At 32.9% G+C, this 57671-nt stretch carries 57 protein-coding genes (2 of these 57 running past the window's edge); 38 read left to right on the top strand and 19 right to left on the bottom strand.

The features are described from left to right. On the bottom strand, nt 1-38 hold the start of the coding sequence (locus IKS50_RS04925) for a histone family protein (RefSeq protein ID WP_292846246.1). 169 nt of this gene lie to the left of the window's left edge; the window shows 38 of its 207 coding nt (coding positions 1-38); its start codon is at nt 36-38; the stop codon falls past the left edge of the window. Between the two features lie 241 nt (nt 39-279). On the opposite strand from IKS50_RS04925, the gene hisG reads away from it, so the two are divergent. Both hisG and pyrB read left to right on the top strand, forming a co-directional pair. Further along, a complete protein-coding gene (hisG, locus tag IKS50_RS04920; RefSeq protein ID WP_292846312.1) occupies nt 280-1140 on the top strand; it encodes an ATP phosphoribosyltransferase in 861 nt (286 codons plus the stop codon). A gap of 2 nt (nt 1141-1142) precedes the next feature. Beyond that, the gene (gene pyrB, locus IKS50_RS04915) at nt 1143-2078 is read left to right on the top strand and encodes an aspartate carbamoyltransferase (protein ID WP_292846243.1); all 936 of its coding nucleotides are present in this window, start codon (nt 1143-1145) and stop codon (nt 2076-2078) included. Here pyrB and IKS50_RS04910 read toward each other — a convergent pair. Continuing rightward, nucleotides 2071-3237, bottom strand: coding sequence for a Cdc6/Cdc18 family protein (locus IKS50_RS04910; protein WP_292846240.1), 1167 nt, complete (start codon nt 3235-3237; stop codon nt 2071-2073). The two genes, pyrB and IKS50_RS04910, sit on opposite strands and share 8 nt — an antisense overlap. Nucleotides 3238-3895: 658 nt before the next feature. Further along, nucleotides 3896-4378 carry a DUF2299 domain-containing protein gene (locus IKS50_RS04905; protein WP_292846237.1) on the bottom strand — a complete coding sequence of 161 codons (483 nt, stop codon included), beginning with the start codon at nt 4376-4378 and terminating at the stop codon, nt 3896-3898. 62 nt (nt 4379-4440) lie between these two features. Between IKS50_RS04905 and IKS50_RS04900 the strand changes: the two genes are divergently transcribed. Continuing rightward, nucleotides 4441-5469 (top strand): cobalamin biosynthesis protein, encoded by a 1029-nt coding sequence (locus tag IKS50_RS04900; protein ID WP_292846234.1) that lies wholly within the window; start codon nt 4441-4443, stop codon nt 5467-5469. Continuing rightward, a complete protein-coding gene (locus IKS50_RS04895) occupies nt 5466-6479 on the top strand; it encodes a cobalt-precorrin 5A hydrolase (RefSeq protein WP_292846231.1) in 1014 nt (337 codons plus the stop codon). Before IKS50_RS04900 ends, IKS50_RS04895 begins: the two co-directional genes overlap by 4 nt. Nucleotides 6480-6510: 31 nt before the next feature. Here IKS50_RS04895 and IKS50_RS04890 read toward each other — a convergent pair whose 3' ends face one another. Continuing rightward, a complete protein-coding gene (locus tag IKS50_RS04890; RefSeq protein ID WP_292846228.1) occupies nt 6511-6759 on the bottom strand; it encodes a UPF0147 family protein in 249 nt (82 codons plus the stop codon). Between the two features lie 145 nt (nt 6760-6904). Here IKS50_RS04890 and IKS50_RS04885 point away from each other — a divergent pair, with 145 nt between their 5' ends. Further along, entirely contained in the window at nt 6905-7072 is a 168-nt protein-coding gene (locus tag IKS50_RS04885) for a Met repressor (RefSeq protein ID WP_292846225.1), read from the top strand. Here the strand turns inward: IKS50_RS04885 and IKS50_RS04880 are convergent. After that, complete coding sequence (locus IKS50_RS04880; RefSeq protein ID WP_292846222.1) at nt 7069-7644, bottom strand: class II aldolase/adducin family protein; 576 nt, start codon at nt 7642-7644, stop codon at nt 7069-7071. The two genes, IKS50_RS04885 and IKS50_RS04880, sit on opposite strands and share 4 nt — an antisense overlap. Nucleotides 7645-7655: 11 nt before the next feature. Next, nucleotides 7656-9314, bottom strand: coding sequence for a DNA-directed DNA polymerase II small subunit (locus IKS50_RS04875; protein WP_292846219.1), 1659 nt, complete (start codon nt 9312-9314; stop codon nt 7656-7658). Between the two features lie 160 nt (nt 9315-9474). On the opposite strand from IKS50_RS04875, the gene IKS50_RS04870 reads away from it, so the two are divergent. From IKS50_RS04870 to IKS50_RS04855, 4 genes are read left to right on the top strand one after another with little or no spacing between them, the layout of a single operon-like run. After that, nucleotides 9475-9972: a hypothetical protein gene (locus IKS50_RS04870; protein WP_292846216.1), complete on the top strand. Its 498-nt coding sequence runs from the start codon at nt 9475-9477 to the stop codon at nt 9970-9972. A 7-nt stretch (nt 9973-9979) separates the two neighbouring features. Then, nucleotides 9980-11053, top strand: coding sequence for a precorrin-3B C(17)-methyltransferase (gene cobJ / locus IKS50_RS04865; RefSeq protein ID WP_292846214.1), 1074 nt, complete (start codon nt 9980-9982; stop codon nt 11051-11053). Nucleotides 11054-11064: 11 nt separating this feature from the next. Then, on the top strand, nt 11065-11664 hold the full coding sequence (locus IKS50_RS04860) for a potassium channel family protein (RefSeq protein ID WP_292846211.1): 600 nt from the start codon (nt 11065-11067) through the stop codon (nt 11662-11664). A 34-nt stretch (nt 11665-11698) separates the two neighbouring features. Beyond that, nucleotides 11699-12952 carry a magnesium transporter gene (locus IKS50_RS04855; protein WP_292846208.1) on the top strand — a complete coding sequence of 418 codons (1254 nt, stop codon included), beginning with the start codon at nt 11699-11701 and terminating at the stop codon, nt 12950-12952. A 585-nt stretch (nt 12953-13537) separates the two neighbouring features. Here the strand turns inward: IKS50_RS04855 and IKS50_RS04850 are convergent. Together IKS50_RS04850 and IKS50_RS04845 are read right to left on the bottom strand one after the other, a co-directional pair. Next, nucleotides 13538-14389 (bottom strand): hypothetical protein, encoded by an 852-nt coding sequence (locus tag IKS50_RS04850; RefSeq protein ID WP_292846205.1) that lies wholly within the window; start codon nt 14387-14389, stop codon nt 13538-13540. Then, nucleotides 14376-15329, bottom strand: coding sequence for a hypothetical protein (locus IKS50_RS04845; protein WP_292846202.1), 954 nt, complete (start codon nt 15327-15329; stop codon nt 14376-14378). Before IKS50_RS04845 ends, IKS50_RS04850 begins: the two co-directional genes overlap by 14 nt. A gap of 172 nt (nt 15330-15501) precedes the next feature. Here IKS50_RS04845 and IKS50_RS04840 point away from each other — a divergent pair, with 172 nt between their 5' ends. From IKS50_RS04840 to amrS, 5 genes are all read left to right on the top strand, one after another. Next, nucleotides 15502-15900 carry a Zn-ribbon domain-containing OB-fold protein gene (locus IKS50_RS04840; RefSeq protein WP_116592943.1) on the top strand — a complete coding sequence of 133 codons (399 nt, stop codon included), beginning with the start codon at nt 15502-15504 and terminating at the stop codon, nt 15898-15900. Continuing rightward, nucleotides 15872-16783, top strand: a complete 912-nt coding sequence (gene cfbA, locus IKS50_RS04835; RefSeq protein WP_292846199.1) for a sirohydrochlorin nickelochelatase — start codon at nt 15872-15874, stop codon at nt 16781-16783. The genes IKS50_RS04840 and cfbA (IKS50_RS04835) overlap by 29 nt, the downstream gene beginning before the upstream one ends. Nucleotides 16784-16866: 83 nt before the next feature. Then, the gene (gene cfbA / locus IKS50_RS04830) at nt 16867-17355 is read left to right on the top strand and encodes a sirohydrochlorin nickelochelatase (protein ID WP_394357522.1); all 489 of its coding nucleotides are present in this window, start codon (nt 16867-16869) and stop codon (nt 17353-17355) included. Nucleotides 17356-17416: 61 nt separating this feature from the next. Beyond that, nucleotides 17417-18340: a thiamine-phosphate kinase gene (gene thiL / locus IKS50_RS04825; protein ID WP_292846194.1), complete on the top strand. Its 924-nt coding sequence runs from the start codon at nt 17417-17419 to the stop codon at nt 18338-18340. After that, nucleotides 18327-19199, top strand: a complete 873-nt coding sequence (gene amrS / locus IKS50_RS04820) for an AmmeMemoRadiSam system radical SAM enzyme (RefSeq protein ID WP_366664924.1) — start codon at nt 18327-18329, stop codon at nt 19197-19199. The genes thiL and amrS overlap by 14 nt, the downstream gene beginning before the upstream one ends. Nucleotides 19200-19968: 769 nt before the next feature. Here the strand turns inward: amrS and IKS50_RS04815 are convergent. Beyond that, nucleotides 19969-21225, bottom strand: coding sequence for a UbiD family decarboxylase (locus IKS50_RS04815; protein WP_292846186.1), 1257 nt, complete (start codon nt 21223-21225; stop codon nt 19969-19971). A 7-nt stretch (nt 21226-21232) separates the two neighbouring features. Further along, nucleotides 21233-22255, bottom strand: coding sequence for a 5-(carboxyamino)imidazole ribonucleotide mutase (gene purE / locus IKS50_RS04810; RefSeq protein WP_292846183.1), 1023 nt, complete (start codon nt 22253-22255; stop codon nt 21233-21235). A gap of 205 nt (nt 22256-22460) precedes the next feature. Between purE and IKS50_RS04805 the strand changes: the two genes are divergently transcribed. Continuing rightward, nucleotides 22461-24161, top strand: coding sequence for a glycosyltransferase (locus IKS50_RS04805; RefSeq protein WP_292846180.1), 1701 nt, complete (start codon nt 22461-22463; stop codon nt 24159-24161). Between the two features lie 30 nt (nt 24162-24191). On the opposite strand, the gene mmp11 is transcribed toward IKS50_RS04805, so the two are convergent. Genes mmp11 through hacA form a run of 6 tightly spaced genes read right to left on the bottom strand, consistent with a single transcriptional unit; the run spans nt 24192 to nt 28432 of the window. After that, nucleotides 24192-25133 (bottom strand): methanogenesis marker protein 11, encoded by a 942-nt coding sequence (mmp11, locus tag IKS50_RS04800; RefSeq protein ID WP_292846177.1) that lies wholly within the window; start codon nt 25131-25133, stop codon nt 24192-24194. A 7-nt stretch (nt 25134-25140) separates the two neighbouring features. Beyond that, the gene (gene ribH / locus IKS50_RS04795; RefSeq protein ID WP_116592980.1) at nt 25141-25557 is read right to left on the bottom strand and encodes a 6,7-dimethyl-8-ribityllumazine synthase; all 417 of its coding nucleotides are present in this window, start codon (nt 25555-25557) and stop codon (nt 25141-25143) included. A gap of 23 nt (nt 25558-25580) precedes the next feature. Continuing rightward, nucleotides 25581-25703 (bottom strand): hypothetical protein, encoded by a 123-nt coding sequence (locus tag IKS50_RS04790; protein WP_292846172.1) that lies wholly within the window; start codon nt 25701-25703, stop codon nt 25581-25583. Nucleotides 25704-25724: 21 nt separating this feature from the next. Then, entirely contained in the window at nt 25725-26729 is a 1005-nt protein-coding gene (locus IKS50_RS04785; RefSeq protein WP_292846169.1) for an isocitrate/isopropylmalate family dehydrogenase, read from the bottom strand. Beyond that, nucleotides 26707-27183, bottom strand: coding sequence for a 3-isopropylmalate dehydratase small subunit (locus IKS50_RS04780; protein ID WP_292846166.1), 477 nt, complete (start codon nt 27181-27183; stop codon nt 26707-26709). The genes IKS50_RS04785 and IKS50_RS04780 overlap by 23 nt, the downstream gene beginning before the upstream one ends. Before the next feature lie 4 nt (nt 27184-27187). Beyond that, on the bottom strand, nt 27188-28432 hold the full coding sequence (hacA, locus tag IKS50_RS04775) for a homoaconitase large subunit (RefSeq protein ID WP_292846164.1): 1245 nt from the start codon (nt 28430-28432) through the stop codon (nt 27188-27190). A gap of 96 nt (nt 28433-28528) precedes the next feature. Between hacA and IKS50_RS04770 the strand changes: the two genes are divergently transcribed. Then, on the top strand, nt 28529-29740 hold the full coding sequence (locus tag IKS50_RS04770) for a DUF2264 domain-containing protein (protein WP_292846162.1): 1212 nt from the start codon (nt 28529-28531) through the stop codon (nt 29738-29740). Here IKS50_RS04770 and IKS50_RS04765 read toward each other — a convergent pair. After that, on the bottom strand, nt 29737-30975 hold the full coding sequence (locus tag IKS50_RS04765) for a nucleotide sugar dehydrogenase (protein ID WP_292846159.1): 1239 nt from the start codon (nt 30973-30975) through the stop codon (nt 29737-29739). The genes IKS50_RS04770 and IKS50_RS04765 overlap by 4 nt on opposite strands. 74 nt (nt 30976-31049) lie before the next feature. Between IKS50_RS04765 and rfbD the strand changes: the two genes are divergently transcribed. From rfbD to IKS50_RS04670, 19 genes are all read left to right on the top strand, one after another. Continuing rightward, nucleotides 31050-31889 carry a dTDP-4-dehydrorhamnose reductase gene (rfbD, locus tag IKS50_RS04760; RefSeq protein WP_292846156.1) on the top strand — a complete coding sequence of 280 codons (840 nt, stop codon included), beginning with the start codon at nt 31050-31052 and terminating at the stop codon, nt 31887-31889. After that, nucleotides 31886-32335 (top strand): ribonuclease domain-containing protein, encoded by a 450-nt coding sequence (locus IKS50_RS04755; RefSeq protein WP_292846153.1) that lies wholly within the window; start codon nt 31886-31888, stop codon nt 32333-32335. Before rfbD ends, IKS50_RS04755 begins: the two co-directional genes overlap by 4 nt. Before the next feature lie 2 nt (nt 32336-32337). Next, nucleotides 32338-32565, top strand: a complete 228-nt coding sequence (locus IKS50_RS04750) for a barstar family protein (RefSeq protein WP_292846150.1) — start codon at nt 32338-32340, stop codon at nt 32563-32565. Between the two features lie 16 nt (nt 32566-32581). Then, nucleotides 32582-33460, top strand: coding sequence for a glucose-1-phosphate thymidylyltransferase RfbA (gene rfbA / locus IKS50_RS04745; protein ID WP_292846147.1), 879 nt, complete (start codon nt 32582-32584; stop codon nt 33458-33460). Beyond that, entirely contained in the window at nt 33453-34010 is a 558-nt protein-coding gene (gene rfbC / locus IKS50_RS04740; protein ID WP_292846145.1) for a dTDP-4-dehydrorhamnose 3,5-epimerase, read from the top strand. The genes rfbA and rfbC overlap by 8 nt, the downstream gene beginning before the upstream one ends. Nucleotides 34011-34018: 8 nt before the next feature. Beyond that, on the top strand, nt 34019-35026 hold the full coding sequence (rfbB, locus tag IKS50_RS04735) for a dTDP-glucose 4,6-dehydratase (protein ID WP_292846142.1): 1008 nt from the start codon (nt 34019-34021) through the stop codon (nt 35024-35026). A 222-nt stretch (nt 35027-35248) separates the two neighbouring features. After that, a complete protein-coding gene (locus tag IKS50_RS04730; protein WP_292846139.1) occupies nt 35249-35515 on the top strand; it encodes a hypothetical protein in 267 nt (88 codons plus the stop codon). Between the two features lies 1 nt (nt 35516). Further along, on the top strand, nt 35517-35798 hold the full coding sequence (locus tag IKS50_RS04725) for a hypothetical protein (protein ID WP_292846136.1): 282 nt from the start codon (nt 35517-35519) through the stop codon (nt 35796-35798). Between the two features lie 6 nt (nt 35799-35804). Further along, nucleotides 35805-36890, top strand: coding sequence for a CDP-glycerol glycerophosphotransferase family protein (locus tag IKS50_RS04720; protein ID WP_292846133.1), 1086 nt, complete (start codon nt 35805-35807; stop codon nt 36888-36890). Nucleotides 36891-36894: 4 nt separating this feature from the next. After that, nucleotides 36895-37851, top strand: a complete 957-nt coding sequence (locus tag IKS50_RS04715; RefSeq protein WP_292846130.1) for a glycosyltransferase — start codon at nt 36895-36897, stop codon at nt 37849-37851. 4 nt (nt 37852-37855) lie between these two features. Beyond that, nucleotides 37856-38815 (top strand): glycosyltransferase family 2 protein, encoded by a 960-nt coding sequence (locus tag IKS50_RS04710; protein ID WP_292846127.1) that lies wholly within the window; start codon nt 37856-37858, stop codon nt 38813-38815. A gap of 12 nt (nt 38816-38827) precedes the next feature. Continuing rightward, entirely contained in the window at nt 38828-39685 is an 858-nt protein-coding gene (locus IKS50_RS04705; RefSeq protein WP_292846124.1) for a glycosyltransferase family 2 protein, read from the top strand. Nucleotides 39686-39733: 48 nt separating this feature from the next. Then, complete coding sequence (locus IKS50_RS04700; RefSeq protein WP_292846121.1) at nt 39734-41137, top strand: undecaprenyl-phosphate glucose phosphotransferase; 1404 nt, start codon at nt 39734-39736, stop codon at nt 41135-41137. Nucleotides 41138-41292: 155 nt separating this feature from the next. After that, nucleotides 41293-43890, top strand: a complete 2598-nt coding sequence (locus IKS50_RS04695; protein WP_292846118.1) for an OB-fold nucleic acid binding domain-containing protein — start codon at nt 41293-41295, stop codon at nt 43888-43890. 20 nt (nt 43891-43910) lie between these two features. Beyond that, complete coding sequence (gene radA, locus IKS50_RS04690) at nt 43911-44846, top strand: DNA repair and recombination protein RadA (RefSeq protein ID WP_292846115.1); 936 nt, start codon at nt 43911-43913, stop codon at nt 44844-44846. A 56-nt stretch (nt 44847-44902) separates the two neighbouring features. Continuing rightward, on the top strand, nt 44903-45808 hold the full coding sequence (locus tag IKS50_RS04685) for an AEC family transporter (RefSeq protein WP_292846112.1): 906 nt from the start codon (nt 44903-44905) through the stop codon (nt 45806-45808). Nucleotides 45809-46105: 297 nt separating this feature from the next. Beyond that, nucleotides 46106-48091, top strand: coding sequence for a CoB--CoM heterodisulfide reductase iron-sulfur subunit A family protein (locus IKS50_RS04680; RefSeq protein ID WP_292846109.1), 1986 nt, complete (start codon nt 46106-46108; stop codon nt 48089-48091). A gap of 573 nt (nt 48092-48664) precedes the next feature. Further along, entirely contained in the window at nt 48665-49936 is a 1272-nt protein-coding gene (glyA, locus tag IKS50_RS04675; RefSeq protein WP_292846106.1) for a serine hydroxymethyltransferase, read from the top strand. Between the two features lies 1 nt (nt 49937). After that, on the top strand, nt 49938-50630 hold the full coding sequence (locus tag IKS50_RS04670) for a dihydromethanopterin reductase (acceptor) (RefSeq protein ID WP_292846103.1): 693 nt from the start codon (nt 49938-49940) through the stop codon (nt 50628-50630). Here IKS50_RS04670 and IKS50_RS04665 read toward each other — a convergent pair. Both IKS50_RS04665 and IKS50_RS04660 read right to left on the bottom strand, forming a co-directional pair. Beyond that, the gene (locus IKS50_RS04665; RefSeq protein ID WP_292846100.1) at nt 50616-50858 is read right to left on the bottom strand and encodes a DUF192 domain-containing protein; all 243 of its coding nucleotides are present in this window, start codon (nt 50856-50858) and stop codon (nt 50616-50618) included. The two genes, IKS50_RS04670 and IKS50_RS04665, sit on opposite strands and share 15 nt — an antisense overlap. 106 nt (nt 50859-50964) lie before the next feature. After that, entirely contained in the window at nt 50965-51630 is a 666-nt protein-coding gene (locus IKS50_RS04660) for a DsbA family protein (RefSeq protein ID WP_292846098.1), read from the bottom strand. A gap of 357 nt (nt 51631-51987) precedes the next feature. On the opposite strand from IKS50_RS04660, the gene ileS reads away from it, so the two are divergent. The 3 genes in view from ileS to glp are tightly spaced (at most 23 nt apart) and all read left to right on the top strand, a layout consistent with a single transcriptional unit that may run on beyond the window. Continuing rightward, on the top strand, nt 51988-55224 hold the full coding sequence (gene ileS / locus IKS50_RS04655; protein ID WP_292846096.1) for an isoleucine--tRNA ligase: 3237 nt from the start codon (nt 51988-51990) through the stop codon (nt 55222-55224). Between the two features lie 9 nt (nt 55225-55233). Continuing rightward, entirely contained in the window at nt 55234-57375 is a 2142-nt protein-coding gene (gene purL / locus IKS50_RS04650) for a phosphoribosylformylglycinamidine synthase subunit PurL (RefSeq protein WP_292846093.1), read from the top strand. Nucleotides 57376-57398: 23 nt separating this feature from the next. Then, on the top strand, nt 57399-57671 hold the start of the coding sequence (gene glp / locus IKS50_RS04645; RefSeq protein WP_292846090.1) for a gephyrin-like molybdotransferase Glp. 945 nt of this gene lie beyond the right edge of the window; only the first 273 of its 1218 coding nucleotides appear in the window; it begins with the start codon at nt 57399-57401; its stop codon lies off the right edge, out of view.

Below are 57671 nucleotides of genomic sequence, written 5' to 3'. Positions count from 1 at the left end.
ATGATTCTTGCGATAGGAGCTTTTGGTATTTCAGACATATTTTTCACCTCACAAAATTCAATTAAAGCTTATGACTAATTTAATTAATAATAAGCTAAATAAGATATAAGATATCCTAATATTTAAATATTTTGCTAAAATATGCCATGATTTAAAAATCGGATATTAAAAATAACAAGAATTTAAAAATAAAAGTAATAATTTTAATATTTATCAATGAAAGATATTAATAATATAATTTAAATATTAATATAAGATAAAAAAATTTGAGAAGATATGATGAAAATAAAAATTGCTGTTCCTTCAAAAGGACGAATCAGTGAACCTTCAATAAACATCTTAGAGAAAGCAGGTTTAGGATTAATTGATAAAAATAATCGTAAATTAATTTCAGAAACATTTAATGAAAATATAGAGGTAATGTTTGCAAGAGCATCAGATATTCCAGAATTTGTAAATGATGGTGTGGCAGATATGGGAATAACTGGTGTCGATTTAATTAAAGAAAATGAAGCAGATGTTGTTGAACTACTGGATTTAAGATTCGGACAAACAAAATTTGTTCTAGCTGCTCCCGAAGAATCAAACATCAATAGCATAGATGACATTAAAGAGGATATGAAAGTAGCTACCGAATTTCCGGTTTTAACAGAAAAATATTTACAAGAAAAAGGATTAAATTTAAAAATCATTAAATTGAGTGGATCTACCGAAGCCGCCCCGTTTATTGGCATAGCTGACTTGATAACAGATTTAACCAGTACCGGTACAACACTTAAAATGAATCATTTGGAAATAATTGATACAATCCTAGACAGCACTATTAAACTCATCGCAAATCATGACAGTTTAAATGAGAAAAAAGAATTAATTGAATCCGTTAGTACAAGCATAAAAGGTGTGCTTGATGCTGAAAGGAAAAAATTAATTATGATGAATGTTTATGAAAATGATTTAGATAAAGTCAAACAAGTAATGCCTTCAATGGGTGGTTTAACAATATCAGAAGTATTATCAGATAAAAAAACAGTTGCAGTACAAGCAGTAATCGACGAAAAACAAGTTTTTGAACTTGTAAATGATTTGAGAAATGCTGGTGCACGTGATATTTTAGTTGTTCCAATTGAAAGAATCATATAGGGTTGGTTAAAATTTTTAGATTAAAAAGCATAATTTCAATAAAAGACTTTGAAAGAGAAGATGTTGAATATATTCTTGATGAAGCAGAAAAACTGGAAAATATCGCTCAATCTAAAGAAGTTTCAAATGAACTAAAAGGTAAAATCCTTGGTTTAATGTTCTTTGAACCATCAACAAGGACAAGAATGTCATTTGAAACAGCAATGAAACGTTTGGGTGGAGACGGAATAGGTTTTGAAAATAGCGGATCAAGCTCTGTTTCTAAAGGTGAAAGTATTGCAGATACTGCAAAAATGTTTGAAGGATATTGTGATGCACTGGTAATAAGACACGAACTTGAAGGAGTATCAAAATTCATCTCAGATATTGTAGACGTTCCTGTAATAAATGCGGGAGATGGCGCAGGTCAGCATCCAACACAAACCTTGCTCGATTTATACACAATCAGAAAGGAAATAGGTAAAATTGACGATATAAAAATTGCTTTAATCGGAGATCTAAAATATGGCCGTACTGTCCACTCACTATCTAATGCATTAGGTTTATTTAACAACATCAAAATCTATTTAGTATCCCCGCCAGAACTTAGAATGCCTCAAGAAATTCTTATTGATTTAAACAAAACCAACGTGGAATATGTAGTGGCGGATAAAATTGAAGATGTTATTGAAGACGTTGATGTATTATATGTGACTAGAATCCAAAAAGAGCGTTTTGTTGATGTTGAAGATTATATAAAAATTAAAGGTGCTTATGTAATTAACAAAAAAATGTTAGAAGGTAAGGACTTAATCGTAATGCACCCTTTACCTAGAATTGATGAAATCGATACAGATGTCGATGACACAAAATATAACAAATATTTCACTCAAGCTGCAAATGCGGTTCCAGTGAGAATGGCAATTTTAAAAACATTAATAAAAAACAACCCTAAATAGTATAAAGAGCTGTTTCAAGTAAAGTTTCATCGCATTGAAGTTTGATTATATTAGTTCTTCCTTTTCCACGACCACGTGAAATGGTATTAGTTGAAATAATACCCAATAATTCAAGCTCATTAATGAAATCAAATATCCTTCTGTAAGTTACAGCATCACTTTTAGAAATTTCTGTGTATGAATCATAAAGTTTTCCAGAAGTTATTTCCTCTTTTTGTCTGGTCAATGTTAAAATAGCTTCAAGAACCCTTTGCTGTTGAAGAGGTAAAGTGGATAAAATTTCACTAACTTTATTGTGCTCAATTCTATCTTTAGCTTTTCTTACATGTTCACCTGTGACTTTTTCTGCTGATTCATCAAAAGCAAGTTCACCAGCATTTTTAAGCAAATCCAAAGCATATCTTGCATCACCTTCTTCTTTAGCAGCCATTGCTGAACATAATGGAATAACATCATCATCCAAAACATCCTCGTTGAATGATAATTCCGCCCTTTCAGACAATATGTCAGATAATTGATCTGCTCCATAAGGTGGAAATACAATTTCTTTATCGTTTAGACTGCTTGTTACTCTGGATTTAATTAAATTCTTAAAATCAAGATAATTACTAATTGATAAAACTGCGACGTTGTTAGTCCTTGTTAATGTGTATAATATTCCATCACCATCTTTATCAAGTAAAATATCAATTTCGTCTAAAATAACAATTAAAAGTAATTTTTTACCAAATGCATTAGTTCTGAATAAATCCCTGAACGCATTGACAACTTCACCTTTTGTCCAACCACGACTAGGCACGTCACGTCCAAGCCTATTACATAATTCTGCAATAACCTGGTATTCAGTTGTGAAATCTGTACACCTAATATGCTCTACTTTAATGAATGCATTTTCATTACTTGCAGCTTCGAGTAGTTGTTCACGTGCAAATTTAGATGCTGCTGTTTTTCCTGTACCTGTCTTTCCGTATAGAGTGAGATTAGAAGGAGTTACGCCATCTAATGCATCAACCCAATTTTTTGCAATTTCTCTTATTTGTTCATCTCTGTGTACTAACTTATCAGGCAAAAATCTATGATCAAGAGGTTTTTTATCTTTGAATATTGTGTTTTGTCTACGACCTCCGAATAAACTTTCATCCTCAAAAATGTTTGCCATACTCTCACCTTTAAAAAAATATTACTAATCAACATAAAAATATAAAATTATGATAAGTATAATTTCCAGTGTTAATATTATAAAATAGGTATTTAATAAAGGTTTTTATTACAAATTTATAAAATAGTATGAAAATTGCGATATGAACAAAAAAGATATCGTTTTAAAAAATCTCAGAATCGAAATTAATTACATTAAATTTTAATTAATGGTAATATATTAATTTAAAATTCTCTAATTTAATTTTAAAGAGTGATAAACAATTTTAAAAATAAATATGAAATGGTAGTATTTCAAATATAAAATAACAATTTCAAGTGTAAATATTTGGAAAAATTACAATTTTTTGAGTGCTAAAACAGGAAAATAAGCGTTGTTTTTCAAAAAATTTTTGAGAGTAATACCAAAGACAGAGAGGTCCATTTCAAGTGTAACATTTTTTTTAAAAAACCGAAAATCAAGAGGTGGATTTCAAGTGTAACGAAAAGCAAAATCCGATATGAAAAATCTAAAAAAATAAACAATCAGTGACGCTTCCCGAAATTGAAAAACAGCCAAGAATGAGGGAGATAAATTTCAAGTGTTTACAGTTGAAATATACCCCTTCAGTCTTACAATATCAACAAAAACCTTACACTTGAAACACATCCCTCCCTCTCTAAATGAACATATCGTTCTCATTGGAAGGATGGACATTAATAGTAGGTCTGCCAAATTTCAAGTCAATTAACCAAATACAATGTAATTTTGATTTAAAAACTTTTTTAAGTGTTTTAATTAATTCATTTTTAGTTAAACCATCTTCAAATATCTGATCAGTAACAACAAATTGCTGTAAGATATCTTGCGCAACCTGGAGTTCAAAGTCAACTAAAAAATTATTCAAACCAAAGTTCAATTCCATGATAAAATCTTTTTTTGTTAGATCGTCTGCGCTTTTCATCAAGTTCAGATGTTCAGGAGCAACTTGTGTAGCACAGGCAATAACAATACAATCTTTGCCTTCAGGTTTCACGACATCCATAATATTATCTTTTGGAAATTCAATAATGAAATGAAAATCGGCATTTTCATCATATTTGACTTCTCTTAATAAATCTTCATCAGATAACCATTTTTTTACATTTTCTTCAATGCTCATATTATCATCTTTTAAAAAAATTTATAATAAATTATTTATTTTTTTATTATATATATTAAACTATGATTGAATATAATAATTTAGTTAATGATATTTTATCGCTAAAATCAACTTCAATAAGCTTGTATGTCTTTATTGTTTTAGCATTATTGTTATCATTAGCAATTGATATTATATTCGGAGAGCTGCCAACAAGAATACATCCTGTTGTTATTGTTGGATCTTTGATTGATTTTTTCAAAAGAATTTTCATCAATGTCAAAAATAAGTTATCTGGCCTGCTGGTTGTTTTATGTGTGTTGATTGTTTCAACTATCATTTTGTATTTGATTTATTTGGTTTGTTCTTTTAATCTGATTTTGTTATTTATTGTATTTACAATATTATTATCATCCACATTTTCTGTAAACATGTTATTACAGACAGCGATTGATGTAGCAAATGCATTAAACGAAAGCATTGATAAAGCAAGGCAATTGGTGTCATACCTAGTCAGTCGTGAAACAGACCAGCTAACAGAATCGTTCATTGTTTCAGCAACAATTGAAAGTTTAACTGAAAATATAACTGATTCTTATGTTGCTCCGGTATTTTACTATTTTGTTTTCGGTGCAGTAATTCTGTATTCACCTATTGATACTGCATTGTTTTATTTGCTGCTAGTACCAATGTTTTATCGTATATTCAACACTCTTGATGCAATGCTTGGGTACAAAACCGAAGAATTGAACCATATAGGTTATTTCCCTGCAAAAATTGATGATATATTGAATTTCATTCCTTCAAGACTTTCAGGAATATTCGTTGTTTTTTCAGCTTATTTACTTAAACTGGATTGGAAGAATGCTTATAAGATTATGATGAGGGATGCTAGAAAATGCCCTTCACCAAATTCAGGTTTTACAATGGCACCTACCGCCGGCGCTTTAAACATTCAATTAATCAAAAAAGATACTTATATTTTAGGTGATGACAATAAAGATATAACAGCAGACGATATTTCAAAGGCTGTTAAGCTGTCAAAATTAACTATAATATTGTTTACAATAACTATTATATTCCTATTTACATTACTGTTTGTGATATTATGAAAGTAGCTATCATTTCCGTATCAGATAAAGGTCAAGAATTGGCTTTTGATTTAAAAGATAAATTGGATTTAGATTCAACAATAATAATGTGTGATTTATATCATAAAAATGTTAAAAAGTATTTTCCAATTTTATTTCACGAATATGATGCGATAATTGCAATAATGGCTTCTGGAATATTGATAAGATCCATTGCACCATTAATAGAATCTAAACTGACTGATCCTGCAGTTGTAAACATTGATGATAATGGCAGATTTGCTATTTCAACGCTTTCGGGACATCTAGGCGGAGCCAATAAACTAACCAAAAAGATAAGCAATTTGATTAATGCAACACCGGTTATCACCACATCAACAGATGTGAATAATAAGTTGGGTATTGATGTTTTGGCTCGTGACTTGTATTTATCGATTGATAATTCAAAAGAGATTCTATACTTTAATAAGGCCATTTTGGAAGGTCGTGAAATTTCCTTAACCGTCAACCCAAATAAAAATTTTGAATATTTATTTGAATATTTAAACAACACCAATATGGAAATAAACGTTTCGATTTATTACTCATCAAAAATTAATACGGATGAAATACTTGTCAGCGTTGATGAGCACAAACTCATATTGAAAGAGAAAAAGATAGTCGTTGGAATTGGCTGTAGGCGTGGCAAAGAATGTGAAAAAATCCGCGATGGATTTATGAAATCGTTGGATGACTTGAATATTCGTCAGTCCAGGGTGAATCTTCTAACATCAGCCGAGATAAAAAAGGATGAGAAAGGTATTTTGGAATTATCTGAAAGTTTGGGAATACCTGTTGAATTTGTTGAAATAGATAAATTGAAGTTGTTTGAATCCAATGATGTTAGTAAATCCGAATTCGTATATTCAAAATTTGGAATCTACGGTGTCTGTGAACCTTCAGCATTAATAATGGCAGGTTTTGAGTCAAAATTAATTTATAAAAAGACTTCTTATGATGGCGTTACAATATCTGTGGCGGTTTCAAGATAGTTAAAAAAAATAGTAAAATAAAAAAAGCTATTTAAATAGCTTCTAATTTAGAAAGAACTTCCCAAATTAAAGTTCTTGCGTGAACAGGAATATTAGGATCATTACTGATTTCGTCTAATTTTCCAAGTACAGTACTTATTCTTACTGATTGATCTTGCTCATCATCTTTTAATAAATCACAAGATTGACTAGCTGCTTCTCTAATATTACGAGGAACAGTGTTATTATCTGAAATATAGTTAAGGATTTCACATACTTCTTCAATTGCTTGATTGCTCATTCGGCTTCCCTCCATAAAAAAATGATTAAAATAAGTAAAATAACTATTAGTTTAATATTTGTTACTAATCAATTTAAATACTTTTTGGTAGTGATAATTTTTTCTTTAGAAAAATTTATATTAAATTAAATTAGAATTATTATACATGTCAGATATAAGCAAAACCACAATAAACTTACCTGTAGAATTAAAAAAAGAATTAAAAAAATTAGCAATCGATGAAGACACTTCTTTATCCGGATTAATTATAAAAATGATTGAAGAAGGATTAATAAGTAGAAACAAAGCAGATTTAATTTCAGATGAAGACTAATCAAGTTCTTCTACTGAATTTAACATCAATGTATTGAATTGGGTTTTTGCACTTTCTTCAACAAAAACTGCAAGCAGCATAGCTTCTTTTAAATCATCGCCTACACAAATCACACCATGATTTTTTAATATTAGCACGTCATCATCACCGATTCCTTCGGCGGCACTTTTTGCAAGTTCATCGGTTCCCGGTTTTTCATATTCGATAAAAGGCAAATATGGATTTTTAATTTCGCCGAAACCTTCCAATCTTTTAAGTTTTTTATCTGAAAAGGCAAATCCTGTTGCATATGGTGAGTGAGTGTGTACAATAGCATTAACGTCTGATCTTTTTTTATAGATTCCTAAATGCATATTTACTTCAGAAGACGGTTTGCCTTTTGTGAGCACATTCCCTTCCATATTGACCAGTACTATATCTTCTTCATTAAGCTGGGACAATGATTTCAAAGTAGGAGTGATAGCAACAACATCTCCAAATCTTGCACTAACATTTCCAGCTTTTCCAGAAACTAAACCTTTATTATAAATTTCATTACAAACGTCAATGATTTCAGCAACATTTTTTTTCATTAAACAACACCTTATAAAAATTTGAAATGCTTATATTTTCCTTTATGAAGAATCGGAACTTCTGCTGGAGTCGGTTCGATATTATATATTTTTTGGAACTCGGTCTGAGTCTGAAAAGTACCTGAATTAATCAAATGAACCCCTTTGAATTTTCTGTAGCTGTTTACGTGAACATGGCCTGTATGCAGGACATCTGGAACTTGATCAATCACGAGGTAATCTTCAAGTTCTGATGCAAGGGGAGTTCTTTCACCATAAAGTGGAGCTAAATGTCTTTTTTGCAATAATTCTTCCATTATTTCATCATTTTTTTCATAACTGAATGATTTTACAGCCATTACCATATCGTCAAAACTACGTCCATGATAAATTAAAACATTAATTCCATCAAGTGAAACTACACCAGGATTTGAAATGAATTCAACATTGTCAAGTTCGTATAACGCTTTTGCATATTCTTCAGGCACTGCTGGCTGAGGTTCTGCTACTCTTGATGCATCGTGGTTTCCAGGAGCGATGATAATTTTGATGTCACTTCTAATATTTCCTAAAAATCTGGCAGCTTCATTGTATTGCTCTGTAATATCCTTAATGACAAGCTCTTTATCTTGATTCGGATACACACCAATACCATCCACAATATCTCCACCGATTATAAGATATTTTACATCTTCAGCAACCTTTCTTTGCTCTTCTGTACCTTGTTCACAGTTAATCCAATCAATAAATCTTTGGAATGCATCTTCAAGGAAGGTTAAGCTACCAATATGAACATCTGACAGGAATACAATTCCGAAATCCATTTTTTTTTCAGGAACACTTAATACACCAGGATTAATGATTTCTTGGCCAAATGCAAAGTTTGAATCGTCACTTTTATTTGCAATAACACCAACAACTTCATCTTTAACAAGCTTTTCAGCTTCAGCAAATAATTCTTCGTTTTTATTTGAAAATAAAACAGAGATATTTCCAGTATCATCTTCAAATTCAACGATTTTATGACCGTTCTTACTGGATCTTATTTCACGGACCATCAATATCAGGCTTAAACTATCCATTCCATCATCAATATCGGCGATTTTTGTATAGTTTCTGAGTTCTGGCCTTTTTGATAATATATTTGCCAATTTTTCATATCTACTTCTAAAATAAGCGATTAAGTTTTCTATCTCTCCGCTGGTGTATGATTTTTTACTTGTATCTTGGATGATTTTAAAGTCATATTTAACATTAGTTTTTTGCTCATTTCTTTTAAATTTAATTTTAGTGTCTTTAATTGTTTCAGAAGCTTCCTCAATAATTTCATTGACATGTTTTTCAGGTTCATCACTTTCTTTTTTAAGAGAATCTATTGAAGTAGGTTTTTTTGGAACTTCTTTATTTTTTTGAGCAATGTTAGTCTTTTGTGGTGTTTTATCAACTTCTTTTTCAATTAAAGTGTCTTGATTTTCACTTTTTTTGGTTGTTTTTTTACCTAATATTTCGTCGATAGTTTCGCCACTGACTGAAACTAAGTCTTTTGAAGTGAATTTATCACTTTTTAATTTGACTATTAAAGTAGATGCAAAATTTAAAGGATTTTCTTCATTAATGACTTTTTCATAAGCTTCAGGTGATAGGTTTATTCCTTTTTTTGCAAATTTCAATAGAATTTTATTAGTTGACATATTGATAAAAATTTTATTTTTTTATATTAATAAACTTTGAGAATTTGAAAAAACAATATTAATTTTAAATTGAAAATTTGGGTTATATTTATTATATATTAGACATATATTTTAAAGTATTATATAATCTATATTTATAGAGAATAATGATTGTGATAAAATGGCAAACAAAATACTTAGAATTGTATTGATAATAGTGTTATTTATTGTATTTTTTGAATTAGGTCTTTTTAGTTCATATACTATTGTTACAGCTGAAGCTCCTAACGTTCAAGGATTAATAGATATGCAAATATCAAAAATTCAAGAATTTTTTAATCCTGAAAAAGTAAACGACGTATTAATAAAAGACCCAACTCCAGTAAACATTTCAAATAAGAAAGATGTTGCACTTAAGATGGAATCGCTATCGCAAGTAGATGGCGTAAATATTAATTCAATGAATATAACAACCTATGATGATACTGACAATGAGAATTTAACAGTTAATATTGAAGCATTAGGTTATGCTTCACCGAAATCAAGTTCCGGTCAGATTATCATTAGTCAAGATCCGTCTTACAAAGTAATTGCTACCGCTCAGGCATCTTTCAAAGAAAATGGTCTAAGAGTTGATGAAAATACATTAGAAATAACTTCAATTTTAAAACTGTACTAGTGATATAATGATTAATGTTATAGGAATCGGTCAAAATAGAGACAACATGACTTTAGGAGCCCTAAAAGCTATTGAAGAGTCCGATGTCATCATCGGTTATAAAAAGTATATTAACCAGATTGATGATTTAATTGAAGGAAAAGAAATAATTAAAAAAGGAATGGGTGATGAAATAGTTAGGGCAGAATTTGCTATAAAGAGAAGTCAGGAAGGCCAGACAGTTTCATTAATCAGTTCCGGAGATCCTGGGGTCTTTGGAATGGCAAATGTATTATATCAAATTGTAAGTAAATATGAGGATGTTGAAATTAAGGTATATCCTGGTGTTTCAGCGCTTAATTATGCAGCAAGTCATTTAGGCGCTCCTTTACATGATTTTGCAGCAATAAGCTTAAGCAATATTTTAACTCCATTATCTGAAATCGAAAAAAAGTTAAGATACGCTCTTGAAGCAAATTTGATTATTGCAATTTATAATCCTATAAGCAAAACCCGTAAGGAACCTTTCAGAAGATTTAAACAAGCGGTTTTAGATATTAAAGGCGAAGATGCATTAATAGGCATCATTGATAGTACTTATGAGCCTCCAAAAACTACAATTGTTAAAGTTAAAGATTTGTCAGAAGACATAGTCAACATGTCCTGCACATTAATTGTTGGAAATGATATAACTTACGTTCAAGACGATAAGCTAATTACACCAAGAGGATATGTTATTAGGTCTAAAATCCATCCATTATCACAAAATCATTATGAAAAATTCTTAAATGGTGACGTTCCGCATGGACCAAATAGGGAATGTGAATTCTATCCTTGCCATTGGGATGGCCAGTACTGCGATTTCTGCTATTGTCCGTTTTACCCATGTGGAGATTCTGCAACTGGAGGAGAATGGATTAAGGGAAAAGGCGTATGGAACTGTACAAATTGTCACTGGTTACATACCAAGGAAGCTGTTGAATGTTTACGAGAGCCTTTAGAAAACATTCTTGAAGAAGTTGAAGATTTAAAAACCAAAAAGAAAACATTATTAAAACTTAGAAAAGCATGCTTATTAAAAACTAATCCAAATGATCTTTAGGGGAATTTGAATTGTCAATTAAAAATCTTTTAATAGAAATGAAAAATATGTCGGAGTTAATGGTGGATTTAGCTTATTCAGCTGTTTTATTTAATAGTAAAGCTGCAGCTGAAGAAGTTATTGCATTGGAAAATGAAGTTAACTCTATGAACTATGAAATTAAAAAAGAATCGTTAGTGGCGGCGAGATCTTATGAAGATGCGGAAAAATTAACCGCTTTACTTGAGATTGCTGAAGCCGCTGAAAGTATAGCAAACGCGGCTAAAGATTTAGCTGATTTGGTAATAACCGGGTTTAAACCACACCCTGTATTTAAAATGGTTATGGAAGAGTCTGATAAAAGTATTGTAAGAGTTACAATATCAGATAATTCAGATTTAGCAAATAATACTTTAGGCGATTTATTATTGGTAAATCGTACTGGTATGCGAGTAATTGCAATCAGAAGAGGTACATCCTGGATTTATGGACCGGACAAACGTACCATGCTTTTACCTGCAGATACATTAATTTTGAAAGGAACAGATGAAGGCGCCGATTTGCTTGAAAAATTGGCTGCGGGAACTTGTTCACTAGAAGATATTCCAGAAGAATTAGAAGATGAAAACTAGGAAGTGAAAGAAATGATTATGGGTAGTGATATGTGTGACAGACAAACAGAAGAAGATTCGCACTCCGCTATCTGTATTTTCAACATTTCCTGATTTTGTTGAAGAACACAGCTCTGTTATTAAAGAAAGTCTTATAGCATTATTGATTTGTGCTATAGGCGATTTGTGCGCCGGTGTTATCTTAGGTAAGATGACCTTTTTCCTTGAAACATTCCCAGGTTTATTAGTGGTAATTCCTGGAGCTATCGGCATGAGAGGAAATATTTTCGGTTCTTTTGCCTCCAGATTATCAACCAACCTGCACATCGGTATTATATCACCGGAGTTTGAATTTTCAGAGCAATTGAATTATAATATCTTTGCATCCTTTGTTTTAACAATGGTATTGTCCTTGTTTTTAGCAATTATAGCTAAAATGTTATGTATTTTATTACATCAACCTTCAATGAGCATAATCGATTTCATGTTGATTTGTGTTATTGCAGGCATAATTTCAAACTTGATAATGCTTCCGATTACAATGTTCATTTCATTCAAAAGTTTTGAACATGGATGGGATCCGGATAATATTACAAGCCCAATCATTGCGGCATTCGGTGATTTATTTACATTGCCGGCCATTATCGCATCAATTTACATTTTAAAGGCACTTGTCTTTAAGGATGTCATTCTTGTTATAATATTGATTGCTATTGCCTTGAGTTTTGTTTACTGCTACAGATTGTCTTATGAAACAAATACAATTTTAAAGCAATCCACCCCGGTTCTACTTTTATGTTCCTTTTTAGGAGGAGCGGCCGGAAGTATATTAAACTCAGCAGTTGAAACATTGCTTACAAATCCAAGCTTATTGACTCTCTTGCCACTATTTTCAGGAGAAAGTGGAAGTTTAATTAGTATTTTAGGAGCTAGATTATCTTCAGGTCTCCACTCAGGTTTAATAGAACCGTTCACAAAACCTGAAGGGGAAGCGCTTCACAATTTCATGATTTGCTTTATTTTAGCTGTCATAATCTTCCCAATAATTGGTCTTTTGGCTGAAGGATCATCTTTTGCTTTAGGTTTGGTTGGCGTTGGATTTGATAAGATAGTTCAAATATCAACAATATCCGGAATAATTCTGGTAGCAATCATGATTACCCTTGTTTATTATGTGTCAATAACATCATATAATCGCAATTTAGACCCAGATAATATTGTTATTCCTATTTCAACCAGTATAACTGATTCAATTTCCAGTTTAGTATTGATTTCAGTTTCTTTGCTTATATTAGGAGCTTTAATTTAAACTATGAATAAAATAGAAGCTATAAAACACATATTAAGAATCATTATCATTTAAATTGCTAATTTATCAAATTAAAAAATTTTTGGATAATCCAACTATGCTTCTATTTCAATTTCATAGGCTAGTACATTAACAAGTTAATGGCTAACAACGAATAGTAACTTGCTAGAAAGATATACGCTATAGCAAGCACTATCTTTTCAACTGCCACTAACATCCTCCTGCACAAAGTGCAAATTTTCATGATATACTTATAAAAACACCTATTACATGTTTAATTTTTATTAGTGTTTTAGAATTGGTTATTTAATTTTAATTCTATATATATTTGATTAAATTTTAAAAACAATATTGTATTGACTTTAAAAAATTGTTTTGACAATGAAATTTGCTTTAATCCTATAAATTTAGAAAATTAGAAACTTTTAAATATAAAAATTTTCAAATATTATATCGACATCTGATGATGTTAGAGGTCACTAACAGACCTATTATATGTTTAATGAATAAGGATTTGCTAAAATTTGTTATCAAATTTTTCCTTATTCAATATTTAAATTTTTTTTATAAAAATAATCAATTTTGCTAATACCAAGCTCTTAAAATTAATTCACAATCATTTGTTCTAAAGTAATCATATTCTAAAAAATCTTCATCAAAATTTTTCGGAACAGATACCAAAAGAGCCTTCGGATGGGGATTGTCCAGATGGACAAAGGCCACGGCACTCGTATCATCATAAAACTCAATTTCATTGTTTAAGTAAATTTCACTGGATATCGCCGTTTTCCAGTATTTCTCTTTAACAACTCTTGTTGTATCCACCATATATGACAAATCGTATGTTTCACTATCATCAATCAATAAATAGTAATCGGCCGTTTTGAAATTGCTGTCAAAGACTTTAAAGTAGTTGCAGCTGCATTCGGCCTGATTATGATGTTTGTTGCATTTTCCTTCGTTTTCAAAATCTTTAATTACATAGCTTTTGTAAAAGTCACATTTCACAAGTCTTGTCATGGAAAATGTGGTCTTGCCTTCATCATCCTCTCCAATCTTTACACTTGAAATATCACTTTCCTTAGGCTTTAACTCAATTGAGGAATGAATTTTTGAATTAAACAGTTTTTCATAGACTAATTTTTCGTAATTTTTTCCAAGAGCAATCAGTTTAAAATATGCAACACTGTTCGGAACAACCTGTCCTTCATCATTAACTATTGCAAGTCCAGGTGTACCGCTGGCATAGTCATTCCAATTTTCAGGAACTCCTGGATTGTTAATTAAATTGTCAATAACTTCCGAGATTAGTTTTTCCATATTGTTGTTTTCTGTTGCCTTGATTGCCTTTTCGGCCGAATTTTCGATAGATTCAAGAATCACGCCGAAAATCAGTAGAATTATAATTAAAATCATACTTATTTCAATAGCTTTCATTTCCAACCAATCCGTATTTTTTTCTGTGTGAATCGTCTAAAATCAAGCTGTTCCAATCATCGGGGTCAATTTTTTCTCCATTGTAGTGGTCTGCAAACACTACATGGTCGGAACAGGATAGTGTTTCATTATTGAGAGGTGTGTGTGTTTGAATAAACACTTCCAGACCATAATGCGGACACTTTCCCTTTCCTTCAAGCCGGCACAAATAACAGCTTCCGTCTGCACTTTCATGAAAGTATCCGCTGTCAAGGCAATCCCTTAAAACGCCATGATCGCCATGATGAATATAAGGGTCATAAGGACATTTTTTTATATTTAATGGTGCTGTTGCTTCAATATATGATTCGGGGGAATCAAGATCATGTAAAAGCATATATGCCGATAGTGCGGTTTTATAATGTATTTCATCATCATATGCCATCACTCCGGAGACAATTGTGAGTTTTGCTATTGGAAGCGGATCTCTTAAACCTTCAATTGATGAATTTCTCTCAATAATTTGATTAAATTCCTCATTACCTTTTTTACCTTTTAATTTAACTTTGAATAATACTTTCCAAGGAGAATCGGTAGGTTCCACTGAAATTGCTTCTGATGATAAATCAATATTGTATTTTTCCTTAAATTCTTGGTTTTTCTCTTTTAATATATTATTTAAATTCTTTTTAATCTGATCTTCACTATTCAAAACAGGCAGGCCATTGTATACTTTTTGGGTGGCTTCAGCTATTGAATCCCTTCCCATCAGTTCTAAATTCGCTGAATAATCATCAATAATGTATTTAAAATTGTCATTTGATTCAGAATTGATGTTTGAGTTTTGAATGTAATTAATACTTGTTAAAACAAAAATACAAATAATCAGCAATCCTACAATCAGAATTGCAGTCGTGCCTACTATTATATTACCTTTTGAGTCAAGTTTTTTTCTTTTCATTTTTTAAAATTTAGATAGATATTTATAAATTAATTGCCGAAGTGCGACTGTATGATTTTTCAAAAAAATGTTAATACGATTTGATGAAAATACAAAAAATAGTATTAAAAAAAATACCTATTTATATTATTTAAGATAAATTATACTTATTGAAAATTATAGGAGGATTCACATGTCCGATACTGTAAGAACATGGCGTCATATACAACAAAGATACAATCTTATAGGTTCCAAATGTAACACTTGTGGTGAAGTATTTTTCCCATCACGTGTAGTTTGTCCTAATTGTAGGAGAAAAGGAGACCTTGAACCTTTCCAATTTTCAGGAAAAGGAAAAATATATACTTATTCAGTAATTAGATCAGCACCTGATGACTTTAAAAAATCAGCTCCATATGCTGTAGCGGTCATTGAACTTGAAGAAGGTGCAAAATTAACCACCCAATTAGTCGATTGTGATGTGGATTCACTCGAAATCGGTGACGATGTTGAAATGGTATTTAGAAGAGTTAGAGAAGATGGAGAAGACGGAGTAATCTCATATGGATACAAGTTCAAAGTTATCAAATAATACTGGCGTAATTCTTGTCAGCCATGGCAGTACCTTGCCTTACGCTGAAGAAGTATTTGTCGAAATTAAAGAAAAGTTTATCAAAAAAACAGGCCTTGCAACTGAAATAGGTTACATGAAAGTTTCAGAGCCTACTATTGCCGGTGCTGTTGAAATCCTTAAGGATGAAGTTGATGATTTGAATAAAATCATAGCTTTGCCTGTATTTTTAGCACCTGGAATTCACACAAACATTGATATTCCACAATTGTTAGGTTTGGAACCGCTTGAAGTCGATCCTAGATGTCCCGACGGAAACTATCCTGCAGAACATTATTTGTCAATTGCAGATGATGTTGATTTCGACGGCGAAATTGAGCTGTTAAGCTGCATTGGACCTAGGGATGAGCTTTTAGACATTATTGATAAAAGGATTAATGAAGCTTTAGCAGAGTCTGAATTGGATGATAGTGCAAAAACAGGTATTTTGCTTGTAACCCACGGATCAAGACTAAATTATAATAAGGAATTTGCAACCGCGTTATACAATAAATTTGAAAAAACATGCGAAGTGCCATCAAGCTTCGGTTTCATGGAACTATGCGGTCCAAGCATTCCAGAATCCATTAATAAATTGGTGGATGAAAACGATTTGGAAAGATTGGTGGTTGTACCTATCTTCATTGCTCCTGGAATGCACACAACTCATGACATTCCACACATTTTAGGATTTTTGGAAGAGCATGAACATGAGCATTCACATTCCCATGGCCACGGCGACCATGACCATGTGCATGACTTGACCCCAGTTGAGTTCGAGGGGGAAATATTGTATCCGGAGCCTATTAAAGCGGATGACATTCTGATAGATATTTTAGTTTCAATGGTTGAGGAAAAATTATGATTTTTCCTATATTTTTTTGAAAAATTTTTTAATCAATATAACTTAATGGAATTTAATTTAAAATTTAATTTTGGAGATAAATTATGGCGGATAAAAAAACAGGAGTAATGCTTTTAAGTCACGGTTCAAGACTTCCGGACGGTAAAGAGGTAATTGAAGCTTATAAAAAAATGTATCAAGAGGAATTTCCAGACATTCCTGTTGAATATGGATTTATGGAAATTAGAAAACCAGGAATACCTGAAACTATTAACAAATTAACCAGTGAAAACGATTTGGATAAAATAATTGTTGTCCCTGTATTTGTCGCTCATGGACTTCACACAAAAAGGGATATTCCGGGCCTTCTTGGCATTGAAAGCGATTTTGATGAAGAAGAGGCTCATGGTCATCATCACCACCATCATGACCACGATGAGCATGACCACCATCACGGGCATCATCATCACCACCATCATGACCACGATGATGAGGAATTTGAATTTGATGGTGAAATCGTATTGACAGACCCGTTGGGAATTGATCCTCGCTTGTACGATATTATTAAGGACAGAGTTTCAGAACATTTGTAGTTCTGAATTTTTTTTCTTTTTTTATTAACACTTATAAGTTTTAAAAATTATACTAATATTCATGACTCTTAGAATCTCTGATATTGGTGAGAAAGAATTAGTTAAATACATCATTTCTAATTTTAAAAGCATAACACCAGACGATACAGCTATTACTCCATTTCAAGATACTAATTTGATTTCTACAACCGACATGCTAATTCAATCAAGACATTTTCCCAAAAACATGTCTTATTTTGACATGGGATTTAAGGCAGTCACTGTTAATGTAAGTGATTTAGCAGCTATGGGCGCGGAACCTTTAGGTTTTTTACTCGCTGTCGCACTTCCTAAGGATTTAAAACTTGATTCATTTAAAAAAATATTAGATGGGGTTCTTCAAGCTTGTGATTATTATAATATTCCGCTAATTGGCGGGGACACCAATGAGGCATCCGAAATTATTATCACAGGAACTGCACTGGGTGCAACGGATAAACCATTAATGAAAGATACTTATTCTAAAGGTGATTTAATAGCCATTACAGGAGACATTGGCCATGCCCCATTAGGTTTCGAAATTAATACTTTTGATAATATTTACACCAAAAAAGCCTTAAGGCCAGAAGCCCGCATAAAAGAGGGTTTGATTTTAAGGGATTTTGCGACATCCGCCACCGATATCACTGATGGTCTTGCAAGTGAATTGTATACCATTAAAAAAGACGGTTATGGATTCATGATTCATGAAGAGATGTTAAATATCTCTGATGAGTTTAAATCTTTAGCTAAGGAGTTAAATTTGGATTATTTGGATTTAATACTTAATGTCGGAGAGGACTTTGAGCTGCTGTTTACAATATCCAAAGAGAATTTGGAAATCCTGCCAATTGATTGTATAGTAATCGGTGAGGTTACGGATTCAGATGTTGTTGAATTAACCTTGAAAAACGGTTTTGTTGAAATGATTGAAAATAATGGCTATGAGCATTATGTTAGTGAGTAGGGATCTGTATAAGAAAAGTTCCAAGACCCAAAAGATTCGCTGTGAGATTTGTGCAAATTACTGTAAAATTGCAGATGGTCATGTTGGGGTTTGTCGCCAGCACAAAAACATCAACGGCGAGCTGTTTGATGTGTCTTATGGAATTGTTTCATCTTTAAGTCCGGACCCTGTTGAAAAAAAGCCGTTGAATCATTTTCTGCCAGGGACATTTACATACTCCATCGGTGGTTTTGGATGCAACATGACATGTTTGCATTGCCAGAACTATATGATATCACACCAATATGATGAAAATTCCAGAGGTGTTAAGATAACGCCGGAAGCAATCGTGGAAAATGCACTTAACTATAATTGCAAGTCAATTGCTTGGACCTATAATGAACCTACGATACACTTGACTTTCAGCAAGAAAACTTCTCTTTTGGCTAAAGCAAAAAACCTGAAAGTAATCTATGTGACAAACGGATACTTTTCCGACAAGTCCCTCGCCGAAGTTTTGAGTTTTGTCGATGCATTCAACATAGACTTGAAGTCAATGTCTAGGGATTTCTACAAAAAGGTTTGTGGTGCAGATCTTGACATTGTTTTGGATAACATAAAAAGAGTATATGATGAGGGCAAGCATCTGGAGATAACAAACCTCATAATTAATGATTATAATGATTCTATTGAGGAAATTACTGAGTTGTGCGATTTTGTCGTTGATGAATTGGACTGTAATGTTCCTCTTCATTTTTCAAGAGCCTTTCCCTATTATAAAATGAATGATATTTCACCGACAAGGCCTGAAATTCTGTTTAAGGCAAAGGAGATAGCCCTAGATAAGGGTATTAATAATGTTTATCTTGGAAATATTTAGTTATTTCAGGTTTTTCATATGTTATGTTTCCAATAATAAATCCATTTTCGAAGGATATTAAAAAATAGAATTTTTAAAATTGAATAAGGATAAATTTGTTAAACAAATTTTGACACATCCCTATTCAACATATATAACTATAGGTTAGCATTTTGCCACCTAACATCATAAGATGTCAAATGATATTTTAAATATCAAAATATATAAATGTTTTTATTTGGTCTAATTTTTAATTAAAACAATATTTTAATGTTAAAACATTTTTATATGCTTATGACAATATTTATTTGTAAAAATAACAAATTTTAAATAGTTTTGAATGGATATATTGAATTCTAAAACACTAATATAATAATTTCTAACTATAGGTGTTTTTATGAAATGGAAAGAGAATTCAATTAAAAACACTCCAATCAAATTTGGAGAATTAGTATTTTGACTGTTGAAAATATAGTGCTTGCTATCTCTTATTTATTCCTAGCAAGTTACTACATATTGTTGGCCATTAACTTGTTTATGTAAAACAATCTATGATGTCGGATTGGAAGCTTAGTTGGATTTCATCCCGAAATTTTCTAATTTGATAAACCGACAATTTAAATGACGATTAGCTTTAATATGTGTTTTATAGTTTCCTTTTCTACACATAGTTCAAAAAATCTTCATTATTTCCATTCTTAAAACACCACAAATAGTTTGTGAAACAATTGATATTTCATGCTTCCAATAATTCTGCTTTTATTTTAAAAAAAGTAAATTAAAAGTTAGTTCATTCTCCAAAACTAACTCTTTCGAATTTTTCTAATGTTTTAAGTGATTTTGTTGCATCAACACCAACTTTAGTGGTTGTTCCATCACTTTCAGCAACCGGATCTAATGAAGAACCTCGAACATTTGGAACAATCATAATGTCGCGGTCACCTTTAACACGGGTGGATATTGCATATTCGACATCTTCGGCATCAAATATGTTTACATCAGTGTCTACAGCAACGCAATGCTTAAGTGAAGGGTGTGCAGATAATGCTGCCATTATTGCATTTTTACCGTCACCTTCAGTTTGCTTGTTGATTGATACGACAGCATGCAACCAGCAACAGCCTCCTTCAGTCAAAACAACATTTTCAACAGTAGGAACTGCATTTTTAACAGCTTTGAATATTCTAGGTTCCTGTGGAAGGCCCTGCAATAGTTTGTGTTCAAATCCTGCAGGGATAATTGCATGATAACATGGATTATCCTTTTTGATATGCATTTTACTTAAGTTGATGATTGGCTGGTCACGAATGATGTCATAAGTGTCAGTCAAATCGACAAAAGGCCCTTCAGCGACAGTTTCACTTACAGAAATCTTACCTTCTAAAATAATGTCCGCCTGTGGAACTTCTAAATCTCCACATTTGATCAATTCAAGTTCACCGTCTTTAAAGGCATTGGCAACTTCCATTTCATTGTAATCGATTGGTATTGAAGTAGTACTTGCAAGCAATATTGCCGGATCCATTCCAATAGCTATTGCAATATCTAAATCCTCACCTGCTTTTTGTGCGTTCTGGAAGTAAGTATAAAGGTTTCTTGGCACTATTCTGATGACTAATCTTTTATTGTCAAGAACCATCATTCTATGAATTGAAGCATTTTGAATGCCTGTGACAGGGTCACGTGCAAATACGACACCAGCAGTAATGTATGCTCCACCATCTCTTTTATAATGGGTTAAAATAGGGATTTTGTCTAAGTCAATATCTAAAGTATCATATGCTGAAAAATCTGTAAAGTTAGTAACTTTAATAGGGTTTTCCATTGCAGCAATGATTTTTTCAGTAATTTCAGAAACTTCACAGTTAATTGATTTTGCAATTTTATCACGGGTATTGCAAATTCCTGTTATAACCGGCATGTCATAGCCTTTTGGATTTTTAACAATTACAGTATCTTTGGGGTATTGTCTTAAAACTTTTGATATTTCGTATTCAGACGATAATTCATCTGAAATTTCTATAATGTTTTCATCTGTAAGGTTCATACTATCACTATAAGTTGATTTTTTTATCTTTTAATTTTTCAAGAATTTGTACCAATTCCGGATTATCTATTGAAAATATTTCACCGGCTAGTACTGCGGCATTTTTTCCATTGTTTATACCGACAGTCGCGACAGGCACTCCTGGTGGCATACTGACGGTTGTGAGTAAATAATCATCACCATTTTCATTGGTACATGGAACTCCAATAACCGGTCTTGCAGTAAGGCCTACAAGTCCTCCTGTGACTTGTGATGAATTGGAACTAACTCCAATGAAAATTTTAGCGTTTTTCATAGACTTTACATAGTTAATAAATTTTTTATTTGATCTGATTGGACAGACGACTTTCATGTCGTATGTAATATTAAGTCTTTCAAGTAAGCTGGTTATTTTTTTAGCGATTATCATATCGGTTTGTCTGCCGACAATAATCGCCACTTCGGCATCCTTATTTTTACACCCGCTATTGTTCTCATCATATTCTGCCTTATTTATTTCTATATCTTTAATTCTGATAAAGTCATTTTCAATGAAAGGCCTATCAATAGCCTGAATAATGCTCTCATTACTTTCAATTACTTTTGTAGCATACTCTTTTCTTAGTTTAATAACTTTCTTATGCACTTCATCATTATGAAGACCAATAAATTGAGCAGCTAGTATTGCAGCATTATCCCCTCTATTAATTCCAACTGTAGCGATGGGAGACGGGTAAGGCATTTGCACAATTGATTGTAAAGCATCCATTCCACCAGTGGCAACATCAACTGGAACTCCAATGACAGGTCTTGGAGTAAAAGCGGCAATCGTACCGGGCAGGTGCGCAGCCAATCCTGCAATTCCAATAAATACTTCAATTCCAGCATCAGTACCTTGAGTTACAATTTCACGAACAAGATTTGGAGTTCTGTGGGCTGATGCGATTTTTAAACTATATGGTATTTCTAATTTATCTAATATGTCCATTGCTTTTTCAGCAATAGCAATATCTGATCCACTTCCAAGAATAATCATTATCTTTGGTGTCATTAAAAAATCCCTTCTAAAATAAATTTTACAATTACTATAAAGTATTAATTTTAAAATATATTAAACTATCATTAAAAAATTTATTATTTCTATTTTTTTATAATTTGATATTACTTAGTAATTTTTTGTTTTTATTTGTAAAAACATTTATAACTATTTAAATTAAAAAACTATTAATGTAGAAATTGAAAATGGTGAATTTAAATTGTATTGGTTTTTAGTAATTATTGTATTTTTACTCGCGGGCATAAAAACTCAAAAACCTAAAAAATACCAAAAGGTTTCAGTAATTATCCCAGCTTACAACGAAGAGGAAACAGTAGCTAAAGTCGTTGAAGTAGTTAAAAAAGTATCTTTTGTTGATGAAATCCTCGTTGTCAATGATGGATCTTCTGATAATACCGAAGCGGAAGCAATTAAAGCGGGGGCTCGTGTAATTACTCATGAAACTAACAAAGGTAAGGGTGAAGCATTATACACAGGTTATAATGAAGCGGAATGTGATATTATAGCATTTATTGATGCGGATATTCAAAATTTAACTTCAAAAAAAGTTGAAGCAATGATCATGCCTATTTTAGAAGGAAAAACTGATATAACTAAAACAAAATTCGCACGTGCTCATGGGCGCGTAACCGAACTTACCGCAAAGCCGCTTTTAAACTTTTTCTTCCCGGAAATTTCATTTGAACAACCTTTGAGCGGTCAGTTTGCGGCACGTAAAGAAGTATTGAGAAGGATTAATTTTGAACCGGACTACGGTGTAGATGTGGGTATTGTTATTGATGCTGATGTATTGGGCATTTCAATAACTGAAGTAGATATTGGGGCAATTGAACATGACATGTCTCCATTATCAGACTTGAATTTAATGGCAAATGAAGTTGTAAGAACAATTATAAATCGTGCTAATAAATATGGCCGCGTTATCATGATTGATGACATTGGTTATTTTATTCGTATGTCAATTGTTGGATTGTCTTTAGTGATTTTAGGTTTATTTACAATATTTTTCGTCAGTTTTGTTCCGTTGGCCATAGGAATAATGATCACTGTAATTGGTCTTATTATAGCGATGTATTATATTGTAAAAGTTATTGTAAAGTCTATTGTAATGTTTAAAAAGACACCTAAGGGAAATTTAGTCAAATCCTTTGTTAAAATTCACTTTCCATTGATTATATCAATTATTCTTTTGCTTTTAATGATTTCAACATTTATTGGGGCAGCGCATTTTGAAAATGGTGTTTTGTCAATTGAGCCTAACTCTAGAAATTTAATTGTTTATGCGGACGACTCTCAAAGGGATAATCCTATTTCTGTAAGGGGTCCTTACACAGTTGATGCCGCTATTGAAGATGAGTCTGATCAAATACGCATGCCTGCTGATGCGATGATGACATTGGGCGTTAAAGCTAATGATACGATACAAGTAGATGATACTCTGTATTTAATTAATGAAACTAGAGACGGAGAACCGAATATATTGAGATTACCTAATGAGGTTAAAGACTTTTTCAATTTAGAAGAAGGCAACGTTATTCAAAATAGCCGTTTAAAAGAGGTATTTGAATCATCTACAATAACCCATAGTTATGAAAGTGAAAATTGCACGGTTGATGAAAAATATGTTGTTTCTTCAAGAAATGTTAGGGCATCCACTTATGAAATCTTTTTAGATAACCATTCTGTTGTTTATTCATCAGGAATATTTAAAAAGAACTCTACTTATGATATTACTGTAAATAATGAATTTATTACTTCATTTAACTTTGAAAAGAATAGTAATGTTACTTTTTATTATCAAAATCACACTATTGACATATACTTTAAGGATTTAAATACTACATCTATTAAAAAGCCTGTACGTGCAAATCAGGGCGATTTCTTGAATATTGATATTTAAAAAAAATAAGTTAAAATCTAGAAGTTAATTCTAGATTTCTTTTTCATAAGCTTTAACAGCTTCTTCAACATCATCATAAAGACCAAGTGCAGCAAGAGCACCAACTTTACCTTGTTCTCCTGTAACTGCAATCAACGGAATGTTTAATTCATTTGCAACATATTCTGCTGTTTCAACATCCATCATTCCGGATTTGGTAGCTATTGAATATTCTCTTAATTTTTCAGGAATATCTAAACCTTCCAAGATAGCTATTGCTGTTTTATCAGATAAAGTATCTCTCTTTAAAATTTCGATAACTCTATCAATCAACTCCTGTTTTTTGGATTCTTCTACAGCAAAAGTTAAAGCAATTGAAACACAATTTTGGGTTTTATGAGGGTTGTGCGGATATAGTTGAACAATAATGTGATCTAAATATTCGAATCCTTCACTTGCAAGTTCAACACCAAGGTTATGGGCCATAGTCCAGGTAGCACCCGCATCTTTAGTATCGGTATCATCAACACCGATAACTAATTTCTCAAGTTTAGGTGTAACAACTGTGGCTTTCCCTGCTTTTGAGCCTCCTCCTACTTGAATTAGCTCAACGTATTTAACGCCTTCACCCATTCCCCTACACATTCCTGCTCCAACACCTGCTCCTGCAAGACCAGCATGTGTGACTTTTACTTCATCGCCATCAACAACAATTTCATCAATTCCGGCAGCATTGAAACTGGCTTTTAAATCTAAAGGAGCCTTGCCAACGTGACATTTGTAAACGTGTTTGTTTCCGTCACGGTAAGCGGAATCAATAAGTTCAGAATTGTTTCTGTATTGATGTAATAACCAATGTGATCCTGAAATGCATGGATGGTATTCCACGATTTCTACTTTATCACCGTCAACCATAGTCAATACTTTTTCGTATGGTGCAATCCATGGGTCATTAAATTTTTCTTTTAATTCGTTAGGTTTTAAAATTTCCATTTAATCACTAGATTTCTTTTAATCTGTCGCACATTTTAATAGCCGCTTCAACAGCACTTTTAGCGTTTTTAACACGTCTGTGAGCATCCATTCTGGTCATACCTGGGCCGGTAATGCCGAGTGCTACTGGAGTGTCATATTCAAGTGCTAAATCAGCAATTTTACGAGAAGCATGTTGTGCCACGATTTGGTCGTGGTCAGTTGCACCTTCAATCACGGCACCAAGAGTAATAATTGCATCGTATTCCCCTTTTTGCAATAATTTTTTAATTACAAGCGGCATATCGAACACGCCTGGAACTGCAACTACTTTAGTAATTTCACAGCCTCTGTTTTTTGCTTCTGCTTGAGCGAGTTCTAACATCATTTGTGTGATATCATAATTAAATTCAGCAACTACTGCTGCTATTTCGTATTTTGTCATTTTTATCAATCCTCTTTTTATGTTTACATTCCACCACTAAATATAATGAGTAAAAATCCTGCTACCCCACTCACTACCATAATAAATATGATAAAAAGTGCTGCAAGTTGCATTCTGTTCATTTTTTTAAATTTTTTTAAATCCATATTATTTTTCTCCAATTTCATTTATAGATTATTTATAACTTCACCAGTTAATTCATCAGTTGTTGCTGAACCGCCTAAATCACCAGTTAAAGTATTAGCATCATTCAGTACTTTTAATATTGAAGCTTCGAATCTATCGGCTTCATTATTTTCACCTAAATATCTAAGCATCATTATCGCTGAAAGCATCATCGCAATTGGATTAGCTTTGTTTTGACCGGCTATATCCGGTGCTGAACCATGAACAGGTTCAAATAATGCTCCATCTTCTCCGATATTTGCTGATGGAATTAAACCAAGTCCTCCAACAAGACCGGCTCCTTCATCAGATAAAATATCTCCGAAAAGATTTGTTGTGACAATAACTTCAAAACTTTCAGGTTGTGTAATGAGATACATTGCTGTTGCATCCACATAAAAGTCCTCTGTTGCAATATCTGGATAATCTTTTGCAACTTCATAGAAAATTTCTCTAAACAAACCATCAGTCTTTTTCAACACATTAGCTTTATGAACTGCTGTTACTTTTGTCTTATTATTATCTTTAGCATATTTGAATGCATAATTTATAATGCGCCTTTCTGCTTCTTTTGTGATAATACGTCTTGCAATTGCTCCATCATCAGTATATGATTCTTCATCAGCAATATACATTCCTTCTGTGTTTTCACGCACAATCATAAAGTCAATGTTATCAAATAATGAATTAGTATTAGGATAAGATTTTACAGGTCTTAAATTAGCAAACATTTTCATTTCTTGGCGTATTTTTACAATAACATCAGCCGCAGTTTCACCAGCCGCACCAAATAAACACGCATCACATTCTCGTATGATTTCTAAAGTTTCACTAGGTAGTGCAGTTCCGGTTTTTTCGAGGCATTCATCTCCGGCGTCACCAAAAACGTACTCAAAATCAATATTTAAGTTATCTAAAACTTTCAATGTTGATTGCATAACCTCTTTACCGATTCCATCTCCCGGAACAACTGCAATTTTGTAACTATTTGTTTTTGAGGTACTCAATTAAACCACCTTGATTTAGAATTTCTAACATGAATGGAGGCAATTTTTTGAATTTTATTTCTTCTCCATTCTGGGATGTTATTGTAGCATTTTCCATATCTACTTCAATACTGTCTCCATCTTCTATGAGTTCACTAATTCCTGGGGCTTCAAGAAGCGGAACCCCCACATTTGTAGCGTTTCTGTAAAATATTCTTGCAAAAGACTCAGCAATTACAGCGGATACTCCAACACCTTTAAGGGCAATTGGCGCATGTTCACGAGAAGATCCGCATCCAAAATTTTTACCTGCAACAATAAAATCACCTTTGCTACATTTATTATTAAAATCTGGATCTAAACCCTCCATACAATGTTGGGAAAGGGTTTCTTCATCAGTATAGATTAAATATCTTCCAGGAACTATTATGTCTGTGTCAATATCGTCTCCAAATTTCCATACTCGACCTTTCATAATATCACTCCGGCGCAACAATTTTTCCTTCAATAGCTGAAGCAGCGGCTACAGCCGCAGAAGATAAATAAACTTCACCTTCAGGCGAACCTTGTCTTCCTTTGAAGTTTCTGTTAGATGTTGAAAGGCTTACTTCACCAGGTCCGATAATTCCGGTATGTCCTCCAAGACATGGGCCACAGCAAGGAGCGGATACAAGTGCTCCTGCTTCAACAAATATTTTAAGCAATCCTTCGTCTAATGCTTTTGAATAAATTTCTTTTGATGCTGGAATAATTAGCATTCTTGTTCCATTAGCTATTTTATTGCCTTTCAATATTTTCGCAGCATCTCTTAAGTCATTAAGTCTACCATTTGTACATGAACCTAAAAATACTTGGTCAATTTCCACATCAACCTCACTAATTGGTTTGACATTGTCAACATTGTGAGGACAAGCTATTTGAGGCTCTAAATCGTTAACATCAATATCAATTATATTAAGAGAAGGTGAATCCAAATCACTTTTAAATATTTTATAAGGTTTATTAGAACGTTTTTCAACATATTCGATAGTTTTTTTATCAGGTTCTACTAAACCGGTCTTTCCACCCATTTCAATTGCCATATTACATAAAACCATTCTGTCTGAAACATCCATGTTGGCAACGGTTTCACCTGCAAATTCGCAGGCTTTATATGTTGAACCATCTGCACCCATTTTACCAATAATATGTAAAATAACATCTTTTGCATAAACATTATCTTTTAATTCACCAGTAATGTTAAATCTATTTGTTTCGGGCACTTTAAACCATAAGTTACCTTCAGCAAATACCATAGCCATGTCTGTTGAACCAATACCTGTTGCAAATGCTCCTAAAGCACCATGAGTACATGTATGTGAGTCTGCACCTACAATAACCTCTCCTGGCACAACGTGGCCAAGTTCAGGCAGAATTTGATGACAAACACCTGCATTAACATCATAAAAATGCTTGATATTCTGTTTTTTTACAAATTCTCTCATCAAGATATGGTTGTTGGCCGAATCTATAGAATCAGCCGGAACTTGATGATCAAAAGGAATAACAATTTTTGATGAATCCCATACTTTTTCTGCTCCTATTTTCTCAAAAGATTGAACTGAAAGAGGACCAGTCAAATCATGGGTCATTGCAACATCAATATTTGCAATAATAATGTCCCCAGCTTCAACTTTATCATTTCCGGAAGCTCTTGCAAGTATTTTCTCAGACATTGTTGGCATATTACTAACCTCTTAATAATGATAGTTATTTTTATTTATCAAAATATATAAACTCTTTTTAATATTTATATATAATGTTTAACAAAGATAAAATTCATGAGCAACTCATTTTTGAAAAGATTTAAAAAAGAAGAAGAGCCTCCTGAAATTGAGGAGCCAACTCCTGTCTGGGAAGATAGGATTTTTTGGGTTTCAACACTACAAAAAATAGCATTTCCTGTTTTAAATAATTTGGCTAGAGGTTCACTTAGAAAAAACATGCCTTTTGAGTCAAACAGTTCACAAGGACAGAAATTTTCATACTTTGAAGCCTTTGCTCGTGTTTTTAATGGAATTGCCCCTTGGTTAGAATTAGGTATAGATTCTTCTGAAGAGGGAAGAACTCGTGAAAAATATATTAATTTAACATTGAAATCCATTACTAATGCGGTTAATCCAAATAATAATGATTATATTTTTGTTGTAGAACCTAAACAATCTTTAGTTGAGGTTGCTTTATTTGCTCAAGGATTACTCAGAGCGAAAAACGAAATTTGGCTTAATCTACCAATGGATATTCAAGCAAGAATTATTCGTGAACTTAAAAATACAAGGATTATAGCACCTTACGAAAATCATTGGTTATTATTTACATCAATGATTGAAGCAGCTCTTTTAGAATTCACTGGTGAATGTGATAAGGAAAGATTAACATACGCTATTTCCAAATTCAGAGATGAATTTTACATTGGGGATTCAATTTACAGTGATGGTGAAGATTTCGAATCAAATTATTATAACAGTTTGATTATTCATCCAATGCTCAACGATATTTTGGCAGTAATGAGAAAATATGGTCTTCCTGATGGGGAATTTTTAGATGTTCAATTAATGAGGTCTTCTAGATTGTCCTCTCAATTAGAAAGAGTTATTTCACCTGAAGGAACTTATCCACTTTTAGGCAAATCCCTATCATATCGTTGTGGTGTTTTCCACTTACTTTCACAAGCGGCATTACTAAAAATTTTACCAAGAAATATTTCACCGGCACAAGTCAGAAGCGCACTTACAAAAGTTATACAAAGACAATTCAATGGTAATCAAAACTTCAATACTGAAGGATGGTTAATTTGTGGATTAAATGCTTCTCAAGTTGAATTATGCGAAGATGATATTAATACTGGTAGTCTTTATGCATGTTGTGCGGTATTTTTAGCTTTAGGTTTAAAATCCGATGATGTATTTTGGAGTTCTCCTTTCCAAGAATGGAGTAGTCTAAAAGCATGGAATGGGCATCTAATACAACCAGACCAACCTATTAATTTTTAATTTAGTTCATATAAGTTCCCGTAATTAAATAATTTAATTTCGCTTGGAACTTCTTTTATTATATTTTTTGTATCAAAGATAATGGCGCTAGTCATATTTTTGGAAATTAAATCGTAATCAAGATTTTTGAACTCGTCATGATCACACAATATTAAAATTAAATCAGCATCTTCTGTGGCCTCTTCTAGACTAACAAAATTAGGATTATCTATATGGGGGTCATGAATAGCTATTTCATAATCACTGCTTAATTCAGCAATTATCTCATAAGCCGGACTTTCTCTATCGTCACCGGTATTTCCTTTATATGAAACACCTAATACGGCGATTTTACCGTTAGGAATAATCTTTTTAACATAACTGCACACGAACTCCGGCATTGAATTATTGGTATCACGAGCTAGTTTGATAATTTTTGCGGTTTCAGGTGCTTTTGCATAAATAAAATAAGGGTCAATTGCAAGGCAATGGCCTCCGACACCCGGTCCCGGTGAGTGCAAGTTAACTCTTGGATGTTTGTTAGCCATTTCGATAACATCAAGTGCGTTTACACCAATTTCAGCACAAATTTTTGCAAGTTCATTTGCAAGAGCAATGTTAACGTCTCGAAATGTGTTTTCCATACATTTTGATAATTCAGCGGTTTTTGCTTCGGTTAACATTAAATCCCCTTTAACAAACTGGCCATATACTTCACTTGCTTTAATGGCACATTCTGGTGTTACTCCACCAATTATGCGGTCATTATGTATTAATTCTTCAATTATTTTTCCGGGAAGAACTCTTTCAGGGCAATGGGCCAGATATAGATCTTTGCCTATTGTAAAACCTTCTTTTTCAAAAATAGGTTTAATGGTCTCATCTGTAGACATTGGAGCTATTGTTGATTCAATTATTACAATATTTCCTTTTTCAAGGTAAGGCAATATTGATTCACATGCTGTTATAACGTAACTTAAATCGCAGCTGTAATTTTCAGCAATATATGGAGTCGGAACGGTAATTATGAAAGCATCAGCTTTTTCAGGAGTTAGGCTTGCTGTGTATACTTTTTGTTCTACTGCTTTTTTGATAATGTCAGCTATTCCAGGCTCTTCAATATGAATTATTCCATTATTTAGGTTTTTAATCATTTCTTCAGATATGTCCACTCCAACTACTTCACAGTGGTTACGGCAAAAGAGCGCCGCTGTTGGAAGTCCAATATATCCTTGACCAATAATACATACTTTCATAATTCTAACTCCTTTCTATAAATATTACATTTAATATATATAAAAACTAATTATTAAAGTTTTAAGTGATTACTATGAAGATTTTAATAACAGGTTCTAATGGAATGCTGGGCCATGATTTAATTAATGTTTTAGATGAAAGGCATGATCTAATTCTTACAACTTCAAAAATAATGGATATTACAAATAAAAAACAGACAATCGAATATATTTGTAATGTTAAACCCGACATTGTTATTAATTCAGCAGCTTATACTGATGTTGATGGGTGTGAAGAGAAACATGAGTTAGCTTATAGGGTTAATGGTGAAGGGGTCGGAAATTTGGCTTTGGCTTGTAGGGAAGTGGATTGTCCGTTAGTTCATATAAGCACTGATTATGTTTTTGATGGCAGTGCAACTGAACCAATACAGGAAGATGGCGAAATTGGGCCAATAAGCATTTACGGCAAAAGCAAACTCAAAGGAGAAGAGGCAATACAAGAAATTCTTGATAAATATTTCATAGTAAGAACTGCTTGGCTATATGGAATCAACGGTCGCAATTTCCCAAAAACAATGCTTGAATTAGCTGAAAATCACTCTGAAATCACTGTTGTATATGATGAAGTTGGAACTCCGACTTATACTTTGGATTTGGCAAGAGGAATCGGCGAATTAATTGAAACGGATTATTATGGAATTTATCATTTAACTAATTCCGGAAGCTGTTCATGGTGTGAATTTGCAAAATACATTTTTGAAATAGCAGGAAAGGACGTTAATGTCATTCCTGTTACAGCATCGGAGTTTGCAAGGCCGGCACCAAGGCCAAGCTATTCTGTTCTGGAAAATAAAAATTGGATTGAGAAAGGATTTAAACCACTTAGGGATTATAAAGATGCAATAAAAGAGTATATTGAGTTGATAATATGAATAAAAGATTAGTTTTAATCATTGCGTTAATCGTTGCAATATTTAGTATTTCTGCTGTGAGTGCAGGATTTTTTGACTTTTTAAATTTTGGTGATGATTCAACTGATGTCAACGTTGTTGAAGATGGCCAATATTGTACTGTAGATGAAGTTGCGGCATATATCAAAGAGTTTCATAAGCTTCCAAGCAATTATATAACAAAAAATGAAGCGAGGGACCTGGGCTGGAATGGAGGACCACTTAAAAAATATGCTCCGGGAAAAAGTATAGGTGGAGATACATTCACTAATCGTCAACACATACTTCCAGACAGCGATTCAAAATACATTGAATGTGATATTAATGCTAACGGAACTAGTCGTGGAGCTGAGAGAATAGTTTACAATACAGGCGATTATAAAGTATATTACACTGATGATCATTATAATACATTTACAGAGGTTTAAAAATGCAATTGGATGGAAATTTAATTAAAAAAGAGGGCCATGACTATTTGATGGAAGCATTAGGTTTACCAGATTATTATGGAAAAAATTTAGATGCATTATATGATTGTCTCACTGAGATGGATTGCGAAATTGATTTAATTAATGCAGACGAAGTTGATGAGGAGATTATTGAAACTTTTAAAGATGCAGCTAATGAGAACGAATCATTAAAATTTAATATAATATGAAAAATAAAGTGATATTATGAAAGGTATTGTATTAGCTGGCGGTTCTGGAACTCGTTTATATCCTATTACCAAAGCGATTTCTAAACAATTATTGCCACTTTATGATAAGCCAATGATTTATTATCCTATTTCAGTTTTAATGCTTGCAGGTATCAAAGAAATTCTGATTATTTCAACTCCTAGGGATTTACCAATGTTTAAGGATTTGTTAGGGGATGGATCAAGTTTAGGTATCAGATTTGAATATGCAGCTCAAGAAAATCCAAACGGTCTTGCAGAAGCATTTATAATAGGTGAAGATTTCATAGGTGATGATAATGTTGCACTAATTTTAGGCGATAACATATTTCATGGACACAGATTCACTGAAATTCTTGAAAGAGCAATTAGTCTAGATGAAGGTGCTGTAATATTTGGTTATTATACTAATAATCCCGAAGCTTTTGGCGTTGTTGAATTTGATGATGAGTGGAATGTATTGTCTATTGAAGAAAAGCCAAAGGAACCAAAATCAAATTATATAGTCCCCGGACTTTATTTCTATGATAATGATGTAATTGAAATTGCAAAAAATGTCGAACCATCTGAAAGAGGTGAAGTTGAAATTACATCAGTTAATGAAGAATATTTAAAGCGCGGAAAACTTAAGGTAGAGTTACTGGGTCGTGGCATGGCATGGCTAGATACAGGAACTCATGAGGGTCTTCTTGAAGCAGCAAACTTCATTGAAACAGTTCAAAAAAGACAAAGTCTTTACATTGCGTGTCTTGAAGAAATTGCATATCTTAAGGGATACATTGATGAAAAACAATTATTGAAAACAGCTAATGAGCTTAAAAAAACAGATTATGGCGAATACTTATTTAAATTATCTAAAAGGTGTAATGATGGGTAAATTTAAATTCATAGAAACTGAAATTGAAGGCATGTTTGTGGTTGAGCCTACTGTTTTTGAAGACAATAGAGGATACTTCATGGAAACATATCAGGAAAATGAATTTAAAGAAGCGGGTCATGATTTAACTTTCGTTCAAGATAACCAATCAAAATCAACAAAAGGAGTATTAAGAGGCCTACATTTACAATTAAAATATCCGCAAGGAAAGTTAGTGCGTGTTATTAAAGGTAAAGTCTTTGATGTTGGCGTCGACTTGAGGGGAGATTCCCCGACTTATGGCAAGTGGCATGGTGAGATTTTATCTGAAGAGAATAAAAAACAAATGTATATTCCGCCAAAATTTGCCCATGGGTTTTTAGTATTGTCTGATGAGGCCGAATTTTTATATAAATGTACAGAATTCTATCATGGTGAAGATGAAAGTGGAATTAAATGGGATGATGAAGATATTGGAATTGATTGGCCATTAGATGGAATAGATGAGTTAATTTTATCAGAAAAGGATAAGGAATTTAAATGCTTCAAAGAATCTCAAATTAAATATTAGTGATTATTATGACAAATATTTTAGTAACAGGCGGAGCAGGATTTATTGGAAGTAATTTTGTAAGATACATGGTTAATAAATACTCAGATTATCATATAATTAATTTAGATGCTCTTACATACTGCGGAAACCTTGAAAACTTAAAAGATATTGAAGATAAAGATAATTACACTTTTGTTAAAGGTGATATTAGGGATAAAAGTGTCGTTGATGATTTAGTTCAAAAATGTGATTATGTTATTAACTTTGCAGCTGAAACCCATGTTGATAGAAGTATAACAGATCCGGAAATATTTATTAAATCAAATGTCTTGGGAACTCAAGTACTTTTAAATGCAGCTAAAGAATATGGTGTGGATAGATACATTCAAATTTCTACTGATGAAGTTTACGGCACTTTAGGCAAAAATGGATATTTCACTGAAACTACTCCATTACAACCTAATAGTCCATATTCAGCTTCTAAAGCTGGTGGGGATTTTATTACAAGAGCATACTTTGAAACTTTTGATTTACCAATAAATATTACACGTTGTTCAAATAATTATGGGCCTTATCAATTTCCAGAAAAATTAATTCCTTTAATGATTTCAAATACTTTAGAAGATAAAAAGTTACCCGTTTATGGTGATGGAAAAAATATTCGCGATTGGTTACATGTACATGACCATTGTACCGCTATTGATTTAGTTTTGCATGAGGGAAAAGTTGGTGAAGTCTATAACATTGGCGGAAACAATGAGAAAGAAAACATTTTTATTGTTAAATTAATTCTTGAAACATTAGGTAAAGATGAATCATTAATCGAATTTGTAACTGACCGATTAGGCCATGACAGACGTTATGCAATTGATTCAACAAAAATTCAAGAAGAATTAGGTTGGTCACCAGATTATACCTTTGAAATTGGTATTAAAGAAACAATTCAATGGTATCTTGATAATCAGGATTGGACTAATCAAGTTAAGAGCGGAAAATATCAGGAGTATTATAAAGAAATGTACGAAAATAGATAGTGATTTTACACTTGAAATACACCTCTTAATTTTATAATGTTCATTTTTTTATTATTTTTTTTAATTTTGTTTAAATAATTTAATTGATTGAATAGATTATATTTATCCTTTTTCATCATGAAATCTAATAAATTTCATTGAATTTAAGATAATTTTATATATTACTATTCATTAATATTCTTAATTGTATATACATTAAATTATTGGGAAAATGGTGATTAAATGTTGGAGCAATATTTGCCTTTTGTGGGACTAATTGTATTTGGAAATATTGAAAACTTGGTTTTATCCTCACAAGGTGTTGTAGCAGGTGTTAATCCCCTTAAATTAGGAATTGCAAGTTTTATTTGTGTTGCTTTATGGTTGCTTATTGGGACTTTAGGAACACAACTATTAATTGATTATGTTGATTTTATTGATTTCATTGGTGGACTAGCTATTTTTATTTTAGGAGCCCAAGCAATGATAACTTCTATAAGGGGCGAATGATATGGATCCAGAAATTAAACATTTTTTACCTTTATTAGTTTTTGGAAACATTGAAAACTTAATTTTAGCAGCTCAAGGTGTCGCAGCCCATGTTGATCCAGTCGTTTTAGCTATTTTAAGTTTTATAGCTGTAATTTGCTGGCTTTTAATCGGAACCTTTGGTACAAGGTTCGCCATGAAATATGCTAGGTACATTAATTTTATAGGTGGTTTGGCAATTTTCATTTTAGGTATTCAAGCAATGGCTGAGTCAATTCCGGGAATGATAGCATTTTTCCACTAGATAATCATGTCATATTTAAAACATAAGGTTTATGGTTTAATCTTTAAGCTATTCAACCATAATGATGTTGAAAAAAATAGAGTTTCTTTCATTATTGATTCTAGAGAATCCTTTAAAGGAAATTTAGATTATATCAAAAAAGAATTTGAAAAAAGAGGAGATTTCAAATTCCACTTTTTTTATAAAGACAAATTATCTTTTAATAGTTTTAAAAAATTATCAAGCTCCAAATATATCTTCTTAAACGATAACTTTTTCCCGCTTGCCTTCATGGATTTTAAAGATGAAAATACTATTGTACAGTTATGGCATGCTCCGGGGGCTTCAAAAAAATTTGGAGGATCTGTCGATTTAGAAAGTCGAGAAATTTTAAGTAAAATTTCTGACAATACCGATTATTTAATTGTTACTTCAAAAAATATCATTGAATATTATAGTGAAGCTTTTCAAATGTCTAATGATAAGATAAAACCGTTAGGCCTCCCAAGAATGGATTATTATTTTGAAAATCATGATTTAGATAAATTAAAACAAGATTTTTGTCAAAAAGTAAATATTCCGCCGGATAAAAAAATCATTTTATATGCTCCAACCTTTAGAGATGAAGAAAAATATAATAATGTATTCGATTTCCTCGATTTAGAGAAATTTAATCAGGAATTAGGTTCGGAGTATGTTTTAGCTTTAAGACTTCATCCCAAAATTAAGAATTTTTATAAAGAGGATATTTCATCCAATAGCCGATATGTCGATGTAAGCGATTTTGAAAGCGAACAGGAATTAATGTTAATCAGCGATATTTTAATCACTGATTACTCATCTATAATGATTGAATATTCTGTTTTAAATAAGCCTACAGTATTTTTCACTTATGATTTAGATTATTATTTAGCTAATGAACGTGGATTTTACTATGATTTTAAAACAACCGTTCCCGGACCAATTGTTTACACATCAGATGAATTGATTGACGTAATAAAAGATGGCCGGTTTGATAAAGGCAAGATATCCGATTTTGTTAAAACACAATTTGATGAAATTGATGGCCATTCATCTGAAAGAATCGTAGATTACTTATTAAATAGAGGTTGATAAAATGGATAATTTTAAAGTTAGCGTAATTGTTCCAGTTTACAATGCTTCACAGTATATAAGTAAAACTTTAGATTCAATCATTACTCAAGATTTTGATGGTTTTGAAATCATCGTCGTTGATGATGGCTCAACTGACGATAGTCTAGAAATAATTAATCACTGTTTAGGCGATTGTAAAATACCACATAAAGTTATCCACCAAGAAAACAAGGGGGTTAGTGTTGCAAGAAATGTCGGTATTGATGAGTCACAAGGGGATTATTTAGTTTTTGTTGATGCAGATGATTATATTTCAAAAAATCACCTGTCAAGCTTATATAATGGCAAAACAGATTTTAGCTTAACATTATATGCTAAAAAAGAAGGAGAAAAACTAACAAATCTTGATACCTATCCGCAAAATCTGATTTCGACTTATGACTTCATTAAGATGGAGTTGAATATGCAAATCACTTTCAATTTCTTCCAACTAATGTATAAGGCGGATATAATTAAAAATAATAATATTAAATTCACTCCAGGCACGATTTATGGTGAAGATACAGAATTTGCACACAAAGCATTAAACTATGGTGATGAGATAGCTATTAACAATGAAGTAACTTATTATTATGTCCAGCACTCAGATTCAGCAATTAAAACAAGCGAATATAAAAGATTCGGCATTGTTAAAATTTTTGAGGGAATAGGTGAATTTTACAGAAAAAATAATAAACCTGAACTTGCTGATTTGATAACAACTTCTAGAATTCCAAAAGCAATATTTGGAAATATGAACTTCTTTTTTTACAATGGTTATGATTTTGATGAAGTATTGAGTAAAATGAAGGAGTTGAATTTACTTGAAAAACTGTCTAAATTCCAAGGAGATAGTAAATTTAAATTAAAAATAAAATTATTTTTATTAAATCCAAAACTATACTATAAACTATGGAAAAAATTTAAAAATTCAATTTGATAACATGAAAGTTTCAGTCGTAACGCCAAATTATAATGGAGAAAGATTCTTAAAAACCTTTTTTGAGTCATTGAATAATGATTCGGAATTAATTGGGGAAGTTATTATAGTTGATAATGGATCAACTGATAACAGTAAAGAGTATATTAAAAACAGTTCATTCAATTTCCCTGTCATATTAATCGAAAACGAAGAGAACTTAGGTTTTTCTCCGGCGGTTAATCAAGGAATATCACAAGCTAAGTATGAATATATTTTTTCTCTAAATAATGATACTGAAATTAAAAAAGGTTCTATTAAGGCGTTGGTTGATTTAATCTCATCTGACAATAACATATTTTCTCTTCAGGCTAAAATGCTTCAATATAACAATAAAGATTTAATTGATGATGTTGGCGATGAGTATAATTTACTTGCTTGGACTAAAAAAACAGGCGAAAATCACAATTCAAACGAGTACACTGAGGTTTGCGAAATATTCTCCGCATGTGCTGGCGCAGCAATGTATAAAAAATCGCTCTTAAACGAAATTGGAATGTTTGATAATAATTTCTTTGCTTATATGGAAGATGTGGATTTGGCAATCAGGTCAAGAATAAATGGTTATAGGAATTTGTTATGTCCGGATGCGATAGTTTATCATATTGGCAGTGCAACAAGCGGAAGCAGATATAATGAATTTAAAGTTCGCCTGGCGGCTAGAAATAATGTCTGGGTTGTTTACAAAAACTTACCTGTTCCATTGAAAATTATTAATTTCATATTTTTATTTTTAGGATTTTTCATCAAATATTTGTTCTTTTTAAAAAAAGGGTTCGGTTCAATTTACTTGGCGGGTATTCGTGAAGGTTTATCTACAAGAAGTAAAATTCAAAAAGTCAAATTCGAATCCAAAAATACAAAAAACTATTTTAAAATCGAATACAGATTAATTATTAATACTTTTAAATTTTTAAAAAAATAATCAGTGAGTTTCATGGACCTTTCAGTTGTTATTTTAAACTATCAAACTTTTGAGTTAACAAAGAATACTATTAACTCTATTCTAGACTATAATTATCCATTTAGTCTGGAAATATTTGTAGTAGATAATGCATCTAATGATGATAGTTTAGCTCGTTTAAAAGATTATTTTAAAGATAAAGTTAAATTTATAGCATCTAAAGAAAATAATGGTTTTGCAGCGGGGAATAATCAAGCTTTAAGGCATGCAAGCGGCAAATACCAACTTTTACTAAATTCAGACACAATCGTTTGGGAGAATACTTTGGAAAATATTTACAATTATATGGAAAAGAATAGTGATGTTGGGGCATGTGGTTGCAGAGTCATTTTAGAAAATGGCGAACTGGATAAGGCTTGTAAAAGATCTTTTCCAAATGTAAAAAACTCATTCTTTAGATTATTCCACATTCCAACAAATAGTAAAGAAGATAATTATAATTTAAATAATCTTCCGGATGATGAAATCTATGAAATTGACTGTCTCACCGGTGCGTTCATGTTCATGAGAAAGGAAGCTCTTGATGAAGTTGGATTGCTTGATGAGACTTTTTTCATGTATGGTGAAGATATTGATTTATGTTACCGCATTAAAAAATCCGGCTGGAAAATAATTTACTATGGAAAATCCAAAATCACTCACCTTAAAGGTGCAAGCAGTAAAAAACAAAAATCAAAATTGATTTATGAGTTTTACCGTGCGATGTACATTTATTATAATAAACACCTTGCTAAAGAATCATCTTTTATTGTTAATTGGATTGTTTATTTAGGAATTGCTCTTTTATGTATTTTAAAATTATTTTTGAATTTGTTCAAAAAGAAAAGTTAATTAATTAATTGCAATAATATATATAATAAACTAGTTTAGGTAGTTATTATGATTAAGGAAAATCAAAGAGCATTAAATATTTTATTAGTTTTAATTGATGTTTTAGTGATAACACTATCACTTATATGCTCTATTTGGTTAAGATTTAAAACTACTTTATTCGGGCCTATTGGAGGACATTTGGGCTTTTTTAGTTATCTATTATTTTTAGTGTTAGCGGTCATTCCTGTTTATTTAATTTTATACTTTGCATTTGGTTTATATAAACCTCGCAGAACTTATAAAAATATTTTTTCAGAGGCTACGCAGATAATTAAGGTAAATATATTAGCATTCTTTATTCTAGTTTCAATATTGTTTATCATAAATCAGCCAAATTTTTCAAGAATAATGCTCTTTTTATTAGCAATTATAGCAACGTTCTTTGGAATCATTGAAAGGTTTATTATTAGAAGCATTTTAAAGAAGTTAAGAGTGAATAATAAAAACTTAAAACATATTCTCGTCGTTGGAGACAATGATTTGGCATTTACATTTGCACGCAAAATTCGCAATAATCCTTATTTGGGTTTCGTTGTCAGCGGGTTCCTGGGAAGATCAGACCATGTAGGCAGGGAAATTGAAGGAAGTAGAATTATCGGCGCATTTAAAGATATAGATAAGATTTTAGAAAGTAATAGATATGATAGAGTTGTTTTAGCTATTCCTTTAAAATATTATTATAAAATTAACGAGCTAGTGGAGAGCTGTGAAAGAGTAGGAATCAAGGCGGAAATAATTCCGGATTACATTAGATATTTCCCGGCACAGCCATCTATTGACATGATTGAAGATATTCCGATTATTAATATTCGTTACGTTCCTCTTGACGATGACTTTAATAAATTTTTGAAGTACACTTCCGATTATATCATATCAATAATAGCGATAATTATAACCTCACCAATAATGATTATTACAGCTATCGCTATTAAATTGACATCTCCCGGACCTATAATCTTTAAGCAAGAAAGAATGGGTTATAACGGCAAGACATTTATGATGTACAAATTCCGCAGTATGAAGGTTCAAAATCCTAATGAGGAAAAATCCGAATGGACCACACCTGATGACCCAAGAAAGACAAAGGTTGGAGAAATAATTAGAAGAACCAGTATTGATGAATTGCCACAATTTTTCAATGTCTTGAAAGGCGACATGAGCGTTGTCGGTCCAAGGCCTGAAAGACCATTTTTCGTAGAACAATTCAAGGAAACAATACCAAAATACATGGTCAAACACCAAGTGAAACCCGGTTTAACCGGCTGGGCTCAAATTCATGGATGCCGTGGTGACACTTCAATTAAAAAACGTATAGAATATGATATTGAGTACGTAGAAAACTGGCACATGGGTTTGGATTTAGGAATCATGATTAAAACAGCTTTAAAGAGAAATCCTAATGCATATTAATTTTTGTGCATTTTCACATATGTGCACTTTACCAATATTTATATCAAATTTTTTTGAAATATTGGAATTGAGAATACTTTTCAAATGCTCTCTCTAATACTTTATATACACTATGATTATAAAATTATAATTAACTTTTCTATGAGGGGTTTGGTATGCAAGAAAAAATTTTACAAGAATACGAAAAAATTAACGATAAACTTACTGAAGAAGAGTTCTTGGAAGAAATAGAAAGATTAAAAGCGGATAATGATGGATTAAATTTCATTGATGATTTTGAAGCTGCACAAAAGATAGTGGAAAGTTACATGAATCAAGAAACATCAATTGACAATGACATTGAAGAAACATCATTTGAAATGACTGAGGACCTTCAAGAAAGATATGATAAAGTTAAAGATCAAATTTCAGAAGAAGAATTTTTTACAAGAATGGAAAAATTCAGACAAAAAGAAATTGAAAATCCATTCATGACTGATGTTAGTTTGGCGGACATGGTCGTTGGCGAATTAGTCACTGCTGAAGTTGAAACAGTTTCTCAAAGACCAGAATATAATATTGACACAATCGATAAACTTGAAAAAGGCAACAGGGACGTAACTGTTGCAGGTAGAGTAATTTCAATTTCAAATCCAAGATCATTTAAAACTCGTAAAGGTCAAAGTGGAGAAGTTTGCAATGTCGAATTAAAAGATAATACTGGAGAAATAAGAACAGTTTTCTGGACTCAAAACATTAAATTACTTAAAAATGTTAAAGAAGGAGACATTATTCAAATCAAAGAAGTTGATATTAAAGAAGGATATTCCGGACTTGAAGCTAATTTAAGACCAAGATCAACTGTAATTAAATTAGAAGAAGATCCTTCAAAATTCCCAGCATATGAAGAAGAAATTACCAACATTGCCGATATCCAACCTGATACCAAAGTAAATATCATTGCAAGAATCGTTAGAATTCCAACTATTAGAAGCTATGAAAAAAATGGAAAAGAAGGAAAAGTTGCATCTCTTGAATTACAGGATAGTTCAGGACAAATCTCTTATACATTATGGAATAAAAACGTTGAATTAATCAATGATTTAGGACTTGAAGATGGGGATACTGTTAAAATCCTTCAGGCACAAGCACGTGAAAGACCAAACCGTGATGGTGAAAATGAAATAACATTAACCCACTGGGATGGAAGGATAATCAAAGGAGATTATGATGTTCCAGAGGTAGTACAAGAATTTTCACCGATTGGAGATTTAAGAGAACAGAAGGATGTTTCAATTGTAGGTATTGTTTCAAGACTTCAAGATATTAAATTATTTACAAGAAAAACAGATAATACCGAAGGTAAGCTAAGAAACTTTGATGTTAGAGACACAACTGGTGAAATTAGAGTAACTGTTTGGGGAGACGATACTAGTTTACCGATAAATAAAGGAGACATAATTAAAATTATTGGTGGGGATGTTCGTTATGATGAATACACTCAAAGCCAGTACTCCATGAATACAAACTTTAATACTCAAATCTCAATTAATCCTCAAAACTTATCTATCGATGAATTAGATGAATTAAATGCTTTAAGAGAAGAATTACGTCCAACTCCTGTTGGTGAAGTGGAATTATTAGATGATGATGGTATTGAAATAGATATTATCGGAAGAATTTTATCTCTTGAGGATCCTAGAGAATTCCAAAGAGACACAGGCGAAGTAGGTGTTGTTCGTTCAGCAATGTTTGCTGATGAATCCGGTAAAGTTAGATTATCTTTTTGGAATGAAAAAGCTCAAGGGGATTATGGTGTAGGTGAAGCTTATAGAATTGAAAATGCCAGATCTAGACTTGGAATGTACAGTGTTGATTTAAACGTTGGAGGAAGTTCAAGAATTATTAGATTATCAGAAGAAGAAGCATCTTCAATGTTTATTCCTAAATTAGAAACATTGGAAAAAACTCTTTATGATTATATCAGTATTGATGAGGTCGATGAAGATGAAGATGATAAAATCATCATTGGTAGAGTCATCGAAATCTTTGAACCTCGTACTTTTGAAAGAGATGATGGTGAAGGGCATGTTAGAAATATAGAAATTGCTGATGATACAGGTTCTATCATTGTTGTTCTTTGGAATGACGATGTAAATAAGGAATTTGAATTAGGCCAAGCAATTAAACTACAAAACCCTCGTTTCAGATACAATGATAGGACTAATCGTGTAGAAGCCAATGTGTCTGGAGCTACTGCCATATTAGAGCCAAGTGAAACTGAATTAGAGAAATTATCCTCTTATGAAGAATTACTTGAGGCAATCTTTGTTCCAAGATCAATTGAAGCTTTATCAGAATATGATACTAATGTTCATATTACAGCCCAAATTGATGAGGTATATACTAACAGGGTACTACTTAAAAAATGTCCAGTTTGTAATGAAAATGTCGAACATACAGAAGAAGAAGGCGTTTGTGACAATTGCGGACACATATTTGATGAACCAAAATACACTCTTATGATTCCTTTAAGAATTCATGATGATACCGGTGAAATTGAAGCTACTTTCTTTGATAATTTAGCCGAAGAACTTATAGGAATGAAAAAAGAAGAAGTAATTTCTATCACTGAAGTAGAACTACTTTCAATAGAAGATAAACTTCAAGATTTAACTGGTTATACTATTGAATTTATAGCTAATGTTAATTTTGATGAATTCAATCAAACTAATAGATTAAACCCTAAAAAACTATTAAAAAAATATATTTAAATAAGTGAGGAATGATTATCATGGTCGATTTAAGCGATTTACCAGGTGTAGGTGAAAAAACAGCAGAAAAATTAAAAGATGCAGGTTTTGCTGACATGATGAGATTAGCTACTGCTACTCCAAAAGAGTTATCAGTTAAAGCTGAAATCGGTGAAGGTGTTGCAGAAAAAGTTATTGAAGCGGCACGTAGAGCTGAAAACATTACCTTTGAAACCGCATTAGAAGTTGACGAAAGAAGAAAAGATGTAGGACACATAACTGTTGGAAGTCAAGAATTCAACGATTTAATTGGTGGAGGAATCGAAACTCAATCAATTACTGAAGTATTTGGTGAATTTGGGTCTGGTAAAAGTCAAATTTCCCATGAATTAGCTGTTACAGTTCAATTACCAGAAGAACTTGGAGGACTTGACGGGGAATGCGTATTTGTCGACACTGAAAACACTTTCCGTCCAGAAAGAGTCAGACAAATTGCAGAAGCATTTGAATTAGACACTCATGAGGTTTTAAGCAGAATTCATGTTGCACGTGCATTCAACTCCGCTCACCAAATTCTAATGGTGGATAAAATTAATGAACTCATTCAAAGTGGTGTTAATGTAAGATTAGTTATTGTCGATTCATTAATGGCTCACTTCAGAGCGGAATATGTTGGAAGGGAATCCCTTGCTGTTAGACAACAAAAGTTAAACCAACATTTACATTCACTTCAACAAATTGCAAACACTTATAATGTTGCAATATTTTTAACTAACCAAGTTCAAGCTAAACCGGATTCCTTCTTCGGAAGTCCTACCAAAGCTATTGGGGGGCACGTTTTAGGTCACGCTTCAACTTACAGAATATGGCTTAAAAAAGGTTTAGCTGGAAAAAGAATCGCTCGTTTAGTGGATTCTCCTCATTTACCTGAAGGTGAATGTGTATTTAAAATTACTAGCGAAGGTATCGTTAGTTAATTTTATTTTCTTTTTTTCTTAACTTTTTTATACTTTTTTTACAAATATTTACTTACATGAATGCTATAGAAATTACTATTTTATCAATCATTATAATGATTGGACTTGGATATTTCCTTAAAAGAATTGATTTTTTAAGTGAAAATGACTTGGATCCTTTTAATAAAATAGTAATGTACATTTTAATGCCCTGCATGATTTTTCATGCTATTTATTCTGCGGACTTATCACTTCTTTCAAAACTAGGAATACTGCCTTTTGTTATTTTGGCGTCTTCTTTTGTTACTGGAATTGTTTCATATTTCATTTTAAAACAATTAGGATTAGATGATAAAACATTATGGAGTGTTTTAGTCACAGTTATGATTGCTAACACTGCTTTTATGGGCTACCCGGTCACATTAGGCATTTTCGGCCAGGAAGGTTTTTTAAGAGCTATATTTTGTGACATGGCTACATTATGTATCTTTTTAGTATTATCATTTGCTTTAATATTGAAATTCGGCGGAACTCCAAAAGCTGCAGTTAAAAGAATAACATTCTTCCCACCACTTTGGGCAGTAATTTTAGGTTTGGGATTTAATTTCTTTAACATTCCAATCGGTCAGGTCCTGGATAATACTGTCAATTATTTAGGCCAAGGAGCTATTCCTTTAATCATGATTGCGTTAGGTTTATCAATTGATTTTTCCGCTTTGAAGAGAAGCAAATCCATGATTGCATTCACTTCCGTAATGAAATTGGCTTTCTTTCCGGCCATCGCATTCATTGTTGCTTCAAAAATCGGTTTGGTCGATCTTCAATTCACCATATCTGTTGTGGAGGCTGCAATGCCTTCCGGTATGATGTCTTTGCTGCTTGCGATAACATATAAACTCGACTATGAGTTGACATCAGATTGCATATTAATCAACACTGTAATCTCTTTGATTACACTCCCGTTGATAATTATGTTACTTTAGCTAAAAAAGTAATAATTTAATTTAACCTAAATTTTTTATTTTATCAAAAAATGAAAATTACGCTTTATTTAGACAAATACTTTGAATTTAGCTTTAATTTCAAATTTAAAGCTATTTTTAAAGAGATTTTCTCTTCTCATATATAAACTTTACTCCAAGAGATTTATAAATAAGTTTATATATGTGTATTTACTACATAAGTATATCTAATACTATGTAAAAATTATAACTGTTTTTGAAATTGCAATTTTTCATATATATTAGATATTTTTCACGACTTGTACAAGGTGAATTAATATGGCAGAAGAAATAAATAACGAAGAAATTAGGATAGGTGTTTACGTCTGTCACTGTGGTGTAAACATTGGTGGAGTAGTCGACTGTCCTGACGTTGCTGAGTATGCTAAGACATTACCAAACGTCGTATATGCAACCGACTACAAATACATGTGTTCCGACCCGGGTCAAGCTATGATCCAAGAGGACATTAAGGAAAAAGGATTAAACAGAATTGTTGTAGCAGCATGTTCCCCTCGTCTTCACGAACCTACTTTCCGTAGATGTGTAGAAGAAGCTGGATTAAACAAATTCTTATTTGAATTTGCTAACTTAAGGGAACAAGACTCCTGGGTACACATGGACTTACCTGAAGAAGCAACCGCAAAAGCTAAAGATTTAACACGTATGGCTGTTGCAAAAGCAAGATTACTCGAACCATTAGAAGCTACCAAAGTAGCAGTAGATAACAAAGCATTAGTTATCGGTGGTGGAGTAGCTGGTATTCAAACTTCCCTAGACTTAGCTGATATGGGATTCAAAACCTACGTAGTAGAAAGAAACCCAACCATCGGTGGACGTATGGGACAATTAGATAAAACTTTCCCTACTCTCGACTGTTCAATGTGTATCTTAGCACCTAAGATGGTAGACTGTGCAAAACACGAAAACATCGAATTAATTTCCTACGCAGAAGTTAAAGAAGTTGACGGATTCATCGGAAACTTCAAAGTAAAAGTTGAGAAAAAACCTAGATATGTTGATGAAGCTTTATGTACTGGATGTGGATCTTGTCAAGAAGCTTGTCCTATCGAAATACCTAACTACTACGACGAAGGTGTAGGTATGGTAAAAGCTGCATTCATCCCATTCCCTCAAGCTGTACCATTATGTGCAACTATCGATAAAGACTACTGTATCGAATGTAACTTATGTGTACAAGCATGTGGACCAGACGCAATTGACCACAATCAACAAGCTGAAGAAATCGAATTAGAAGTTGGTACTATTGTAGCAGCTATCGGTTACGACCCATTCGATCCATCCGGCATTTACCAATACGGATACGGACGTTTCTCAAACGTAATTACCGCTATGGAAATTGAAAGGATGATTAACGCATCAGGTCCTACCGGTGGACACGTAATTAAACCATCCGACGGTATCGAACCTAAACGTGTAGCATTCATCCACTGTGTTGGTTCAAGAGATGAACAAATCGGTAAACCATACTGTTCCAGAGTATGTTGTATGTACTCCATGAAAAACGCTCAATTATGTATTGACCACGAACCTGATACCGAAGTAACCTGTTACTACATGGATATCCGTTCATTCGGTAAAGGATACGAAGAGTTCTACAAAACATCTCAAGAAAAATACGGTATTGAATTTATCAGAGGTAAACCAGCACAAATCTTCGAAAACGATGATTTAACCTTAACTATCAGAGCAGAAGATACTTTACTCGGTAAAGTAACCGAATACACTTACGATTTAGTTGTATTAAGCGTAGGTCTCGAACACTCTGCAGGATCCGACGAACTCAGACAAACATTAGGTCTTTCCAGATCTGCAGACGGATTCTACATGGAAGCTCACCCAAAACTCAGACCTGTTGACACCTTAACTGACGGTGTTTACATTGCTGGTGTAGCACAAGGTCCTAAAGATATTCCTGACTCCGTAGCACAAGGTTCAGCTGCAGCATCCAGAGCAGCAATCCCAATGGCTAGAGGAGAAGTAGAAATCGAACCTATTATTGCATCCAACGACGAAACCGTTTGTGGTGCTTGCCAAGTATGTGTTGAATTATGTCCATTCGACGCTATTGCAATCGCTACCGGTGTAGGTGGAAAAGAATTTGCACAAATTAACTCCGCATTATGTAAAGGATGTGGTACTTGTGTAGGTGCATGTCCATCTGGTGCAATGAACCAACAACACTTCAAAACCGAGCAAATTATGGCACAAATCAGTGCTGCTCTTGAAGACTTAGGTAAATAGATTTAGAGATTAATTTCTCTATTTCTTTTTTTCTTTTTTTTTAAATTTTTAGATTCTATGCTGAAAATTAGCATATTTTTTCCAGTATTTTCTTAAAAAAAAACGATTCGATGATTTTTTTAGAGGAAAAATTTTAGAATAAGACAAGAAATAATAATATATTAATTTTAAAAATAGTCAATTTAATGTCTTATTGCAGAGAATTAACTCCACTGTTCTCACCCCTATGAGATGAAATAAGGGAACACCATAACAGCGACAGAAAAAACCGTTATAATTAGCAGAAAAATACATGTTAAATATAATTAACAACATATCAATCCACCCCCTATGATTACTTTAGGGCCTTTTTACTAAATATATATTGTTTAATCATTAATTTAAAGCTTGTTGAAGTCTTTATGTAAAATTGCAGTCAAATAAACATGATATATAATTTTTATGGAAATTAAAATAATAATTTAACAATAATCTTTTTTAATTAAGACTATTTTTAAGTTATTCATAACTCTTATATTAGAAGATAAACAAAAATTAAATCATAAATATATAATTGGATATTAGGTGTAGTAAATGACTAATTATCATGATGAAATTTTAAACTTTGAAGAGATAGCAAAAAAGCATACAGAATATATGAGAAACAGTATCAATCTCATCGCTTCTGAAAATGTTACAAGTGTAGAAGTGACCGAAGCAGTAGCAACCGATTTTGCCCACAGATACGCGGAAGGTCAGGCATTCCAAAGATTCTACGAAGGATGCCAATACATAGATTTGATTGAAGACAAAACCAAAAAGCTTTCATGCAAACTTTATGACTGTGAATATGCAAACGTCCAGCCGGTTTCAGGTGTAACTGCAAACCTTGCGGCATTTTTCGGATTCGGTAAACCTGGCGACAAGGTCATGGCACTTGAAGTACCCTCAGGGGGCCACATTTCACACGCAGATGTAAGCGCTGCAGGTATTCGCGGCCTTAAAACAGTTTTCCACCCATTGGACAAAAACGTTATGAACATAGACATCGACGCTATGAACAAAAAAATCCTTGAGGAAAAACCAAACATTATTTTATTTGGTGGAAGCTTATTCCTGTTCCCTCACCCAATCAAGGAAGCCCGTGAAGCTGCCGATGAAGTCGGCGCTACAGTAATGTATGACGGTGCACACGTATTGGGTCTTATTGCAGGAGGCCAATTCCAGCAACCTCTTAAAGAAGGAGCAGACCTGATGATGGGAAGTACTCATAAGACATTCCCTGGTCCGCAAGGAGGAATCATCCTTTCAAGCAAAGAAAACGAAGAACGCATCGATGAAGCAGTATTCCCTGGTGTTGTAAGTAACCACCACTTGCACCATTTACTTGGTTTAGGAATTGCAACTGCTGAAATGTTAGAATTTGGTGAAGCTTATGCAAAACAAATCATTAAAAATGCACAAGCATTAGGTCAGGCAATGTATGAGAGAGGATTCAATGTATTATGTGAAGACTTAGGATTCACAGAATCCCACCAAATCGCAGTTGATTTAACCAATATCAGATCAGCATCCGATATTGCAAAAGAATTGGCTGATAATAATGTAATTTTAAACAAAAACCTCTTGCCAGGAGATAATAGGGATAACTCTGATGATCCATCTGGTATCAGAATAGGTACTCAGGAAATTACAAGACGCGGATTAAAAGAAAAAGAAATGGATGAAGTTGCAGAATTCATCAAACGTGTAGCAGTCGATAAAGAAGACATTGCTGATGAAGTAGCTGAATTCATGAACCAATACACAAAATTGGATTACGCATTCTCTGACAGAGAAGCTTATCAATATCATAATTTAGATTAAAATGAGAATTGCATTTGCGTTTACTGGAGCTGGTCATTTACTTAGAGAATCAGTGCAAGTTGCTCTTGAATTAGCTAAAGAGCATGAAGTTACAGTATTCCTATCAGGGGCAGCAGAGGAAGTCCTTAAAATGTATGGACTTTATGAAAGTGTTGTCAGCATAACTGGTGGGAAATATAGGGAGCTGGCTACTGATTCCAACCAAAAATTTTCATATCCAATTACCGGTCGCCTGTCCTTGGGAAAATACGACCTATTAATAGTCTCACCAGCAACAGCAAATACAGTTTCAAAAATAGTCTACGGAATAGCAGACACATTGGTGACAAATGCAGTAGCACAAGCCGGGAAAGGTGCCGTTAGGACTTACATGGTGCCGGTAGATATTCATCCAGGGCCAATTGATACAGTTCTGCCATCAAAAATAGAATTGTCAAAATGTCAAGACTGTGACGAGTGTGTTGCCAGTTTGGCATGTGAACAGGGTGCCATTATTCCACATTCGGAAATTGACTTGACAAAATGTATTGGTTGCGGTTTGTGTAGAAATACATGTCCAAACGACGCAATTTCAGAAGGCAAAATCATTACAATCTATATGAGAGATATTGACATTGAAAATACTCGCAAATTAGCCAGTATTGATGATATTCAAATCTTTGAAAATCCTAAAGATATATTAGATAAAATCTAATTTATCTCCTATTTTTAATTTTAACTTATTTTTTTTGGTTTCTAAAATATATCTAGCTTGTTTTTTTGGTCTGTAAAATTTCCAAGGTTTTAAAATGGCTTTTTCAAAAATAATTTTATTTTCATCCATGAAATAGACATCAATTTCAAATCTCATAAACATCGTGTGTATTGATGAATCTTTCATGTTTGTTAAAATTAAGCAATGCTTAAAATCTTTTTTTCCCATTAAACCAATCAAACGTTTAAAAAAACTATCTGCATAGATTATTTTCATAAGATAATATTTAATTTCAAAATATAAAAATTTTTAACAACTTAAAATCAACATTGATTTAAATGAAGGTTTTATATTTGATTTTGCCACTTATCAAATCCTCAAGGGCAATTTTGAAGTCTATTTTTTCAAAGGCTCCTGGCACGGAAAGCTGTTCCTCATTGTACACTATAACATAAAACGGCACAGAGTTAAGTCCGTTGAAGCGAGCGTCTTCCATATCGAGATCAACTTCAAGGCCATAGGAGTTGCCTGATAGCATAGGTCTGATTTCCTCTTCGTTTAGGCCGATTGAAGTGGCGATTTTGCTCAGCACGTCAATGTCTGAAATGATTTCATTTTTGGAAAAATTAGCATCATAAATTTTAAAAATCAGATTCTGTGAAAGTTCAGGATATTTTCTTTGCACAAATTTTGCCAACCGGTGAGCATTTCTTGAAGAAACCAATTGAGTGCCTTTGTAATTGATATCTAAACCGTCCTCTTTAGCAATTTCATCGATTTCATCCATTTCCTTTTCGGCTTCGGCAGGGGTGATTCCAAATTTTGTGGCGTGGCGAATAATCATTGGGGTAGTCGGTTCAGTATCTAGCATAGGTTCAAGTTCAAATGCTTTTAATTCCCATTCAGGGTCCAAATCCAGTTCATTAACTGCATCACTTAAACGCTTGAGTCCAATATATGAATAAGGGCAGTTAAAATCACTCCAATAAATAATTTTCATTTTTTCTTTTTCTCTTCATCTTTCTTTTTAGCAATTTTATATAGTTTAATCATATTGTCGACTGCTTTGAAAAGTGAATTGTATTTTCGCATGAATCCCATGAATTAATATATTTAGTTTTATTGTTAATGTAGTTTTAGTAAGTTTGTGGAAAATCCCGTTTAATTTGATTAAATTTATCTTCAAATTTCAAGATTTTCAAAGATTGCCATAACCTTTATTTATTAACTCAAACAAAAAGATACATATTATAAATTAATATTATATATGTGTTTTTTACATCAAAAAAATCCCTTTAAATCGCTTAGAGGTTTTTTATTTTTACACATATTATCTATCAATTTACGAGGAGTTAAAATGCCAATACAAGAGGCAGATAAATCATACAATCATGATAAAATAGAAAAAAAAGTTCAGAAATTCTGGAAAGAAGAAGACACTTTTAAAAAGGTAAATGAACTTAGAGAAAACGGTCCTAGATACTCATTTTTAGATGGGCCACCATACTGTAGTGGTAAAATCCATTTAGGAACAGCTTGGAATAAGATCATTAAGGATTCATACTTGAGATACAAATCCATGAACGGATTTAGCTTAAGAAGACAAGCTGGATGGGATATGCACGGACTTCCAATTGAAAATAAAGTAGAACATTTAATGAACATCCAATCCAAACAAGAAATTGAAGAAAGCATTGGAATCGACAAGTTCGTTAATAAATGTAGGGAATTTGCAATTGAAAATAAAATTGCAATGGAAGAGGAATTCGACCAATTGGGAGTTTGGATGGATTGGGATGACCCATACATGACATTGGATCCTAAATACATGGAATCTTCATGGTGGATGCTTAAAAGGGCAAATGAGCAAAACTTGCTTTTAAACGACCAAAGGGTAATCAGCTGGTGTCCTCACTGTGGAACCGCATTGGCGGCTGCAGAAATCGAATATGAAGAAAAAGAGGATCCGTCCATTTATATTAAATTCCCGGTTCGTGGTGAAGAGAATACCTATTTCCTAGTTTGGACAACCACTCCATGGACATTGCCTGCTAACATGGCAGTTTGTGCAAATCCAGAATTCGATTATGTTTACGTTTCCAAAGATGGGGAAACTTATATTTTAGCCGAAAACTTGATGGAAGATGTTTTAGGCAAACAGATCAAGATTCACAGAACCAAAATACCTGCCGAAAATGAAGACGAAGAAGACCAAATCATTGAAGAAAAAGAGGTAATGTATGAAATCATCAAAACAGTCAAAGGGGAAGACTTGATTGGAATGAGCTATGATTACATACTTATGGATGAAGTTCCAAAACACGCCGAATTCGATGAAATCGAAGCTGTTCATAAGGTGTTGCCTGGTGACCATGTAGAGCTTGGCGAAGGTACAGGATTGGTACATACCGCACCTGGACATGGTCCAGACGATTTTGAAGTTGGTCAGGCCAATGGAATTCCAATTTTCTGTCCTGTAGGCGAAGACGGATGCTTCACAGATGATGCAGGTAAATATGCGGACAAATTCACAAAAGAAGAAAACTCACAAATCATTCAAGACTTGGAAGATAAAGGTTTAATGTACAGGTCAGAAACCATTGAACACAGATACGGAGTATGTTGGAGATGTAAGACTCCTATTATTTATCGTGCAACTAAACAGTGGTTCTTAAAAGTAACAGACATTAAGCAAAAAATGTTGGATGAAATTGAAAAAGTAGAATGGGTACCTAAATGGGCTGGAGAAGGAAGATTCCATGATTGGGTAGACAATGCCCGTGACTGGACAATCTCAAGACAAAGATACTGGGGTATTCCAATACCAATTTGGGAATGTCCGGATTGTGGAGAACTAAAGGTAATCGGTTCTTTAGCCGAATTAAAAGAAGAATCATTAACTGAAATCAACGTGTCCGATTCTGAACTTATCCACAGACCGTTCGTAGACGAAGTTGAAGTCAAATGTGACAAATGTGGAAAAGCTATCAAGAGAATTCCGGATGTTTTGGATGTATGGATTGACTCCGGAGTGGCTGGCTGGGCTTCACTTTACTATCCGGAAGAAAAGGAAAAATTCGAAGATTGGTTCCCTTATGACTTTATTACAGAAGGCCATGACCAAACCAGAGGATGGTTCTACTCACAACTCGGTACAGGAGTAATTGCTATGGGTCAAAGCCCATATCAAAAAGTGTTAATGCATGGTTTCGTTTTAGATGAAAATGGAAACAAAATGTCCAAATCATTAGGTAATGTAGTAGCTCCAGAAGAGGTAATTGAAAAGTATGGGGCTGACGTACTTAGATTCTACTTATTATGGGCTTCAAAACCATGGGATGACTTGAAATTCGTATGGGAAGAGCTCATTAACATTAACAAAATGTTTAACATTTTATGGAATGTATATGTATTTTCAACCACTTACATGTCCCTTGATGACTTCAACCCAATTGGATTAAGTGAAGACGACATTATTTTACGTTCAGAGGATAAATGGATTATATCTAAAGCAAATTCATTAATTAAAGAAGTTTCTGAAGATTTAGATAAATTATTCTTCCACAACGCAACAAGAAAAATCAATAATTTCATCATTGAAGATTTAAGCCGTTGGTATGTAAGACTTATTCGTGGAAGAACTTGGGTAGAAAGCGATGATCCAGATAAATTAGGCGCATACTATAGCTTATACACAGCTCTTGTTAAATTAATCACAGTATTATGTCCAATAGCTCCTCATGTATCAGAGGAAATCTATGAAAATCTTGTTAAAGGCGTAAACCCTGATGCGGCTGAAAGTATTCACATGCTTGATTGGGAATATGATGAAGATGAAATCGATAAACAGTTAGAAGGCAAGATGGATGTTGCTCGCGAAGTAATTGAAGCATCAATAAGAGCAAGAGACATGGCACAATACAAACTCAGATGGCCGGTATCAGATATTACAGTCGTATCTGAAGATGAAGAAGTGTTGGCGGCTGTTGAAGAGTTAACTGAAATTATTAAAGACCAATCAAATACTAAAGACGTATTTTGCGCTAATGAATTTGAAAAATTATCATATAATGCAAAACCGAACCTTAAAATTTTAGGTCCGAAACTCAAAGGAGACATGGGAAAAGTTGTAAAAGGCCTAAAAGAAGCTGATGGTAATGAAATCAAAGCAGAGCTTGAGGAAAAAGGCACTGTAACAATTGAAGGTATTGAATTAAACACAGAAGAAGTATTATTTGATTCAGAACTTCCAGATGATTTTGTTTCATCAGAGTTTGAAGGCGGAAATGTATTTGTAAATACAAATGTTACATTAGAAATCAGACAAGAAGCTATGGCTCGTGAACTGATTAGAAGAGTTCAGGACATGAGAAAAGATTTGGATTTGGATGTTGAAGCAAACATTGATGTAAGCGTTGAAACATCATCCGAATTTAAAGATTTGATTGTGCCACAATCAGATGTAATATCTCATGAAATAAGAGCACGCAGCTTAATAATATCAGATACAGAACAATGCAGTATAGATTCTAAAGATTATACCAAAGAATGGGATATTGAAGGAGATAAAGTAATTATTTCAATTAAAAATTAGGTGTTTCACATGACTTTAGCTGACTCTGAAATTGAATATATTGAAGGAATCCTCGGTAGGGAAATGAATGAATTAGAGGAAGGAATGTTAGACGTAATGTTTTCTGAACATTGCTCATATAAAAGTAGCAGACCTTTCTTAAGGGCTTTCCCGACCGAAGGGGAAAATATTATATTAGGTCCTGGAGACGATGCCGGACTTGTAAGCGTAACAGACAAATATGCTTTAGCGGTTGGAATGGAATCACACAACCACCCATCAGCTATTGAACCTTATGGGGGAGCAGGAACCGGTATTGGAGGAATATTAAGAGACATTATTTCCATGGGAGCAATGCCAATTGCACTTTTAGACTCTCTACGTTTCGGCCCTCTTGAAGAAGATCAAAAATCAAGATATTTATTCGAGCATGTTGTTAAAGGAATTTCTGATTATGGAAATCGTGTAGGGGTTCCAACAGTCGCTGGGGAGATTGAATTTGATGAATCATTTAGAACAAATCCTTTAGTAAATGTAATGTGTGTGGGACTTGTTGAAAAGGATAAGATTGTTCGTGCACAAGCACCTTATCACGGCGATGTATTCTTCTTAATGGGAGGAACAACAGGACGTGATGGAATTCATGGTGTAACCTTCGCATCAGAAGAACTCACATCAGATTCTGAAACTGAAGACAGGCCAGCTGTACAAGTAGCTGATCCATTCACCAAAAAAAGAGTTTTAGAAGCTTCATTAGAAATCTTAGAAAAAATCAATGTCAGCGGTGTTAAGGACTTGGGTGGTGGAGGCCTCACCTGTTGTATTTCAGAATTAGTGGATTCATCTCAAAATGGAGCGTTAGTCGATTTACGTGCAATTCCTTTGAGAGAAACAGGAATGACTCCATATGAAATTATGCTTTCAGAATCCCAAGAAAGAATGGTATTTGTAATTAATCCAAAAGATGTGGAACTTGCTCAGGAAATCTGCGACAAACATGAAATCGTATCATCAGTAATCGGCGAAGTCATTGAAGGAAATAACATGATTATTTCAGACAACGGTGAAGAAATTGCTAATTTGCCAACAATATTATTGGCAGACCCACCTTCAATTGACAGGCCAATCAAAGAAATTCCAGAAGATACTGAAAAAATAGTTCTTAAAGAACCTGGAGTTTATCAATCTTTACCTAAATTGTTATCATCTCCAAACATCGCTTCAAAAGAGTGGGTTTACAAACAATATGACCATGAAGTTCAAGTTAGAACTATTGTAAAACCGGGCGATGATGCTGCGGTTTTAAGAATTGATGAAAATACTGCTATTGCACTTACAACAGATTCAAACACAATTCACACCAAATTATCTCCATTCGATGGAGCTGGAGGATGTGTTGCAGAAGCAATCCGTAATGTAATTTCAATGGGAGCGACTCCATATGCGGTTGTTGACTGTTTAAACTTCGGAAACCCTGAAACTCCAGAAATCCTATGGCAATTCAAAACAGCTATTGAGGGAATGAGTCTTGTTGCAGAAAAATTCAATGCACCGGTCATCAGTGGAAATGTAAGTTTCTACAATGAAACCGAAGGAATCAAAATCAATCCAACTCCTGCAGTTGGCGTAATAGGTGTGGAAGATATTGAAAACATAAGAACCCTTGACTTTAAAAACGAAGGGGACAAAATCATCTTAATAGGTAAAACCTATGATGAGTTAACCGGTTCAGAATATCATAGAGTAATTCATGGAATAGAGAAAGGAACCGCTCCAAGAATCAGAATCGATGAAGAAGTTGCCAATGGTCAATGTGTCTTAGATTTGATTTCCGCTGATAAAGATAAGAACATCACAGCGGTTCATGACGTCTCAGCAGGAGGTCTTGCTGTAGCATTATCAGAGATGGTCATTAAATCAGGTTTAGGATGTGATGTAACCTTACAAGATGATGAATTAGATAAAATACAGTTATTATACTCAGAAAGTCATGCAAGATACTTGTTAACTGTTAAATCTGATGCCTTAGATGATATTTTAAATCAAATCGATGTTCAAGCTGAGGTTATTGGCGAGGTTAAAGGCACTTCATTAAATGTCAACGGTCATGAATTTAGTTTTGATCAGTTAAATGATGCATATCATGGAGTTATTGAAAAATATATGGCATAATATTAACTTGGGGGAGTTTACACATGTTTTTTTCAAAACTTGAATCGCTAAAAAATGCTATAAAGCTGATTTGTGATAATCAAAAGGTCACTGAAATAGAAGAAATTTCTATTCATGATGCTCACAAAAGAGTATTGGCTGAAGATATAATTGCATTTCATGATTCACCGCCATTTGATAAATCAGCAATGGATGGATTTGCATTGATTGCAGAGGATACGTTCGGCGCAGGACAATCTGCACCAAAAGAATTTAAGATTATAGATGCAATTGGTGCTGGAGATTTTTCATCTAAA

Source organism: Methanobrevibacter sp., assembly GCF_017539065.1.
In the GTDB taxonomy this organism is placed as follows: Archaea; Methanobacteriota; Methanobacteria; order Methanobacteriales; family Methanobacteriaceae; genus Methanocatella.
This window is presented reverse-complemented; position numbering and strand designations above follow the sequence as displayed.

Excerpts from the sequence above, each read along its gene's own strand:
- hisG (WP_292846312.1), top strand. The coding sequence starts at position 280 with ATGAAAATAAAAATTGCTGTTCCTTCAAAAGGACGAATCAGTGAACCT.
- IKS50_RS04910 (WP_292846240.1), bottom strand. The coding sequence starts at position 3,237 with ATGGCAAACATTTTTGAGGATGAAAGTTTATTCGGAGGTCGTAGACAA.
- IKS50_RS04905 (WP_292846237.1), bottom strand. The coding sequence starts at position 4,378 with ATGAGCATTGAAGAAAATGTAAAAAAATGGTTATCTGATGAAGATTTA.
- IKS50_RS04900 (WP_292846234.1), top strand. The coding sequence starts at position 4,441 with ATGATTGAATATAATAATTTAGTTAATGATATTTTATCGCTAAAATCA.
- IKS50_RS04895 (WP_292846231.1), top strand. The coding sequence starts at position 5,466 with ATGAAAGTAGCTATCATTTCCGTATCAGATAAAGGTCAAGAATTGGCT.
- IKS50_RS04890 (WP_292846228.1), bottom strand. The coding sequence starts at position 6,759 with ATGAGCAATCAAGCAATTGAAGAAGTATGTGAAATCCTTAACTATATT.
- IKS50_RS04885 (WP_292846225.1), top strand. The coding sequence starts at position 6,905 with ATGTCAGATATAAGCAAAACCACAATAAACTTACCTGTAGAATTAAAA.
- IKS50_RS04880 (WP_292846222.1), bottom strand. The coding sequence starts at position 7,644 with ATGAAAAAAAATGTTGCTGAAATCATTGACGTTTGTAATGAAATTTAT.
- IKS50_RS04875 (WP_292846219.1), bottom strand. The coding sequence starts at position 9,314 with ATGTCAACTAATAAAATTCTATTGAAATTTGCAAAAAAAGGAATAAAC.
- IKS50_RS04870 (WP_292846216.1), top strand. The coding sequence starts at position 9,475 with ATGGCAAACAAAATACTTAGAATTGTATTGATAATAGTGTTATTTATT.
- cobJ (WP_292846214.1), top strand. The coding sequence starts at position 9,980 with ATGATTAATGTTATAGGAATCGGTCAAAATAGAGACAACATGACTTTA.
- IKS50_RS04850 (WP_292846205.1), bottom strand. The coding sequence starts at position 14,389 with ATGAAAGCTATTGAAATAAGTATGATTTTAATTATAATTCTACTGATT.
- IKS50_RS04845 (WP_292846202.1), bottom strand. The coding sequence starts at position 15,329 with ATGAAAAGAAAAAAACTTGACTCAAAAGGTAATATAATAGTAGGCACG.
- IKS50_RS04840 (WP_116592943.1), top strand. The coding sequence starts at position 15,502 with ATGTCCGATACTGTAAGAACATGGCGTCATATACAACAAAGATACAAT.
- cfbA (WP_292846199.1), top strand. The coding sequence starts at position 15,872 with ATGGATACAAGTTCAAAGTTATCAAATAATACTGGCGTAATTCTTGTC.
- cfbA (WP_394357522.1), top strand. The coding sequence starts at position 16,867 with ATGGCGGATAAAAAAACAGGAGTAATGCTTTTAAGTCACGGTTCAAGA.
- thiL (WP_292846194.1), top strand. The coding sequence starts at position 17,417 with ATGACTCTTAGAATCTCTGATATTGGTGAGAAAGAATTAGTTAAATAC.
- amrS (WP_366664924.1), top strand. The coding sequence starts at position 18,327 with ATGTTAGTGAGTAGGGATCTGTATAAGAAAAGTTCCAAGACCCAAAAG.
- IKS50_RS04815 (WP_292846186.1), bottom strand. The coding sequence starts at position 21,225 with ATGAACCTTACAGATGAAAACATTATAGAAATTTCAGATGAATTATCG.
- purE (WP_292846183.1), bottom strand. The coding sequence starts at position 22,255 with ATGACACCAAAGATAATGATTATTCTTGGAAGTGGATCAGATATTGCT.
- mmp11 (WP_292846177.1), bottom strand. The coding sequence starts at position 25,133 with ATGGAAATTTTAAAACCTAACGAATTAAAAGAAAAATTTAATGACCCA.
- ribH (WP_116592980.1), bottom strand. The coding sequence starts at position 25,557 with ATGACAAAATACGAAATAGCAGCAGTAGTTGCTGAATTTAATTATGAT.
- IKS50_RS04790 (WP_292846172.1), bottom strand. The coding sequence starts at position 25,703 with ATGGATTTAAAAAAATTTAAAAAAATGAACAGAATGCAACTTGCAGCA.
- IKS50_RS04780 (WP_292846166.1), bottom strand. The coding sequence starts at position 27,183 with ATGAAAGGTCGAGTATGGAAATTTGGAGACGATATTGACACAGACATA.
- hacA (WP_292846164.1), bottom strand. The coding sequence starts at position 28,432 with ATGCCAACAATGTCTGAGAAAATACTTGCAAGAGCTTCCGGAAATGAT.
- IKS50_RS04770 (WP_292846162.1), top strand. The coding sequence starts at position 28,529 with ATGAGCAACTCATTTTTGAAAAGATTTAAAAAAGAAGAAGAGCCTCCT.
- IKS50_RS04765 (WP_292846159.1), bottom strand. The coding sequence starts at position 30,975 with ATGAAAGTATGTATTATTGGTCAAGGATATATTGGACTTCCAACAGCG.
- rfbD (WP_292846156.1), top strand. The coding sequence starts at position 31,050 with ATGAAGATTTTAATAACAGGTTCTAATGGAATGCTGGGCCATGATTTA.
- IKS50_RS04755 (WP_292846153.1), top strand. The coding sequence starts at position 31,886 with ATGAATAAAAGATTAGTTTTAATCATTGCGTTAATCGTTGCAATATTT.
- IKS50_RS04750 (WP_292846150.1), top strand. The coding sequence starts at position 32,338 with ATGCAATTGGATGGAAATTTAATTAAAAAAGAGGGCCATGACTATTTG.
- rfbA (WP_292846147.1), top strand. The coding sequence starts at position 32,582 with ATGAAAGGTATTGTATTAGCTGGCGGTTCTGGAACTCGTTTATATCCT.
- rfbC (WP_292846145.1), top strand. The coding sequence starts at position 33,453 with ATGGGTAAATTTAAATTCATAGAAACTGAAATTGAAGGCATGTTTGTG.
- rfbB (WP_292846142.1), top strand. The coding sequence starts at position 34,019 with ATGACAAATATTTTAGTAACAGGCGGAGCAGGATTTATTGGAAGTAAT.
- IKS50_RS04730 (WP_292846139.1), top strand. The coding sequence starts at position 35,249 with ATGTTGGAGCAATATTTGCCTTTTGTGGGACTAATTGTATTTGGAAAT.
- IKS50_RS04725 (WP_292846136.1), top strand. The coding sequence starts at position 35,517 with ATGGATCCAGAAATTAAACATTTTTTACCTTTATTAGTTTTTGGAAAC.
- IKS50_RS04720 (WP_292846133.1), top strand. The coding sequence starts at position 35,805 with ATGTCATATTTAAAACATAAGGTTTATGGTTTAATCTTTAAGCTATTC.
- IKS50_RS04715 (WP_292846130.1), top strand. The coding sequence starts at position 36,895 with ATGGATAATTTTAAAGTTAGCGTAATTGTTCCAGTTTACAATGCTTCA.
- IKS50_RS04710 (WP_292846127.1), top strand. The coding sequence starts at position 37,856 with ATGAAAGTTTCAGTCGTAACGCCAAATTATAATGGAGAAAGATTCTTA.
- IKS50_RS04705 (WP_292846124.1), top strand. The coding sequence starts at position 38,828 with ATGGACCTTTCAGTTGTTATTTTAAACTATCAAACTTTTGAGTTAACA.
- IKS50_RS04700 (WP_292846121.1), top strand. The coding sequence starts at position 39,734 with ATGATTAAGGAAAATCAAAGAGCATTAAATATTTTATTAGTTTTAATT.
- IKS50_RS04695 (WP_292846118.1), top strand. The coding sequence starts at position 41,293 with ATGCAAGAAAAAATTTTACAAGAATACGAAAAAATTAACGATAAACTT.
- radA (WP_292846115.1), top strand. The coding sequence starts at position 43,911 with ATGGTCGATTTAAGCGATTTACCAGGTGTAGGTGAAAAAACAGCAGAA.
- IKS50_RS04685 (WP_292846112.1), top strand. The coding sequence starts at position 44,903 with ATGAATGCTATAGAAATTACTATTTTATCAATCATTATAATGATTGGA.
- IKS50_RS04680 (WP_292846109.1), top strand. The coding sequence starts at position 46,106 with ATGGCAGAAGAAATAAATAACGAAGAAATTAGGATAGGTGTTTACGTC.
- glyA (WP_292846106.1), top strand. The coding sequence starts at position 48,665 with ATGACTAATTATCATGATGAAATTTTAAACTTTGAAGAGATAGCAAAA.
- IKS50_RS04670 (WP_292846103.1), top strand. The coding sequence starts at position 49,938 with ATGAGAATTGCATTTGCGTTTACTGGAGCTGGTCATTTACTTAGAGAA.
- IKS50_RS04665 (WP_292846100.1), bottom strand. The coding sequence starts at position 50,858 with ATGGGAAAAAAAGATTTTAAGCATTGCTTAATTTTAACAAACATGAAA.
- IKS50_RS04660 (WP_292846098.1), bottom strand. The coding sequence starts at position 51,630 with ATGAAAATTATTTATTGGAGTGATTTTAACTGCCCTTATTCATATATT.
- ileS (WP_292846096.1), top strand. The coding sequence starts at position 51,988 with ATGCCAATACAAGAGGCAGATAAATCATACAATCATGATAAAATAGAA.
- purL (WP_292846093.1), top strand. The coding sequence starts at position 55,234 with ATGACTTTAGCTGACTCTGAAATTGAATATATTGAAGGAATCCTCGGT.